This is a genomic window from Streptomyces sp. NPDC002032 (assembly GCF_042890765.1).
Classification (GTDB): Bacteria; Actinomycetota; Actinomycetes; order Streptomycetales; family Streptomycetaceae; genus Streptomyces.
Genome location: NZ_JBIASM010000022.1, coordinates 1 through 56869, shown reverse-complemented (window position 1 = coordinate 56869; position 56869 = coordinate 1). Strand labels below are relative to the sequence as shown.

Genomic DNA, 56869 nt, shown 5'->3' with positions numbered 1-56869 from the left:
CTGCGCGAGTCCCTGGGGGCGCACCACCCGGAGACCCTGGCGAGCGCGTCGAACATGGCGGTCAGCCTGGACATGCTGGGCCGCAAGGAGGAGGCGGCGCGGGTGCGGGCGGAGACGGTGGCGGAGCTGACGCGCCTCCTCGGGGAGGACCACGGTCTGACCCGGTACGCCCGGGACGAGCGGCGGGTCCACCGGGACCTGGAGCCGCTCGCGGTGTGATCCGACGGAGGGCTGCGGGAGCTCCGCGTGCGCGGGGTTCCCGCCGCCCGCCACCCGACATCAGGGGGGCGCTGTGAACGACAGCATGACCTTTCGCAACGAGGACCTGCCGGCCCTCTTCCACCACACGGACCGGGCGGCCATCTCCCGGCAGCGGGAGTCCACCCAGGCGACGCGAGCCCAGCTGCTGCTGCTGGTCGCCGCCGCGGGGGCGGCCGCCCTGCCGTCCGGGCCCGCCGTGGGCTCGCTGCACGTGTTCGGGGCGCTCAGCGCGCTGGCGTACGCGGGCGTGCTGGCCGTGGGCGTCCGGGCGACCCGGCGCCGGGCCCGGCCGCAGTGGCAGCTCAACCGCAGTGCGGCGGAGTTCATCAAGTCCCTGGCGTGGCGCTACGCCGTGCACGGGGCGCCGTTCGGCAGCGAGGTGGCCGGGGCGCGGGAGGCGTACGGGGCGCGGCTGGAGAAGGGCCTGGCCGAGCTGCGCAAGATGGGCTGGCGGGATCCCCGCGCCGAGGGCCTGGTGCCGGAGGGGACGGAGATCACCGGGGCGATGCAGCGGCTGCGCGGGCACCCGTACGCGGTGCGCCGGGAGACGTACGTACGGGACCGGCTGATCGAGCAGCGCAACTGGTACCAGCGCAAGACGGAGGGTTCGCGGCGGGCGACGGCGCTGTGGGCGTGGACGATCGTGCTGCTGACCTGCGTGGCGCTGCTGTGCGCGCTGGTCGGGGCGTTCGGCGAGGGTACGGGGCCGGTTCCGGCGGGGTTGCTGAGCGCGGCCGCGGCGGCGGCGATCGCCTGGAACGAGGTGCGGCGCCACCATCCGCTGATCGAGGCGCACACCCTGATCGAGCAGGACCTGTCGGCGATGATGGTGGTGATGCAGACGACGATCACCGAGGACCAGTGGCCCTCGGCGGTGTACGAGACGGAGCGGTACGTGTCCCCGCAGCACACGGACTGGCTGGCCCGGCACAGCAGTTGAGCCGGTGCGGGGCGGGGTGGGCGTGGCTCAGTCGCGGGTCACGCCCTCGCGCCACAGCACGGTGACGGGTTTGCCGAGGGCGCGGGCGTAGGCGACGATCTCGGCGGTTCCGCCGTGCCCGCGGGCGGGGAGGCCGTCCCAGACGGCGACGAGCCGGTCGCAGCAGTCGGCGATGTAGGTGCCGGCCGCGTAGTAGGCCTCGTCGGTGGAGCGCGCGAAGGCCATCCGGACCTCCTGGGTGGCCCGCAGCCGCAGCCGCCGGTAGCGGGCGAGCGCGCCGGGGTCCTCGAAGGTGTCCTCGTAGTCCCCGCTGGGGATCACGACGGTGAGGTCGGCGCCGCATTCCAGGGCGATGTCGGCGAAGAGCTGGTCGGCTCCGTCCGCGAGGCTGGAGAGGGCCTCCAGAGGGCCCTGGCGGCCGTCCAGTACGGCCCGCAGTCCGGCTCGGACGTGGTCCAGCGCCTCGGCGGGGATCGACCGGTGCCCGGTCACTCCGATGCGCTTCATGTGGCGACCTGCATGCGGAACACCGCCTCCCCCGTGGACCCGGTTGCCTGGACATCCTCCCAGAAGGCGGGAGGACGTCCAGGGGGCCTGCGGGGGCGGCGGGCCGGGCGGACCCCGTGGAGCGGGGGTCCGGGCGGGTCAGTAGACGCTGACCCCGTAGGCGTTCAGCGCTTCGACGACGGGCTGGAAGAAGGTGGTGCCGCCCGAGGAGCAGTCGCCGCTGCCCCCGGAGGTGAGGCCGACGGCGCGGGTGCCGGAGTAGAGCGGGCCGCCGCTGTCGCCGGGTTCGGCGCAGACGTTGGTCTTGATCATGCCGTAGACGACGTCGCCGCCGCCGTAGTTGACGGTGGCGTTGAGTCCGGTGACGGTGCCGCCGTGGATGCCGGTGGTGGAGCCCCGGCGGGTGACGGACATGCCGTTGGTGGCGTTGACGGCGCTGGTGATGTCCTGGCTGCCGACGGTGCCGGGCGGGACCGGGGTGTTGCTCGCGTACTTGATCAGGCCGTAGTCATTGGTCGGGAAACTGGATCCGGTGGTGGTTCCGACGACGCTGGTGTGGGCGGAGTTGGTCCACCAGGTGCCCGCGCCGTCGGTGCAGTGTCCGGCGGTCAGGACGTAGTAGGTGCTGCCGCTGCGGACGTTGAAGCCGAGCGAACAGCGCCAGCTGCTGGCGTAGATGGCGTCGCCGCCGGAGAGCAGCTTGCGCAGCTTGCCGGGGGTGCGTTCGATGCGCAGGGCGCCCGCGTCGGGCCCGGCCTCGCGGCGGATCCGGGCGAGGTCGGCGGCGGTGACCGTGGAGTCGGCGGTGACCACGAGGGTGCCCGTGGCGGGGTCGGTCTGCCAGGCCGTGCCCGCGACGTCGGCGCGCAGGACGGAGGCCCCGGCGGCGGCGAGGCGGTCTGCGGTGAAGCCGGCGTCGCCGCCGTCCGCACTGGCGGCGGTGGGTGCGGCGATCCCGGCGACGGCGGCCAGGCCGGCGGCCACGGCGAGCAGCCGGACCCGGTTGGTCTTCTTGTTCCTCACTTCACGTCCTCCCGGAAGGGGGTCGGGGGCCCGGCAGGGGTGGGGGGCGCCGGAGCCCGTGAGCGGCGGTGCGGGGCGGGCGGGCGGACGGGTTCCCCCGCAACCTTTCGCCGTGCCCCTGACAAGTCCGCCGGATGACGCTGACGGGAGTGTCCTGTCGGTCAGTCACCGGCGGCAAGGGCGCCTTTCAGCCGTCGCTCCCCCGCGGCGACTGCGAAGGGCAGCGTGTTCCCCGGTGGCGGAAAGGGGCACACGAAGTGGTCGGCGAACGCGCAGGGCGGCAGCAGCGCCCGGTTGAGGTCCACCGTGATGCCGCCGTCCGCGGCCGGGACCCCCGGCCGCAGGAAGCGGAAACGGTAGCTCGAACGGCCCGCCGTGGCATCGGCGAAGACGGCCCAGAGACTGCCGTCGCCCTCGTCCACGGCCACCTGGAGGGTGTGCGCCTCCCCCGCCCGGGAGAAGCTCAGTTCACCGCCGAGACCGAGCCCCCGCTCGCGCCCGTCGGCGTTCTCCACCTGGACGGTGCGCTGCTCGCCGTAGGGCCGGAAGCGTCCCGGCAGCGCGTACGCCGGGTCGTACGGGGTGGCCTCGACCCCCCGGAAGGCGGCGCGGGCCGCGGAGCCGGGGTCGAAGACGCGCACGGCCCACTCCCCCTCACGCCGGATGACCACGAACCGCCGGTCCCCCGAGCCGGTCCGGGCGCCCGCGGGCGCGCCCGCGTCGGGAGCCAGGACGGCCTCCCCGGCGAGGGGACGGCCGTCGAGTACGAGGGCGTCCCCGGCGGCGGCGCTCAGCACGACCCCCGACGCGGTGGCGCGCCACCGCCCCGGAACGGCCGGAATTCGACCTTCCGGGTAGTCCGCGAGCCAGTGGGTACCGGTCAGCGCGAGCGGTCCGTAGGGGGCGGAGACCGTGGCCGTCCGGTGCTCGTGCCACTCCCGCCAGGCGGCGGCTTCCCGTTCGTCGTTCATGCCGCTGAACCCTTCCACACGCGACCGGACGGGAACCCCCCGGTACCCCGTCCGGACCTGTGCGGGCCGCGCCTGCTGACGAGGGCTCAGCTACAGCCGCAGTCGCAGCCGTCGCAGCCGCACCCGTCACAGCAGCCGCCGTCGCCGCAGCAGCTACAGCAGTCGCAGCAGCCGTCGCAGCCGCTGCAGTCGGGGCACGCGTCGCACCAGGGGTCCCGCTTGCGGCGCGACCAGGGGCCGTCGTGCTCCGCGCAGCACAGCTGGCAGGTGCAGAACAGCCCGAGGGCCACCGCGCAGCCGGCCAGCAGGCCGCGGCGCGGCTTGTGCGGGGGCGGCGGGGGCCCGCCGAAGCCGAAGCCGCCGCCACCACCGCCGCCGCCCCGGCCGGGGCCGCCCGGACCCATCGGCGGGGCCCCGCCGGGGGCGTAGGGGTTCGGGCCGCCGGTCCCGTAGGCGCCGTACGCGCCGTACGGGGGCTCCTGCGGGTGGGCCGCCCCCGGGCCGCCGGGGCCCTGTGGCGCGGGCCCGTACCCCGGCCCGGCGGCGTTCACGCCGACGTGGCCGCAGCTTCCGGTGCCGAAGGCGCGGTCCACCGAGGTGCGCAGCTCGTGCACCAGCAGCCGGTGCGCGAGCCCGGCGTCGGCGAACTCCGCCTCGCGCAGCGCCAGCCCGATCCCGCGCAGGGCGTCGTCGCACAGCCGACGGGCCTCCGCGAGGGAGGTGCCGGTGGCGGTGAGCGGGTTCCAGGCGCCCGAGGCGGCGTCGGCGGCCCGGTCCTCGACGGCGTCCAGCAGGTGCGCGAGCCGCCCGAAGTAGCGGCCCGCCTCGGCGAGGGGCGCCGCGTTGCCTGGCCGTCCCGCGAGGACCGCGGTATGGGCGAAGGCGGCCGCGGTGGCGGTCTCCGTGGGCTCGGTGACGGCCAGGACGGGTGTGCCGGGCCCCGCCAGGCTCTCGATGCCGCCCTGCCGGTCCACGGCGTCGACGAGCACGGCCGTGTCGAAGCCGAGGGACGCGCCGGTACGGGCGCCGGCCCGGTCCCAGCCGCGGGCCACCCGGCGCGCGGCGGCGGCGATCGGGGCCCGCGCCAACAGCCCGTCCCGGTCGGCCACGTGGTCGCGCACCTTGGCCGAGGCCAGCACCAGCGACACGGCGGCGGCCAGCCGCGCGCCCTCGCCGTTGGCCACCGGGGCGGTGCGCATGCCGCGCAGCGGGCAGGGTCCGGCGGTGCGCCGCGCGCCGGGCAGCGGACCGGACTGAGCCTCCGTCAGAACGGAGACCAGGAGCCCGTCGTAGTTGGTGACGACCCTGGCGAACTGGCCGTGGTCACCGCGAAGTGCCAGGCACAGACCGCACAGATGAGCCATCCACTCCGTCTTGAACCGCTCCCCGAGCCGGTGCGTGCAAGGTCTCACAATGCCGAACAAATTCGGTTCCCCCGTGTGTCATACGCGTGTTTCGGGGGCATCGTAGCGAGCCCGGCCGTTCACCCGTACGTCCCAGCGGCTCACCCGGTCGGCGGCAGTGGTCGTATTTTCACTCAGTCAGCAGCGGTAGTGCGCCGGAAACCTTAGCCGTGCAACGGATGTTCTGCACCAGTCCCGTCACGAAACCCCTGCGCGGCGGCTATCCACTTGGCGCGTTGTCAGCATCATGGACGACGATAGGGGCAGCGGAGAAGAAGACAGACTGGCCACGGTGAAAGGAGGCGTCCATGGGTTCGGTACGCAAGGCGAGTGCGTGGTTGGGTCTCGTAGAGGACAGCGACGACGAGCGCTACTACGACGACGACTACGCGGAGGCGGTGGAGCGCCAGCAGGGGTCGGTCTCGGGCCCGGGCGACCAGTGGGTCACCGACCCGCGCGTCAAGGTGGCCTCGGAGTCCGCGGTCGAGCAGGGCCGGCGGATCGCGACCGTGACCCCCGACGGCTTCCGCGACGCGCGCGGCATCGGCGAGCTGTTCCGCGAGGGCGTCCCGGTGATCGTGAACCTCTCCTCGATGGAACCGGGCGACGCCAAGCGCGTGGTCGACTTCGCGGCCGGCCTGACCTTCGGCCTGCGCGGCTCGATCGAGCGGGTGGCGACCAGGGTCTTCCTCCTGACCCCGGCCGACACCCAGATCGTCACCGGCGAGGCGGGCGGCCGCGCCCGCGACTTCTTCAACCAGAGCTGAGCCCGGGGGCCCCTCCCCGCAGGGGCCGGTGAACCCTCACCGGAAGGCGTCGAGCCCGGTGAGCGCCTTGCCCAGGACCAGCTGGTGCATCTCGACGGTCCCCTCGTAGGTGAGGACCGATTCGAGGTTGGTGGCGTGCCGCATGACGGGGTATTCCAGGGAGATCCCGTTGGCACCGAGGACCGTCCGCGCGGTACGGCAGATGTCGATGGCCTCGCGGACGTTGTTGAGCTTGCCGAAGCTGATCTGCTCCGGCCGCAGGGTGCCCGCGTCCATCCGCCGGCCCAGGTGGTGCGCGAGCAGGATGCCCTTGTGGAGCTCCAGGGCCATGTCCGCGAGCTTGGCCTGGGTCAGCTGGAAGCCGCCGATGGGCTTGCCGAACTGCTCCCGCGTCCGCGCGTAGTCGAGCGCCGACTCGAAGCTGGCGCGCGCCGCGCCCATGGACCCCCAGATGATCCCGTACCGCGCGTGGCTGAGGCAGCCCAGCGGCCCCTTGAGACCGGTGACGCCCGGCAGCACCGCGTCCGCGGGCAGCCGTACGCCGTCCAGGACCAGTTCGCTCGTCACCGAGGCGCGCAGCGACCACTTGTGCTTGATCTCCGGCGCGGAGAAGCCCGCCGTGCCGGTGGGGACGACGAAGCCGCGGATCCCCTCGTCCGTCTGCGCCCAGACGACCGCGACGGCCGCCACCGAACCGTTGGTGATCCACATCTTGCGGCCGCTGAGCACCCAGTCGGTGCCGTCGCGCTTGGCATGGGTGCGCATGGCGGCCGGGTCGGAGCCCACGTCGGGCTCGGTCAGTCCGAAGCAGCCGATCAGCTCGCCGGCCGCCATGCCGGGCAGCCAGCGCTCCTTCTGCTCCTCGGAGCCGTACTTCCAGATCGCGTACATCGCCAGCGAACCCTGTACGGAGACCAGCGAGCGGATCCCGGAGTCGGCGGCCTCCAGCTCCAGGCAGGCCAGCCCGTACTGGACGGCGCTCGCGCCCGCGCAGCCGTAGCCGGTCAGGGACATGCCGAGCGCGCCGATGGAGCCGAGTTCGCGGGCCAGGTCGCGGATGCCGGGGAGCTCGCCGTCCTCGTACCACCGGGCGATGTGCGGCATGACCCGGTCGGCGGCCCAGGAGCGGACGGTGTCGCGGACGGCGAGGTCCTCGGGGCTCAGCAGTTCGTCGAGCCCGAGCGGATCGGTGGGCACGAAGGGGGTCTTCGACGCGGACAAGAGGGGCCTCCCGGCAGGCACGTGGGACGGAACCTAGCGGTGCAAGTTTGTCGTCGGCCCGGCCCCGGGTCCACCCCGGGTTTCCGGCCCGGCCCCGCGCCCGGCCGCGCACCGGCGAGCGGGGCCGGGCCGAACCGAGCCGGGTGCGCCGGGTGCGGGCGCCCCCTCAGGCGGAGCGGCGGCCCGGCCGCCCGCCGACGGCGCGGTCGCGCCCGGGGGTGCCCGGCGCGGGGATCCGCGCCCCGGCGGCCGGCCCGCCCGGCGCGTCCTTGGGCTGCGCGGGAAGGCATACGGCCGCGCCGGTGTCGCGGCAGGCCGGCTCGGCGGTGTCCATCGTGCGCGGCAGCTTCAGCGCCATCAGGGCGCCCGCGAACAGCAGGCCGGCGCTGACCAACAGGGTCACGTGCAGCCCGTGCACGAAGGCGTGCCGGGCGGCGGCGTGCAGGGAGTCCCCCGCCGCGCCGCCGAGCCGGGCGGCGATCTGGTAGGCCTCGCCGAGCGAGTGCGCGGCGTCGCGCGCGTCCTCGGCCGGGACTCCGGGAACGTGCGCGAGGCCGGGCGCGTAAGCGGCGTTCATCACACTGCCGAGCAGGGCGATGCCCATGCCCGCGCCGAGCTGGTACGAGGTCTCGCCTATGGAGGCCGCGCCCCCGGCGGTGTCCGCCGGGGCCTCGCTGAGCATGGACTCGTAGGCGGCGAACAGGGTGGTCTGGAGGCCGAAGCCGAGCAGGACGAACCCGGTGGTCAGCAGCGCCGGCCGGTCCTGCTGCCCCATCAGCGTCAGCAGCAGCACGGCCCCGGCCGTCAGGACGAAGCCCAGCGAGACCATCGTGCGCGGGCCGATCCGCTGGAGGGTGTAGGAGCCGGTGGCTCCGGCGGCCATCGCGGCGAAGGTCAGCGGGAGCAGCCGCAGGCCCGTCTCCAGCGGACTCAGGCGCAGCACCAGCTGGAGGTACTGGACGGCGATCAGCTCCAGCCCGACCAGCGCCAGCATCGCGAGCACGATGCAGCCGACGGAGGTGGAGAAGGCGGCGCGGGAGAACATCCGCATGTCGATCAGCGGGTGCTCGCGCCGCTTCTGGCGGCGCACGAAGAGGACCACCAGCGCCACGCCGAGCAGCAGCGGCACCAGCGCCGCCGCGTCGGTGAGGTCGCGCTCCGCGCCGAGCCGCTTGACGCCGAGCACCGCGCCGAGCACGCCGGCGGCGGCCATCAGCGCGCCGGTCACGTCCCAGGGCCCGTCGCAGGAGCCCTTCGACTCGGGCAGCAGCCAGCGGCCCAGCGGCAGGATCAGCGCCATCAGCGGAATGTTGATGAGGAAGACGGAGCCCCACCAGTAGTGCTGGACGAGGAAGCCGCCGAGCACCGGCCCGCCGGCCGCGCCGATCGCGGCGACGGCGGTCCAGATGCCGATCGCCAGGGCCCGCTCCCGCCGGTCGGGGAAGACCTGGCGCAGGATCGACAGGGTGGCGGGCATGATCATCGCCCCGCCGACGCCGAGCAGGGCGCGCGCGGCGATGAGGACCTGGGCGTCCTGGGCGAGGGCGGCGATGGCGGAGGCCACGCCGAAGAGCCCGTAGCCGAGGAGCAGGACCCGCCGGCGGCCCACGCGGTCACCGAGGGTGCCGAAGAGGATCAGCAGGGCCGCGCAGACCAGCGGGTAGGCGTCGACGATCCACAGGAGTTCCACCGCACCGGGGCGCAGGTCCGCGGCCACGGAGGGGACGGCCACGTGGAGGATGGTCGCGTCCAGCGCGACGAGCACCAGGCTGACGCAGAGGACGGCCAGGACGAGCCAGCGGTTGGCCCCGCCGGAGGCCGCGCCGATCCGCTGCCTGAGGGAAGGATTCCTGTCGCCGGTCATGTGCGTGCCCGACATGCATGTACCTCCCAGGTGATCCCTCGCACTCGGCGGACCAGCGTCTTCGCGGCGCCGCGGGTGGTGCGCTCTGCGGCGTCCAACGGGGTCCGGCATCGACACACGAGTGAAGGGTCAGCGTACGCGAGTTCGTGTGTCCGACACGTGGTCAAGCTCTCACGCCGGCGCCGCCCGCCCTGTGGTGTGCGCCACTCGACCCGCCGCGTCCTCACTTCCCCGTACACGCCGGGTCACGGCCCGTGGTTCTGGTGCCGGAGCCCGTCCGCGCGCCGTCGATACTCGTCTGCGTGAGAACTGCGCCCGCGGAGGAAGTACCCGTGAAGGAGCCCGGACCGCGCCGGGCCGCGCCCGCGCTCGCCGCCTTCGCGGCGGTGCGGCTGCTCGGGCTGGCCGTGCTCGCGGGGTGGAGCGCCGTGGCGGGCAGCAGCCCGTACACGCTGCTGTCGGCCCGCTGGGACTCTCTCTGGTACGCCCGGGTGGCCGCCGGGGGGTACGGGTACGAGGTGGTCCTGCCGGGCGGGGCCGTCCATTCCAGCCTGGCGTTCTTCCCGCTGCTGCCGTGGCTGGAGCGGGTGGTGGCCGCGCCCACCGGGCTCTCCTACGGCGCGGCGGGGCTGGTGGTCTCGGCGGTGGCGGGGACGGCCGCCGCCTGGGGGATCTTCGCCGTCGCGGACCTGCTGTACGGGCGCCGGGCCGGCGTGCTCGCGGCGGCGCTGTGGGCGGCGCTGCCCGTCGGGATCGTCCAGTCGATGGCGTACAGCGAGTCGCTGTTCACCGCGCTGGCCGCCTGGTCCCTGTACGCGGTCCTGCGCGGGCGCTGGCTCACCGCGGGCCTGCTCGCGGCCGGCGCGGGGCTGACCCGCCCGGTCGGAGCGGCGGTGGTCGCGGCGGTGTGGGTGGCCGGGGCACTGGCGTGGCGGCGCGGCGAGCGGTCGTGGCGGATCGCGGCCGGTCTGCTGCTGGCGCCGCTGGGCGCGGCGGCGTACGTGCTGTGGGTCGGGGCGCGGACCGGCGGCGGCCTGCTGGGGTACCTGGACGTGCAGGCGGGCTGGGGCAACGGCTTCGACGGGGGCTGGGCGTTCGCCCGCTTCGTCGGGGCGAAGCTGTCCTCCTTCCCCGCCGTCCTCGCCGGGGCCGCCCTGATCGCCGGGGTGCTGCTGGTGCTGTGGGCGTACCTGCTGTGCGTACGGCGGCGGCAGCCCGCCGCGCTGCTGGTGTACGGCGGCGTCGTGGTGGCCCTCGCCCTGTGCGCCTCGGGCTACTTCGGCTCCAAGCCCCGGCTGCTGCTGCCCGCGTTCCCGCTGCTGCTGCCGGCGGCGGTGGCGCTGGCCCGGTGGCGCCCGCGCCGGGCGGCGGCGCTGCTGGGGGCGCTCGCCCTGGCCTCGGCGGTGTACGGGGCGTTCTGGCTGAACGGCTCCGGACCTCCGTGATCACGGAACGGATCATTCCAATCCATGATTGTGCAAAGGAATTGACCTGCGGCAATAAGTTCACCGTAAGCATGCGGATAATTGCGGGGGCAGCACTCCCGGAGTTGAATCGACGGAGTTCCAACAGACGTCGAAATAGCGGCAATTAAGTTCTGTGTGAGACGCACTCCACATCACATGGTCATCACAAAGCCCGCGATTCGACCGGGCCGCGCTTCGCCGCGCGGTAACGTCGATTGAGTGCGTACCGACCAATTGCTGACCCGTCTGGAGCCGGTGTTCGCCCGGCTGGACAGGGAACCAGAGCGACCGGCTCATCTGCAGACACCGCAGATGAGCCGGCACCGCGTCGTGCTCCTCGCCTCGTTGCTCGCGTGCTACCTCGCGATCGTCGTGGCCGTACTGACGACGTCCTGGCTCGTCCGGCTGGACTGGCAGATCATGTTCTTCCGGCCCTACGAGCAGTGGCCGCAGCTGCACGCCTTCCTCGACTACCTCGTCGTCCTGGGCCAGCGCGGACCCACCGCGGTGATGGTCGCGGCCTGGCTCGGCTGGCGCTCCTGGCGCCAGCACACGCTGCGGCCGCTGATCACCCTCGGCGTGGCGCTGCTGCTGCTGAACATCACGGTCGGCTCCGTGAAGCTCGGCCTGGGCCGGCTCGGCCCGCACTACGCCACCCAGATCGGCTCCGCCGAGCTCTTCGCGGGCGGTGATATATTCCCTTCCGGCCACACCGCCAACGCCGTCGTGACCTGGGGGATCCTGGCCTACCTGGCCTCCACCTCGGTCACCCGCCGGGTGCTGTCCGTCTTCTCCGCCGTCGTCTCGCTGAGCGTCGGCGCGACCACCGTCTACCTCGGCACCCACTGGGTGAGCGACGTCCTGCTCGGCTGGCTCGCCGGACTGCTGATCATGCTGGCGCTGCCCTGGTTCGAGCCGCTGATCGCCCGCGCCGAGGCCTACGTCTTCGAGCTGCGCGAGCTGTGGCGCCGCCGTCTGGAGGAGGGCCGGGTCTCCGAGCCGGTCGCCGCCGCGCTCACCCCGCTGCTGTCCGCCGGCGGGAAGTGGCAGCTGGAGCGCACCGCCGACGCCGAGCGGGAGCCCGTACCGGCGCAGCCCGGGGCAGCCGCCGGGCACGCCCCGGCGCTGCGCTCCGCCACGCACCCGACGGCCCGCCAGCACGTCATCCGCTCCGAGCGCACCCCCGTCACCCCGGCCGGCAGCCGCCGCCCGGCGCACACCGAGCGGGCCGCCACCCGGGGGGCCTCGGCCCGCCCGGCCACCGGCGGCTGACCCCCGCCTCCGCGGGGCCGGTACGCACGCCCCCACCCCGCACCCCGACGGCGGGCCGGTTCCCAGAACCGGCCCGCCGTCGCCGTTCATATGCACGGTCCGTCAGCCCGGGGCCCGGAGGTTCCTCCGTACCGGGTCACGCTTGTGTCACGGGTTGTCGACAGCCGGCCCCTCCCGGGGCATTCGTCCGACGACTGTCCGCATTCCACCGAAGACCGCCCCGAAGACCGCCCCGAATTCCCCCGCCGCATTCCCCCGCCGCCCCTCCGGGAACACCCCGCCCCAATACGCATCCACCCCCGCCATTCCCCCCGGCCCCCCCCCCCCCCCCCCCCCCCCCCCCCCCCCCCCCCCCGGGCCCCCGCCCCCCCCCCCCCCCCCCCCCCCCCCCCCCCCCCCCCCCCCCCCCCCCCCCCCCCCCCCCCACCCCCCCCCCCCCCCCCCACCCCGAACCCCCAGCCCCGCCGGCGTTTGAGGCGCGGGCGCGGAGCGCCGTGCAGTGGGCCGCGCGGGACGCGGCCCCCGGCCCACCCGGGGGCCGGTCCTCCAGCCGCGCGGGCGCCTGAGGCGGGAACGGTGGAAGGGCGGGTAGGGGACGCCACGCGCAGCGGCGCCCCCCGGCCCCGCCCGGCCTCAGCGCCCCGGCACGGCCGGCGCCGGCCCCGCAGACGGCACCCCCGGCCCCGGAACCACCGCCGGAGGCACCACCACCGGAGGCGACACCGGCGGAGCCGCCGTCCTCGGCGGGAGCGCCAGGAACAGCCCCACCCGCAGCCGCTCCGGCCGGTCCCCGATCACCCCCCGGTTCGCCTCGTACAGCGCCCTCCACCCACCCCGAACCCCCCTCTTCCGCGCGATGGCGTCCAGCGTCTCCCCGCCGCGCACCACGTGCGCCCGCCCCGCCAGCCCGTACCGCTTCGCGCACACCGGCCACGCCTCCCACCCCTGCGCGGCGAGCAGCTCCTCCCCCACCCGGATCTGCTGGTCCCGGCTCGCCAGGTCCGCCCGCACCGCGTACGCGAGACCCCCGTACTCCTCCCAGGTCGGCTGCCAGAACTGCAGCCCCCCGTAGAAGCCGTTCCCCGTGTTCACCGCCCAGCGGCCGCCGCTCTCGCAGTCGGCGACGCAGTCCCACGGCCACTGCCCGCCCGGTCCGCAGTCCCCCGCCCCCGCCCCGCGCCCGACGCCGACCCCCGGCGGCCCGGGCGCGGGCGGCGGCGGGACGGCGGCGCCGACGGCGCCGACGGCGCCGACGGCAGCCTCCGCGCGTACGGGTACGGGTACGAGCACCAGCGCGGCAACGGCCACGACCGAAGACGCCAGGCGCCGCAATCGGAGTTCGGGCATCGCGTCACGCTACGCAGCCCCCTCCCGCCGCCCCGCCCGCCACACCGCCCGCCCCCGCGCCCCACCCGGACGGCCGACCGCCACCCCTCCCCCAAACGGCCAGCGACAGCCGCCAACTGCGCACAACCAGCCAACACTTGACACAAAAGCGAAGCGCCGGTCGGCCGGTTCACTCTTCCGGGTGGCCGGTTCGATTCCGTTCCCTCAAACGGCGTGACCCCGGCGACCGCTGCTCCGTTGAGCCCGGCGAGCCGGGAACCCCCCGGCCTCCGCACGAATGAGGAGCCACCCCGTGCCGCGCATGCTCGACGTCAGTCTTGAGGTACGTGAAGAGATCGGTGACGAGGAAGCCGACAGGCTGCTCACCGGCGACGACGCCCCGGGCAGTTACGACTGCACCTCCTGCCGGACCCCCGGCGACCCCGAGACCGACCCCACGAGCACCGTGCTGTTCGTCGGCGACGAGACCGCGGTGCTGGCCTTCGCCCACGCCAGCTGCATCCCCTCCCAGGTCGTCACCGTCTCCGAGGAGCAGCTCCAGGGCGCCGTCCGCAGCATCACCGGCGACAGCCCGGCCCCCGAGGACCGCCTGGCCACCGATGACGACCCGCAGCCCGTCCCCGGCGGCCAGGCGGTCCTCGGCATCACCAGCGGCCTGGTCCTGATCCGCGGCGAGCTGCACCCGGCCCTGGTCGTCGAGCCGACCGGCCCGATCGCCCGCCCCGGAACCACCGGCCCCGGCGACGACTTCCTGCCGCTCCTCATCGAGCAGGGCTTCATCCCGGTCACCGACACCGACGAGGTCCCCTCCGCCCTCGCGGGCTGGTCGGTGCTCCTCGCGGGCGGCCAGCTGCACGCCGTGCTCCAGCCCGGCGCCGAGGGCGGCCCCCAGGTGGCGTGGTGGCAGGCGCACCAGGCGCTCAGCGTCACCGACGGCTGGCGGGCCGCCGTCAACAAGACCCAGCGCGTGCTCATCTACGCGGCCCCGTTCGGCTCCATCGGCCAGCAGCCGCGCGAGGACCTGCTCCGCGACGCCCTGGACAAGGCCGCGAGCAACGGCAAGCTGGTCGCCGCCTCCATGCCGCTGGCCGGTACCCCCGGCGCCTGAGCGCCCCGTCCTTCCTCCCCCCGCAGGAAACGGCCGCCCGCCCCGGGCTCCGGGGCCGTGCGGCATGCGCCGGGGGTGCGCGGTCCGTCCCGCGCACCCCCGGCGATCTGCGTTTTCCGTGCCGTCACCCCGCATCCGCACGGCCCCGGGTTCGTTGGCTGATACGTGCATTCATACGACCCCTCCCGCGCCCCGTCCTATCCGAGCAGCGTCCCCCCGATGCGCCCCGCACGGGACCGGGACATCACACCGGCCGCCTCGCACACCCCGATCTACGACACGCTGTACTCCGAGTACCTGCGCGCCTTCCGGGCCCTGCCGGGCGACCGCAGCGGGGAGGAGGACCTCGGCTTCACGGCGTTCTCGTACGGGTCCTCGTACTCCGGCAGCGGCTACGGCGGGTCCTACGGCAGCGGCTCCTACGCGGGCGGCTGGAACGGTTCCGCGTGGCAGCCGAGCGAGCCCTGGCAGCCCGCCCACGTGCCCGCGCCGGCCCCGCAGCCCTCGTACGCACACGCCGGGACCTCCGGGTCCGGATACGGCGGCGGGCGACAGCACCCGACCGGGATGCAGCACATCCCGGCGGCCCTGCCGCCCGCTCCGCGCCGGGGCTACTGACCCCGGCGGCCGTCCGTCCTGCTACTTCTTCTTCTTGTACTGGGCGCCGCGCTTCTCGCGCACCCGCACCGAGATGTGGATCGGGGTGCCCTCGAAGCCGAACTCCTCGCGCAGGCGGCGCTCGATGAAGCGGCGGTAGCCGTGCTCCAGGAAGCCGGAGGCGAAGAGGACGAACCTCGGCGGCTTGCTGCCCGCCTGGGTACCGAACAGGATGCGGGGCTGCTTGCCGCCGCGGATCGGGTGCGGGTGGGCCGCGACGACCTCGCCGAGGAAGGCGTTCAGACGGCCGGTGGGGACGCGCGTCTCCCAGCCCGCGAGGGCGGTCTCGATCGCCGGGACCAGCTTCTCCATGTGACGGCCGGTCAGCGCGGAGACGTTGACGCGGGGCGCCCAGGCGACCTGCTGCATCTCCGTCTCGATCTCGCGCTCCAGGTAGTAGCGGCGCTCCTCGTCCAGCTCGTCCCACTTGTTGTACGCGATCACGATCGCGCGGCCGGCCTCGACGGCCATGGTGATGATGCGCTGGTCCTGGACGCTGATGTTCTCGGTCGTGTCGATCAGGATGACCGCGACCTCCGCCTTCTCGACGGCGGCGGCCGTGCGCAGCGAGGCGTAGTAGTCGGCGCCCTGCTGGAGGTGCACCTTCTTGCGGATGCCCGCGGTGTCCACGAACTTCCAGGTGACCCCGCCGAGCTCGATCAGCTCGTCGACCGGGTCGCGGGTGGTGCCCGCCATCTCGTTGACGACGACGCGGTCCTCGCGGGCGACCTTGTTCAGCAGGGAGGACTTGCCCACGTTCGGGCGGCCGATCAGCGCGATGCGGCGCGGGCCGCCGGGGGCGGCGCCGCCGAAGGTCTGCTCGGGGGCCTCCGGAAGGGCTTCCAGGACGGCGTCGAGCATGTCGCCCGTACCGCGGCCGTGCAGGGAGGAGACCGGGTGCGGCTGGCCGAGGCCGAGGGACCACAGGGAGGCCGCGTCGGCCTCGCCGCTCTGGCCGTCGACCTTGTTGGCGCAGAGCACGACGGGCTTGCCCGCCCGGCGCAGCAGCTTGACGACGGCCTCGTCGGTGTCGGTGGCGCCGACCTTGGCGTCCACGACGAAGACGACCGCGTCGGCGGCCTCGATGGCGTACTCGGCCTGAGCGGCGACGGAGGCGTCGATGCCGAGGACGTCCTGCTCCCAGCCGCCGGTGTCGACGACCTTGAAGCGGCGCCCGGCCCACTCGGCCTCGTACGTCACGCGGTCTCGGGTGACACCCGGCTTGTCCTCGACGACGGCCTCGCGGCGGCCGATGATGCGGTTCACCAGGGTCGACTTGCCGACGTTCGGGCGGCCCACGACGGCGAGGACCGGCAGCGGGCCGTGGCCCGCCTCCTCGATCGCGCCTTCGACATCCTCGATGTCGAAGCCTTCCTCCGCGGCGAGCTCCATGAACTCCGCGTACTCGGCGTCGCCAAGTGCTCCGTGGTCGTGCTGGTCGTTCATGAAGTCCGTTCCTCGTCGTTCGTGGTGATCGGTGGCACCCGCGCAGCGCGGTTCCACTACTAGGTCAAGTCTCGCTCAGCGCCCGGTGAGGCGCTTGGCGTCGGCCAGGTGGGCGGTCAGCCGTCCCTGGATGCGTTCGGTGGCCTGGTCCAGCGCGGTGCGAGTCCGGCGGCCGGTGCCGTCGCCGGCGTCGAAGGCGGAGCCGAAGACGACGTCGACGCGGCTCCGCAGCGGCGGCAGGCCCCGGACGAGCCGGCCCTCGGCCTCGGTGCTGCCGAGGACCGCGACGGGCACTATCGGGGCGCCGCCGCGGACCGCGAAGTACGCGAGTCCGGCGCGCAGCGAGGCGAAGTCGCCCTCGCCGCGGGTGCCCTCGGGGAAGATCCCGAGCGCGCCGCCCCGCTCCAGCACTCCGAGGGCGCGGGTGATGGCGCCCCGGTCCGTGCCGGTCCGGTCCACCTTCACCTGGCCGATCCCCTCCAGGAAGGGGCCGAGGGGGCCGACGTAGGCCTCCTTCTTGATCAGGAAGTGCAGCGGCCGGGGCGCGGTGCCCATGACCATGGGGCCGTCGATGTTGTGGGAGTGGTTCACGGCCAGGATGACGGGGCCGGTGGCCGGCACCTTCCAGGCGCCCAGCACGCGCGGCTTCCACAGCCCGTACATGAGCCCGATGCCGATGCGCCTGCCGACCGCCGCACCCTTGAGGGAGGGCGTACCGCTCACGGGCGGCCCGCCCGCTTCTCTTCCACCAGGGTGACGACGCACTCGATCACCCGGTCCAGGGTGAGGTCGGTGGTGTCGACCTCGACGGCGTCGGCGGCCTTGGCCAGCGGGGAGGTCTTGCGGCCGGAGTCGGCCGCGTCGCGCTTGATCAGGGCTTCCCTGGTGGCCGCGAGGTCCGAGGCCTCCTTGCCGCGCAGCTCGCCGCTGCGGCGGGCCGCGCGGGCTTCGGCGGAGGCCGTCAGGAAGACCTTGAGGTCGGCGTCCGGCAGGACGGTGGTGCCGATGTCCCGGCCCTCGACCACGATGCCCTCGGCGTCCCGGACCGCCTCGGCGGCGATGGAGCGCTGGAGCTCGGTGATCAGGGCGCGCACCTCGGGGACGGCGCTGACGGCGCTGACCTTGGAGGTGACCTCCTGGGTGCGGATCGGGCCGGAGGCGTCCTGGCCGTCGACGGTGATGGTGGGCGCGGCCGGATCCGTACCGGAGACGATCGCGGGCTTGCCCGCGGCGACGGCGATGGCCTGCGGGTCGTCGGTGTCGACGCCGTTGGTGATCATCCACCAGGTGATGGCCCGGTACTGGGCACCGGTGTCCAGGTAGCGCAGCCCGAGCTTGGCGGCCACGGCCTTGGAGGTGCTGGACTTGCCCGTGCCGGAGGGACCGTCGATGGCGACGGTCACGGCGGACGGAGCGGCGGTTTCCACGGTGCGGGCACCTTCCTGGTTGCACGTACGTGTCCGGGCGCGCCAAGAGCGCCCCTCCCCCAGGTTACCGGGCCCCGGCACCCCTTGGTCCCGCCCGGTCCAGGACCGGTCCGGTCACTGCCGGCGCAGGGACCAGCCGCGCTCGCGCAGCTCGTCGGTCAGGCCCGCGACGGCGCGCGGCTCGACCATCAGCTGGACCAGGCCGGCCTGCTGGCCGGTGGCGTGCTCGATGCGGACGTCCTCGATGTTGACCCCGGCCCGGCCGGCGTCGGCGAAGATCCGGGCCAGCTCGCCCGGCTTGTCGCTGATGAACACCCCGACGGTCTCGTAGGCGGCGGGGGCCGCGCCGTGCTTGCCCGGGACCCGTACCCGGCCCGCGTTGCCGCGCCGCAGGACGTCCTCGATGCCGGCGGCCCCGCCCCGGCGCTTCGCCTCGTCGGCGGACTGGAGTCCGCGCAGGGCCTCGACGGTCTCCTCCAGGTCGGCGGCGATCCCGGAGAGCACGTCGGCCACCGGGCCGGGGTTCGCGGAGAGGATCTCCACCCACATCCGGGGATCGGAGGCCGCGATCCGGGTGACGTCGCGGATGCCCTGCCCGCACAGCCGCACGGCCGTCTCGTCGGCCTCCTCCAGGCGGGCGGCGACCATGCTGGAGACCAGCTGCGGGGTGTGGGAGACCAGGGCGACCGCGCGGTCGTGCGCGTCGGCGTCCATCACCACGGGCACGGCCCGGCACAGGGCGACCAGCTCCAGCGCCAGGTTCAGCACCTCGTGGTCGGTGTCCCGGGTGGGGGTGAGCACCCAGGGGCGGCCCTCGAAGAGGTCGGCGGTGGCGGCCAGCGGGCCGTTGCGCTCCTTGCCGGCCATGGGGTGGGTGCCGATGTACGCGGAGGTGTCCGCGCCCAGCGCCGCCAGTTCCCGGCGGGGGCCGCCCTTGACGCTGGCGACGTCCACGTAGGCGCGGGCCGTCCCGCGGCCGATGGCGTCGGCCAGGGCCCGGGCCACGTGCGCCGGGGGGACCGCGACGATGGCGAGGTCGACCTGGCCCTCGGGGGCCTCGTCGCTGCCGGCCCCGAGGGCGGCGGCCGTACGGGCCTGGGACGAGTCGTGGTCCATGAGGTGGACGGCGACCCCGCGCGCGGTCAGGGCGAGCGCAGCGGAGGTGCCGATCAGTCCGGTTCCGATGACGACGGCGGTTCTCACGGGGGCGCTCCAGGGTGATCGCGTGACGGCGGGCCTGACTCAGGGTAGCCACCGGGGGTGCGGCGAGGGCCCGGCGGCCACCCCGTGGGACGGCCGCCGGGCCCTCGCCGGCGCGCGGAGCGGGGCCCGGAGCGGCGCTCCGAGCCGCGCTCTGGCCGGCGCCGGGAGCTCGTGCTGTGGCCGGCGCTCTGGCCGGCGCCCTAGAGGTTCTGCTGCTTGATGATGTCCTCCAGCGAACCGCTCGGCAGCTGTCCTTCCGGCGACAGCTTGTCGACGGCCGCCGGCAGCGCCTGCGCGATCTGTTCGGCGGCGTGCTCCGGGCTGACGCCGGCCTGCTCGGCGGCCTTGCGGAGGGCCTCGTCCGGCAGGGCCTGGGCGATCTCCGGACCGCTGACGGCCTTGTTGTCGCCGGTGCCGAGCCAGGACTGCGCCTGGTCGGCGAGGCCGGACTTGGTCAGCATGTCCAGCAGCCCGCCCAGCGGGTTGTTCCCGCCGCCCGCGCCCTGGCCGCCCTGGCCGCCCTGGCCGCCGCCCCCGCCGCCGAGGGCCCCGAGCAGCGCGCCGAGGATGTTGCCCGCGCCGCCGCCCTGACCACCGCCCTGGCCGCCGCCGCCGAGCAGACCGCCGAGAAGTCCGCCGAGGTCGTTGTTACCCGCCATGCTCATGCCTTTCGAAGAGGGGCCGGGCCGCACGCCGGCGTCGTGCCCGGCTTCGAGACACGGACAATGTCGCCCGGATCGGGACGGGTCGCCACCCGGCGCGCGTCCTTCGGCGGCTCCTGCGGTAGAACCACCGGCATGATCTTCCATCTCGTCCCGCTCGCCGACTGGAGCGCCGCGCCCGCGCTCCCGTACGCCCCGGCCTCGCTCGCCGCCGAGGGCTTCGTGCACTGTTCGGCGGACCGCCCGACCGCCCTCGCCATCGTGGACGCCCACTACCGGCAGGTGCCCGGCACCCTGCTCGCCGTGGAGCTCGACGAGGCGGCCCTGACCTCCGAGGTGCGCCGGGACGACGGCCCCGACGGCCGCTACCCGCACGTCTTCGGGCCGTTGAACCGGGACGCGGTGGTACGCGTGTGGGAGGTGGTACGCGTCCCGGACGGTCCGGCGGAGCTCACCCCCTGGCAGCCGACGGGGTGAAGCCGAGCCGGGGCCGAAGGTGTGGCGGGCTTCTCCCGGAGCCCGCCACGCGCCAGGATGCTGCTCGCCCTTCCGGCCACCGAACGAGGAGTCCCCCCATGAGCGACCCGAATCCGATGAGCGGCGCCGCCCCGACCGCCCGGCGCACGGTACTGGCGGTCGGTGCGGCCGCCCTGGCCGGCGGCACCCTCGCCGCGTGCGGGGGCGGCGGCGCGGACGCGCCCGCCCGGGAGTCGGGCAGCGCCCCCTCCCCGAAGGTCTCCGGCGAGCCGTCCGGGCAGGCCGCGGGCAAGACCCTCGTCAAGTCCTCCTCGGAGGTACCGGTCGGCGGCGGTGTGATCCTCAAGGACCAGAAGCTGGTGGTGACCCAGCCGACGGCCGGGTCCTTCCGCTGCTTCTCCGCGGTGTGCACGCACCAGGGCTGCCTCGTGAACAAGGTCGCCAACGGCACGATCGACTGCCCCTGCCACGGCAGCACGTTCCAGGTCTCGGACGGCGCCGTGATCAAGGGCCCGGCCACCCGGCCGCTCCCCGAGCAGAAGATCACGGTGGCGCCCGACGGCGCCATCTCGCTCGCCTAGGCGGCCCCTTTCGGAGCTTGTCGGGCCCGGCACGATCCGAAAGGGGTCGCCCAGGACCGTCCCGGCCGCCTACCCTCCCGGGATGGACGACCTGACCCTGGTACGGGAGCACACGATCTACGCCTGCGTCATGGGCTCCCGTGCCTTCGGCCTGGCCACGGAGGCGAGCGACACCGACCGGCGCGGCGTCTTCCTCGCCCCCACCCCGCTGTTCTGGCGGTTCCAGAAGCCGCCGACGCATGTGGAGGGGCCCCGGGACGAGGAGTTCTCCTGGGAGCTGGAACGTTTCTGCGAGCTCGCGCTGCGGGCCAACCCGAACATCCTGGAGTGCCTGCACTCCCCCCTGGTGGAGCACCTCACCCCGGCCGGCGAGGAACTCCTCGCCCTGCGCGGGGCGTTCCTCTCCCGCCGGGCCCACGCCACGTTCACCCGCTACGCGAAGTCCCAGCACGGCAAGCTCCTCGCGGACGTCCGCCTCCACGGCGCCCCGCGCTGGAAGCACGCCATGCACCTGCTGCGGCTGCTGGTCTCCTGCCGCGACCTGCTGCGCACCGGCCGCCTGACGATCGACGCGGGCCCCTACCGCGAGGAGCTCCTCGCGGTCAGGCGCGGCGAGCGGACCTGGGAGGAGGCCGGGGCCTGGATGGCCCGCCTGGAGCGGGAGTGTGACGCCGCCCTCGCGGCCTCCCCCCTCCCCGAGGACCCCGACCACGCCCGCGTGGGCGACCACCTCCACCGCGCCCGCCTCGCCTCGGCCCTGCGGACCGGGCGCGCCGCGTAGGGATCAGGCGTCCCAGAGGGCGCCGAAGTCCAGGAGCTCGGAGCGGTACTCGATGCGGCCCTCCCAGTCGCGCGGCCAGACGTCCGCGCCGAGGTGGGCGCCCGCGAAGGCACCGGCCAGGCAGGCGAGGGAGTCGGAGTCGCCCGCCGTGCAGGCGGCCCGGCGCAGGGCGAGCAGGGGCTCCTCGGGGAACAGCAGGAAGCAGTGCAGGGCGGTGGCCAGCGCCTCCTCCGCGATCCAGCCCTCGCCGGTGGTCAGGCAGGGGTCGGTCTCCGGGGACGGCGTGCGCAGCGCGGCGGCGAGCCGGTCGAGGGCGGTCAGGCACTCGTCCCAGCCCCGGGCGATGTACGACTCCGGACCGGGGTCGTGGGCGGTGCGCCGCCACAGGTCGCCGAGCCAGCGCTCGTGGTAGCGGGTGCGGTTCTCCAGGGCGTACGAGCGCAGCTGCCCGACCAGGCCGGTCACCTCCGTGCCCCGCGCCAGCAGGTGCACGGCCCGCGCGGTGAGGTCCGAGGCGGCGAGCGCGGTGGGGTGGCCGTGGGTGAGGGCCGCCTGGAGCTGGGCGGCGCCCGCCCGCTCCTCCTGCGTCCAGCCGGGGACGAGCCCGACCGGCACCACCCGCATGTTGGCCCCGCAGCCCTTGGAGCCGGTCTGGCTGGCGTCGCGCCAGTCCCGGCCGGGCTCGTCCAGGAGGCGGCAGGCCACCATGCAGGTACGGCCGGGGGCCCGGTTGTTCTCCGGGGAGTGGTACCAGTCGACGAACTCCTCCCGGACCGGCCGGGTGAGCCGCAGCGGGCCGACGGGCCCGCGTGCGGCGGCGGCGCGCATGCCGCGGGCCAGCGCCAGGGTCATCTGGGTGTCGTCGGTGACGACGGCCGGGGCCGGCAGGGCCATCCGCCGCCACGGGCCGGTCTTGGCGAGGATCGACGGCACGTCGTTGAACTCGGTCGGGAAGCCGAGGGCGTCACCCAGCGCCAGGCCGATCAGGGCGCCGGTGGCGGGGCGCTTGCGCGCGGCCGGGCTCTTCGTGGAGCGCGTCGTGGGGCTCGTCGTCATCGGGCCTGACCTTCCGTGGGGCGCAGCAGGGGCGGGTGGAGGACGGTCGCCGGGCCCGCCCGGTACAGCGCGGCGGGTTTGCCGCGGCCGCCGGTCAGCCGGGCGGCCCCGGGGACGGCCTCGACGAAGCCCGGGGTGGCGAGCACTTTGCGGCGGAAGTTGGGGCGGTCCAGGGTGGTGCCCCAGACCGTCTCGTAGACGGCCCGCAGCTCCCCGAGGGTGAACTCGGGCGGGCAGAAGGCGGTGGCGAGGCAGCTGTACTCCAGCTTGGAGCCCACCCGCTCGCGCGCGTCCGCGAGGATCAGCGCGTGGTCGAAGGCCGGCCCGGACACCTCCCCCACCGGCACCCAGCGGGCCCGGTCGGCGTCCCCGCCGCCCCCGGCGGCCGGTTCGGGCATGTCGGGGACGAGTGCGGTGAAGGCCACCGACACCACCCGCATCCGGGGGTCCCGGTCGGGTTCGCTGTAGGTGCGCAGTTGTTCCAGGTGGAGGGCCTCGACCAGGGAGGGCGCCAGGCCCGTCTCCTCGGCCAGTTCCCGGCGGGCGGCGGTCTCGGCGGACTCCCGGGGCAGCACGAACCCGCCGGGCAGCGCCCAGGCACCGGCGTACGGTTCCTGGCCGCGCCGGATCAGCAGGACGTGCAGTACGCCGCCGCGCACGGTGAGGACGGCGAGGTCCACGGTCACCGCGAACGGCTCGAAGGCCCGGGGGTCATACCCCCCGGCCCCGCCGGGCCCGGGGCGGGCAGTGCCCGCCGCGCCGGCGTTCACCGTCGCTCCGGGAGGGGGGCCGCGAACCGCCAGCCCTCTTCCAGCAGGGCGTCGACCGCCGCCACGGCCTTCTCCAGCCGGGTGCGCCGGTCCCCGCTCACGAGCAGGAAACGCCGTCCGGTGCGCGTCAGTTCCCGCCGGAAGCGGGCCGTCATCCACGGCCGCAGCTGCGGCTGGTCGCGCAGCCCGTCGTCCTCGAAGGGCACCCCGGCGTCGTCGGTCAGCAGGTAGAGGTGGCGCCGGGTCCGGTCGGCGATCTTCTCGACCTCCCGGTTGCGGCCGCCCGTGTACCGCGCGTGCCAGATGCCGGTCGCGAAGGAGTCGGTGTCGCAGAACAGCACCGGCGAGCCCAGCCGCGCGGCCCGCTCCTCCGCCGCGTCCTGGCGGCGGGCGATCACCGGGAACTCCCGCGAGGTGAAGGCCACGTCCGTCCAGGACGCCGACGGATCGGCCGCCCGGGCCGCCGCGAGCTTCTCCTGGCTGTACTCGCGCCCGTACTCGGCGACCCAGCCGGTCTTCGCCCACACCCCGCCGCGCCGCCGGTAGTGCGCGGCCAGCTCCCGCGAGAGCGTGGTGGTCCCGGTGGACTCGGCGCCGAGCACGACGACCCGCCGGGTCAGCGCGGCCCGTACGCCCGGCCCGAGGAACTCCCAGCAGGCCGCCGGGTCGGCGCGCACGGCCGTCCCCGACACCGGGAAGAGGCTGCGCGCCGGGTCCACGCAGACCTCCTCGGCGCCGAACCGCCGCGCGAGCTCGCTCCCGTAGGCCTCGGAGGTGAACACGGCGTCCACGGGGCGGCCCACCGCGCCGCGGAAGATCGTCATGTGCGCCTCCCACACCGCCGGGTCGTGCAGGTCGACGGGGATGTCGTCGACCGCCCCGACCACCCGCGCCCCGGGGTGCTCCTCGCGCATCCAGGCCACCCGGTCGGCGAGCGGCACCGACTCCACCGAGGCGGCGCACACCAGGACGGTGAGCCGTTCGCACTGGTCCTGGGCGGTGCGCACCAGGTGGTGGTGGCCGGCGTGCGGCGGGTAGAACTTGCCGAGCACCAGCCCGTGGCGGTACCGCTTCCGCCGGGCCGCGGTCCTGTCCGCGCTCATGCCGTCGCCCCCGCGGCCGTACGGGCGTCCGCCACCGGCAGGGTGCGCCGCCAGCCGATGAGGCCGGCGACGCAGAGGGCGAGGAAGGCGACGTACAGGACCGAGGTCAGGTACAGGCCCTTGTAGAGGTAGAGCGGGACGTACACCAGGTCGGCGGCGATCCACAGCCACCAGGACTCCAGGAGCTTGCGGCACTGCCCGTAGGTGGCCATCAGCGAGAGCCCGGTGGTGAGCGCGTCCCAGAAGGGGACGGTGGAGTCGCTGACCGCGCCGAGCAGCAGGGTCAGCCCGGCGACCCCCACCGCCCCCGCCGCGAGCAGCCAGGCCCATTCGGCGGCCGTGGTGCGGCGCACCGGCAGGGCCGTGGCGGTTCCTGGTCCACCCCCGTGGGTCCAGGACCACCAGCCGTACGCGGCGAGGGCGATGAAGACGATCTGCAGCCCGGCGTCGGCGTAGAGCCCCGCCCGGGCGAACAGGACGATGAAGAAGACGTTGTTGGCGATGCCGACCGGCCAGTTGGCGAGGTGCTGCCGCGCCACCAGGACGACGCAGACGGCGCCGGTGACGAAGCCGAGCACCTCGGTCCAGCTCGTACTCCACCCCATGGCGGTTGCCCCCGTTCCCTTAATGGTCACTCTGACTATAAACAGGGAAGGGGGCGCCCGACAAGCGGGAAACCGGGCCGGAAACGGCGGAAGCCCGCGACGCCTCGGGGGCGTCGCGGGCTTCCGGTGCACCCCGTGGGGCACGGGGGTGCGGGGGTGTTACAGGCCGACCTCGCGCATCAGCATGCCGACCTCGGTGTTGGTCAGGCGGCGCAGCCAGCCCGACTTCTGGTCACCGAGCTCGATCGGGCCGAAGGAGGTGCGGACCAGCTTCTCCACCGGGAACCCGGCTTCGGAGAGCATGCGGCGGACGATGTGCTTGCGGCCCTCGTGGAGGGTCACCTCGACCAGGTAGTTCTTGCCGAGCTGGTCGACGACGCGGAAGTGGTCGGCGCGGGCGTACCCGTCCTCCAGCTCGATGCCGTCCTTGAGCCGCTTGCCGATGTCGCGCGGCAGCGGGCCGGTGATCGCGGCGACGTAGGTCTTCTTCACGCCGTACTTCGGGTGCGTGAGGCGGTGGGCCAGCTCACCGTGGTTGGTGAGGAGGATGATGCCCTCGGTCTCGGTGTCGAGCCGGCCGACGTGGAAGAGGCGGGTCTCGCGGTTGGTGACGTAGTCGCCCAGGCACTGGCGCCCGTCCGGGTCCTCCATGGTGGAGACGACGCCGGCCGGCTTGTTCAGCGCGAAGAACAGGAACGACTGGGTGGCGACGGTCAGGCCGTCCACCTTGATCTCGTCCTTCGGCTGGACGCGCTTGCCCTGCTCCAGCACGATCTCGCCGTTGACCTCGACGCGCGCCTGCTCGATGAGCTCCTCGCACGCGCGGCGCGAGCCCATGCCGGCCCGGGCGAGGACCTTCTGCAGTCGCTCGCCCTCCTCCTCGGCGCCCGGGAAGGTCTTCGGGGTCTTGATCACGGGCTTGTCGGCGTACCGGTCGCGCACGCGCTCCTCGATCCGCGCCTCCAGCTCGCGCGGCTTGGACTGGCCGCTCCGGCTGCCGGGGCCGCTGCGCGGGCCGCCCGCTCCGCCGATGCCGGGGGTCCTGGAGGTCTTGGGGCCGCCCTTGGCACCACCGCGCGCGGCAGCGCCACGGGCACCGCCGCCACCGGCACGGGGGCCGCTGCGCCCGTTGCGCTCGCCCTCGGGGCCGACGTCGTAGCGGCGCTCCTCGGGGCGGGGGTTGCGGATCCGGGGCGCGGGCGCCTGGTCACGGTCGCGGGAGTCGGAACCGCCCTGGTAGCCGCCGCTCTGGTAGCCACCGGAGGACGAACCACCGCGCGAGCCGCCGCTCTGGTAGCCACCACCGGACGAACCACCACGGGAGCCGCCACCCTGGTAGCCACCACCGGACGAACCACCACGGGAGCCGCCACCCTGGTAGCCACCACCGGACGAACCGCCGCGCGAGCCGCCACCCTGGTAGCCACCACCGGAGGAGGACCCTCCGCGGGAGCCGCCGCCTGCGGAGCCGCCGCGCGAGCCGCCGGACGAGCCCCCGCGGGAGCCGCCGCCCTGGTAGCCGCCGCCCGAGGAGCCGCCTCGTCCGCCTCCACCGCCGCTGTTCCTGTTACCGCCGCCGTTGCCGTTACCGCTGCTTCGCATCAAAAATTCCGTCGTCTTGTCGTCATTCATGAGTATCCGGCGCGTACGGTGCGTCCGGATCGAACGACGGCACACCCTCCAGCGTCTCGGCTTCGATCGCGTCCGCCTCGGGGAGGAAGGGCGCGAGCTCCGGGAGCTCGTCCAGGCCTCGCAGGCCCATCCGCTCCAGAAAGTAGTTCGTCGTCCTGTACAGGATCGCACCTGTTTCGGGTTCCGTCCCCGCCTCGGCCACCAGACCCCGCTGCAGGAGGGTCCGCATGACCCCGTCGCAGTTGACTCCGCGGACCGCCGAGACCCGCGAGCGGCTGACCGGCTGGCGGTACGCGACGACCGCGAGGGTCTCCAGGGCCGCCTGGGTGAGACGGGCGTGCTGGCCGTCCAGGACGAAGGCCTCGACGGCGGCCGCGTAGGCGGGCCGGGAGTAGAAGCGCCAGCCGCCGGCGACCTGCCGCAGCTCGAATCCGCGCCGCTCGGCCGTGTACTCGTCGGCCAGCGCGGCCAGCGCCCCGGCGACCTCGCGCGGGGTCCGCTCCAGCACCTTGGCCAGGTGCTCCGCCGTCGCGGGCTCGTCGACCACCATCAGGACGGCCTCCAGGGCGCCCTTGAGGTCCAGCGCCTGCGTCGTCATTCCCGTACCTCCACGACCTGGTCGAACTCGTCCGTCACCGTCGGCATCCCGTCGCCGTCCCCGCCGGTCCACCGCACCGTGAGCGTCAGCAGGGCGTCCTCCTGGTCGAGGGAGACCGCCTTCTCCCGGTAGAGCTCCAGGAGGGCCAGGAAGCGCGCCACGACCGTGAGGGTGTCCGGGGCGTCCTCGGTGAGCTCCTGGAAGGTGGCCTCGCCCCGCGCCTTGAGCACCCGTACGACGAGCCCGGCCTGCTCCCGCACGCTGACGAGCGGGGCGTGGATGTGGTCGACGTAGACCTCGGGCTTCGCCTTCGGCTGCATGGCGCGCACCGCGAGGCGGGCGAAGCCCTCGGCGCCGATGGCGATGACGACGTCGGGCAGCAGTTCGGCGAGGTGCGGCTCCAGCCCGACGGTGCGCGGGTGGCGGCGGCCCTCGTCCTCGGCCCGGGTCTCGAAGATCGCGGCGATCTGCTTGTACGCCCGGTACTGGAGCAGCCGGGCGAAGAGCAGGTCGCGGGCTTCCAGCAGGGCCAGGTCGGCCTCGTCCTCGACTTCGGCGACGGGCAGCAGCCGGGCGGCCTTGAGGTCGAGCAGGGTGGCGGCGACCACCAGGAACTCGGTGGTCTGGTCGAGGTCCCCGTCGGGGCCCATGGCGCGGATGTGGGCCATGAACTCGTCGGTGACCTGGGACAGGGCGACCTCGGTCACGTCCAGCTTGTGCCGGGAGATCAGCTGGAGCAGCAGGTCGAAGGGGCCTTCGAAGTTCGCCAGCCGCAGCGTGAACCGGCCGTCACCTCCGGCCGCGGGCTCCTCGCGCGCCGCGACGGGCCCGCCTGCGGCTTCGGGGGTCCCCGTGGCCCCTTCCCCGCTCCCGGTGGCCGTGGGGGCCTCAGCGGGCGCCTCAGCGGCTTCCTCGGGGGCGGGCTCCCCGGGGGCTCCCGGGCCGCGCCCGAGGCTCCGGCGGGCGGGGCGGGCGGCGGGGTGGTTCGGGGGCATCGGGGTCCAGGGTGGGGCGGGGGACGGCCGGACGGCCATCAGCAGCCTAGGCCCTGTCCGGGAGGATGTCCGGGTACGCCCCCGCCCGGGTCCGCGGCGTCGCGGCCGCCGGCGGCGGCCGCGCGGGCGGCGGGGGCCTCACGGCGGTCGCGACGGCCCGGGCGGCGCGGTGGCCGGCGGGCGGGCGGTCAGCGGCCGCGCAGGCGGCGGACGAGGATGCTCGCGTCGCCGCGGGACTCCAGGTCCGCGAGGACCACCGCGACCGCCTCGCGCACGATGCGGCCGCGGTCGACGGCGAGGCCGTGCTCGCCGCGGAGCACCAGACGGGCGTGCTCCAGGTCCATGAGCTCCTCGGCGGAGACGTAGACCGTGATCTTCTCGTCGTGCCGCTCGCGCCCGCTCGGCCGCCGGTTGGCGCCCCGGCCCTGCCCCTTGCCGGACCGGGGCGAGGACGCCCCGGCGGAGGTGGCAGAACCTTCCTGCGGCCTGCGCTGCGGGCCCACGCCGGGCTCGCCGGGCTCCCGGCCGCGGGCGTCTCCCGTGGTCCTCGCCGTGCCGTCCGCCGGTGCGGCCGAGCGCTCCGCTCCGGCGGCCTGCGCCTCGTCGCCGCCCCGCCTGGGCGAGGACGACTGCAGGGCCGTGCCCCCGGTCGTACGGAACAGTTCGTCGGCTCCGGGCAGACTCACTCGGCGGGACACCGGGCGAGCACCTCCCTGGCCAGCTGGCGGTAGGCGGCGGCGCCGACGGAGTTGGACGCGTACGTGGTGATCGGCTCACCGGCGACCGTGGTCTCCGGGAAGCGGACCGTCCGGCCGATGACCGTGTGGTAGACGTGGTCGTCGAAGGCCTCGACGACGCGCGCCAGCACCTCGCGGCTGTGCACCGTACGGGAGTCGTACATCGTGGCGAGGATGCCGTCGAGCTCCAGCTCGGGGTTGAGCCGCTCCTGCACCTTCTCGATGGTCTCGGTCAGCAGCGCGACACCGCGCAGCGCGAAGAACTCGCACTCCAGCGGGACGATGACCTTGTGAGCCGCCGTCAGGGCGTTCACGGTCAGCAGACCGAGCGAGGGCTGACAGTCGATCACGATGTAGTCGTAGTCGGCCATCAGCGGCTTGAGCGCCCGCTGGAGGGTCGACTCGCGCGCGACCTCGCTGACCAGCTGCACTTCGGCGGCGGACAGGTCGATGTTGCTCGGCAGCAGGTCCATGTTGGGGACCGCCGTCTTGAGCAGCACCTCGTCGGCCGACATGCCCCGCTCCATGAGCAGGTTGTAGACCGTCAGGTCGAGTTCCATCGGATTCACGCCGAGGCCCACGGACAGCGCGCCCTGCGGGTCGAAGTCGACGAGCAGCACGCGGCGCCCGTACTCGGCGAGCGCGGCACCCAGGTTGATGGTCGACGTGGTCTTGCCCACGCCGCCCTTCTGGTTGCACATCGCGATGATCTTCGCGGGACCGTGGTCGGTCAGCGGACCCGGGATCGGGAAGTACGGCAGCGGGCGTCCGGTCGGGCCGATCCGCTCACGGCGCTGGCGGGCAGCGTCGGGGGCGAGGGTGGCCGCGTACTCGGGGTCCGGTTCGTACTCCGCGTCGGGGTCGTAGAAGTGCCCTTCGGGCACGTTGTCGTAGTCGGCGAAACCCACGGGCTTTTCGCCGCTCGGGTCGCCGGCCCTGGAGTTCACGTCTAGGCCGTCCATGCTCTTTTGGGGCGTCGTCATGTGCTGGTGGTTTGCGAAGGTGCGGACTGCGACGGAGCCCACGGCTTCGAGCCCGGCAGGACCTTGGCCCCGCTCAGGCACGTCTGCTCGACCACCCCCAGGAGCAAATGTCGACTCATTCACAAGTCGTCTTACCTCCTCGGACGTGACCAGGACACTTATCGATAGGTCAGCGTTGCACCATGCCGACGGTTGGCGACTCTATGGCGTGTCACCGCCCAGCGGCAACACAATCCGCCGTACCCGACGCGTTGTGTCGGCAACCGAACACCACTCTGTCAAGGGCGTACGAGCTGTCGCCGCGAAGTTTCGCGGGTGTGCGAAAGGGTTAAAGGGTTACGTTCGAGGCGAGTTGAACGGGGTCACCGGTACCGCCGCAAACGCGTCCGGCCGGACCTCGGGGGCAAGGTCCGGCCGGATACGTGAGATTGACGTCAGTCGTTGACGGCTCAGCCGAGCAGGGTGTTCAGCTCAAGGGTCGGCAGACCGTGCGCGTCGGCGACGGGACCGTAAACCACCTGGCCGTCATGGGTGTTGAGGCCCAGCGCGAGCGCCGGGTCACGGCGCAGCGCCTCGGCCCAGCCGAGGTTCGCGACCTGCACGATGTAGGGCAGGGTCGCGTTGGTCAGCGCGTAGGTGGAGGTGTTCGGCACCGCGCCCGGCATGTTGGCGACGCAGTAGAAGACCGAGTTGTGGACCATGAAGGTCGGCTCGGCGTGGGTGGTCGGACGGGAGTCCTCGAAGCAGCCGCCCTGGTCGATCGCAATGTCGACAAGGACACTTCCGGGCTTCATCTTGGCGACGAGCTCGTTGGTGACCAGCTTCGGGGCCTTCGCACCCGGGATCAGCACCGCGCCGATGACGAGGTCGGCCTCGATGACGGCCTTCTCCAGCTCGAAGGCGTTGGAGACGATCGTCTTGATCTTCGTGCCGAAGATCTTGTCGGCCTCGCGGAGCTTGTTGATGTCGCGGTCCAGCAGGGTCACGTGGAAGCCCATGCCGATGGCGATCTGCGCCGCGTTCCAGCCGGAGACGCCGCCGCCGATGACCACGCACTCGCCGGCGTGGGTGCCGGGGACGCCGCCCGGGAGCACGCCGCGGCCGCCGGCCGAGCGCATCAGGTGGTAGGCGCCGACCTGCGGGGCCAGCCGGCCCGCGACCTCGGACATCGGGGCGAGGAGCGGGAGCTGGCGGGCGGCCGTCTCCACCGTCTCGTACGCGATGGCGGTGGTGCCGGACGCGAGGAGGGCGTCCGTGCACTCGCGGGAGGCCGCGAGGTGCAGGTAGGTGAAGAGGGTCTGGTCCTTGCGGAGGCGGTGGTACTCCTCCGCGATGGGCTCCTTGACCTTCAGCAGCAGGTCCGCGGTCGCCCAGACCTCATCGGCGGTACCGAGGATCTCGGCACCGGCCGAGACGTACTCGGCGTCCGTGATCGAGGAGCCGACACCGGCGTTCTGCTCGACGAAGACCTGGTGGCCGTTGCGGACCAGCTCATGCACACCGGCGGGCGTGATGGCGACCCGGAACTCGTTGTTCTTGACCTCGCGGGGGATGCCGACCTTCATCGTCGATCACGGTCCTTGGCTCAGGGGATATTACGGGGCACTTCCATACATACCCGCCCACAAGAACGCGCAACGGGATGCACCACGAGATGACGTGGTGAAGCCAGTCTAATGAAGGATGAGTCGCTGTCTAGCCTTGCAAACGAATAATCTTAGTCGGAACTACTACGGATTTCGTAGGCTGCCGGGTCATCTCCCAGCAATCTGTCGGCTGCCGACCGGTGCAGCCTGGCGGCCGCGGGGTCTCCCAGCCGGTCCAGCGTGTCGGCCAGCCGCACCTGGAGCGCGGCCTGCAGCCGCAGGTCCCCGGCCCGGCGCGCGAGCTCGATCGCCTCGCGGCAGGTGTGCAGCGATTCCTCGGGCCGTCCCGCGTATTCCTGGACCCGCGCCATTTCGCTCAACGCCTTTGCCTGGCCCGGGACATCGGCCAGCCTGCGGTACCCCGCGGCGGCGGCCCGCCAGCTGCGCAGCGCCTCCCCGTAGCGGCCCGCGTAGGTGTGCACGTTGCCGAGCCGGCCGTACAGCCTGGCCTCGTCCGCCCGCTCGCCCCGGGCGAGGGCGTGGGCGAGGGCCCGGCCGAACCAGTCGGAGGCCCGCGGCCAGTCCGCCAGCTCCTGGTACGCGCCGCCTACGGATTCCATCGCGCGGCCCGTCGCGTACGGGTCCCCGGCGGCCTTCCCGGCGTCCAGCGCGGCCCGGTACCGCTCCAGCGCCTCCTCGGTCCGGCCGGTCTCGGCGTCCAGATCGGCCAGGTTCAGCAGCGCGGCGGCCCGCTCGCGGTGCAGGCCGCGCCGCTCGGCCACGTCCAGGACCAGCCGGTGCAGCCCGTACAGCTCGGGGGCTGCGGCCTCCGTGCCGCGGTGCTCGGCCAGGGCCCGGACCAGGGCCGCGACCAGCCTGCGCGCCAGGGTGTCCAGCCCGCCGTCGGCCACCGCCAGCTGGGCGGCGGCGGTCAGCGCGGGGAGCCGGGTGTCGAGCCAGCCGGCGGCGGCGCGCCGGTCGGGGAAGCGCAGGGCGCGCGGCATCCCGTCCAGCCGCTCGCGCAGCAGGTCCTCGTCGTCCTCGGCCATGGCCCGGCAGGAGGTCAGCAGGCGTACGGTGCGCTCCAGCATCCGGGCCCGGGCCAGCTGTACCTCGGCGGGCCGCTCCTTGGTCTCCAGCAGGGCCTGGATCAGCGGGGCGAGGCAGCCGGGCAGCAGGAACAGGCCGTCGGGCGCGTGCCGGACGAGGCCCAGCCCGGCGAAGTCCTCCAGGGTGGACTGCGCGGCCGCGACCGAGCAGCCGGCGAGGGCCGAGGCGGTGTGCGAGTCGAGGATCCCGGCCGGCGCGAGCGGCAGCAGCCGCAGGGTGCGCTGGGCGGGCTGCGGCAGGGACTCGTAGACCAGCCGGAAGGTGCGGGCCAGCGGGCCGGCCGCGGCGGGGGGCATGTCGTGCAGCTGCTTGGCCACGTCCGCGACGGCGGCCTTGGGGTGCGCGGCGAGCCAGCCCCCGGCGAGGGCCAGGGCGGCGGGCTGCCCCCCGCACTCCTCGGCGAGGCCTTCGGCGGCGCGCGGGTCGACGGTGACGCGGGTGTCCCCGATGGTCCGGGACAGCAGTTCGACGGCGGAGGGGGTCTCCAGGCCGCCGAGGGTGCAGGGACGGACGTCCGGGATCCCGGTGAGCGGCCCTTCGGCGGTGACGACCACCAGGCACTCGGGGGTGTCCGGGAGCAGCGCGTCGACCTGCTGCGGGTCGGCGGCGTCGTCGACGAGCAGGATCACCCGGCGGCCGGTGAGGGCCTCGCGCAGGGCCGCGCTCAGATCGTCCTCGCAGGCTCCGGGCGGGGTGGGCCGCCCGAGCCCCTCCAGCAGGGTCCGCACCGCCCGCTCGGTGGCGACGGTCTCCCCGCCGGGGGTGGTGAGCCGCACCCGGAGCAGACCGTCGGGGTACTGGTCGGCCACCTCGCGGACGAACGCCTCGGCGAGCGCGGTCCGGCCGGAGCCGGGCCGTCCCGCGACGAGCAGCACCCGCGCGCGGGGCGCCTTGGCCTTGCGGCCCGAGAGGGTGTCGAGCCCGGTCCGTGCGATGTCCTCGCGCAGCTCCTTGAGCTCACGCCGCCGCCCGACGAAATCCGCCACGGATCCGCTCCTCTCGCTGCCTTCGGGTTGCGAGCGTAGTTCACGCAGAGCGACGACCCGTGGGGAGCGTGGCGGACAGATCGCCCAATCGGATCAGCGGATGTACCTACTTATACGCCCGGCCCGGCGGCCCACACCGGCTCCCCGCCGCCGCGCCTACCCCACTTCCCGGCGCGCCACCCGGCCCCGGCGCCCTCACCCCGCCGCGCGCCGTCCGGCCCCGGCGGGCCTCACCGTCTTCACGCCGCCGCGCCGGACTCCATACGCAGGGCGGGGCCGCTGCCTCGGGCCGGGGCCCGCTCGTCGCCTGCGGGTGCGTTCGCCGCTGCGCGGGGCGTGATCCCCTACCCGCCCTTCCACCGTTCCCCGGGCTCCGCCCGGCCCCGTCACCCCACGGCGCTCCGCGCCCGCGCCTCAAACGCCGGCGAGGCTGAAGTTGCCGCTCGAAGCCCAAGGAGACGACTCACACCCGCCGAAATCCAGCCCCGCCGGCGTTTGAGGCGCGGGGGTCCGGGGGCTGGCCCCCGGCAGCCGGCCCGCACACGGCCCCCGTCCCGCCGGCGTCTGAGGCGCGGGCCCGGGGCGTACGCCGTCGCGTCGGCGGGGGGTCAGGCTTCGTAGGGGCGGGCCGGCCAGGGGGAGAGGGGCGGGCGGAGGGTGGTCAGGGCCGGGTCGGCGGCGAGGGCCGCCGAGAGGGCCAGGACCCCCGTCGCCAGCGCCGCGTTGGACAGCTCGCCCGCCAGCACGCCCCGCACCAGCTCCGCCACCGGCACCCACGCCACCTCCATGTCGGCCTCCTCCGAGTCCTTCTCCTCGTACCGCACCCCCTCCGCCTCCGAGACCCCCCGCGCCAGGAAGATCCGGACCGCCTCGTCGGAGCCGCCCGGCGAGGAGAAGAAGTCGACCAGCACCCGCCAGTCCTCGGCCTTGACGTACGCCTCCTCGTACAGCTCCCGCTGCGCCGCGGTCAGCGGGTTCTCCCCGGCGACGTCCAGCAGCCCGGCCGGCAGTTCCCACAGCCGGTGGCGCACCGGGTGGCGGTACTGGCGGATCACCAGCACCCGGCCCTCCTCGTCCAGCGCCACCACGCAGACCGACCCCGGGTGGACCTGGTAGTCGCGGCGCACGACCGAGCCGTCCGGCATCCGCACCTGGTCGGAGGCCACGGCCGTCTTGGCCCCCTCGAAGGGCCGCCGGGTCGCCAGTGTCTCCCAGGTCTCGGACGTGTCCTTGATGACGTTGCCCATGCCGAATGCCTCCAGAACGCGCGACAGCCGGGGTACGGAACTCCGTACCCCGGCTGCCTACGTTACCGAGCGTCAGGCCTTCTGCTGGCGTTCCACGGCGGCCTTGACCAGGCCCGCGAACAGCGGGTGCGGCCGGGTCGGGCGGGAGCGGAGCTCCGGGTGGGCCTGGGTGGCCACCAGGTAGGGGTGGACCTCGCGGGGGTACTCGACGTACTCGACGAGCTTGTTGTCCGGGGAGGTGCCGGAGAAGACCAGACCGGCCTTCGTCTCCAGCTCGCCGCGGTAGGCGTTGTTCACCTCGTAGCGGTGACGGTGGCGCTCGTCCACGTACGCCTCGTCGCCGTAGACCTCGCGCACGATCGAGCCCTCGGCGAGCTTCGCCGGGTACATGCCCAGGCGCATGGTGCCGCCCAGGTCGCCCGCGCCCTCGACGAAGGCCAGCTGCTCCTCCATGGTCGAGATGACCGGGTGCGGGGTCGAGGCGTCGAACTCGGTGGAGTTCGCCTCGGCGATGCCCGCCAGGTTGCGCGCGGCCTCGATGACCACGCACTGCAGGCCCAGGCACAGGCCGAGCAGCGGGATCTTGTTCTCGCGGGCGAAGGTGATCGCGCCGACCTTGCCGTTGACGCCGCGGTCGCCGAACCCGCCGGGCACGCAGATCGCGTCCACGTCACCGAGCACGGCCGCGGCACCCGCCGGGGTCTTGCAGTCGTCGGAGGCGACCCACTTGATCTGGACGCGGGCCCGGTTGGCGAAACCGCCGGCGCGCAGCGCCTCGGTCACCGACAGGTAGGCGTCCGGCAGGTCGATGTACTTGCCGACCAGCGCGACCTTGACCTCGTGGTCGGGGTTGTGGACCCGGTCCAGGAGGTCCTCCCACACCGTCCAGTTGACGTCGCGGAAGGGCAGGTCGAGCTTGCGGACGACGTAGGCGTCCAGGCCCTCGGTGTGCAGGACCTTGGGGATGTCGTAGATCGACTTCGCGTCGATGGCCGCGACGACGGCGGCCTCGTCCACGTCGCACATCAGCGAGATCTTGCGCTTGATGGAGGTGGGGACGTCACGGTCGGCGCGCAGGACGATCGCGTCGGGCTGGATGCCGATGTTGCGCAGGGCCGCGACGGAGTGCTGGGTGGGCTTGGTCTTCAGCTCGCCGGAGGGGCCGATGTAGGGCAGCAGCGAGATGTGCACGACGAAGACGTTGTCGCGGCCGACCTCGTGGCGGACCTGGCGGACGGTCTCCAGGAACGGCAGCGACTCGATGTCGCCGACGGTGCCGCCGACCTCGGTGATCACGACGTCGACGTCCGCGGTCGCCATGCGGCGGATGCGGTGCTTGATCTCGTTGGTGATGTGCGGGATGACCTGCACGGTGTCACCGAGGTACTCGCCGCGCCGCTCCTTGGCGATGACCTGCGAGTAGACCTGGCCGGTGGTGACGTTGGCCGAGCCGTCGAGGTCGACGTCGAGGAAGCGCTCGTAGTGGCCGATGTCCAGGTCGGTCTCGGCGCCGTCGTTGGTGACGAACACCTCACCGTGCTGGAACGGGTTCATCGTGCCGGGGTCGACGTTCAGGTACGGGTCGAGCTTCTGCATCGTGACCCGCAGGCCGCGCGCCTTAAGCAGCGCACCCAGGCTGGAGGCCGTCAGCCCCTTGCCGAGGGACGAAGCGACACCCCCGGTGACGAAGATGTGCTTGGTCGTCATGGCTGTGCTGTTTCGAAAAGCAGCGGGCGGCATAGCCAAGAGGGGGCTCCCGTGGTCGCGAGGTGAGGTGCGTCCGGCGCCGTTCCGCGGAGACCGGAAAGGGTCCCTGGGGGCGCCGAAGCTGCGGTTTCGGGGTTCCTGATTCGCACAGGCAGACCACCGGTCCACGGGGTACCAGCCTATCAGCGCCTCGGACGGTCCGCCTCCGGGCGCGCGCCGCGAAAGGGCCGCCCGGCCCCTTCCCCGAACCCCGGCAACGGCCCCGACCTGGGCATTCGTCCAGGTCACCCGTTCAGCCGAGTCACATTGTCCCAAGACTTCAGGAGATCACTAGGGTGCCGTCATACCCTGCTCGGATACCGCTGCACATCGCCGCCGAGCAGCCCGGCAAACGGCGTAACCGCGCCACATCCGGCAATCTAGGGCTCGACGCGGGGATCCCTGCGCACAGGAGACCGCGCAACAGCGCAATGCAAGCGCCCTACGGGGCGGACGTGGCCGTTCGACTGGAGAGCAACGTGTCCGGGCGCATCGAGGATTACGCACTGATCGGGGACATGCAGACCGCGGCGCTGGTCTGCCGGGACGGGGCGGTGGACTGGCTGTGCCTGCCACGCTTCGACTCCCATGCCGTCTTCGCGAGCCTTCTGGGCACCGAGGAACACGGGTTCTGGCGCATCGGCCCGGCCTTCGCGCCGGGTACGGAGCCGCCACGGGCCACGCGCCGCCGCTACCGGGGTGACTCGCTGGTGCTGGAGTCGGAGTGGGACACCCCGCGCGGGACCGTCCGCGTCATCGACTTCATGCCGCCGCGCGAGGACCACGCGCCCCAGCTGATCCGTATCGTGGAGGGCATCAGCGGGCGCGTCCCGATGCGCTCCGCGCTGCGGATGCGTTTCAGCTACGGGCGCGTCGTGCCCTGGGTGCACAAGGTCGACGGCCGCACGGTGGCCGTCGCCGGACCGGACTCGGTCTGGCTCGACTCGGCGGCGGAGACCTACGGCAAGGACCTGACCACCTATTCGGACTTCACCGTCGGGCCCGGCGACCGGGTGGCCTTCGCCATCAGCTGGCAGCCCTCGCACAAGGGCGCCCCGGAGACCCCGGACGCCGAGGCGGCGCTGGAGGCGACGAGCGACTTCTGGCGGGAGTGGGTCTACCACTGCACCTACCACGGCCCCTACCGGGAGGCGGTGATCCGCTCCCTGATCACCCTCAAGGCGCTGACGTACGCCCCCACGGGCGGGATCGTCGCGGCGCCGACCACCTCCCTCCCGGAGGAGATCGGCGGCAGCCGGAACTGGGACTACCGCTACACCTGGCTGCGCGACGCCGCCATCACCCTGTCCTCGCTGCTGCGCACCGGCTACCGCGAGGAGGCCTCCGCCTGGCGGGACTGGCTGCTGCGCGCGGTGGCCGGCGACCCGGAGAACCTGCAGATCATGTACGGGATCGCGGGCGAGCGGGAGCTGGGCGAGACCGAGCTGGACTGGCTTCCCGGCTACGAGAACTCGGGCCCGGTGCGCGTCGGCAACGGCGCCGCCCACCAGCTCCAGCTCGACGTGTACGGCGAGGTCACCGAGGCCCTGCACCTGGGGCACATGACGGGCCTGGCCCGCAACGACTACGCCTCGCTGCTCCAGCTGAAGCTGATCCGCTACCTGGAGGTCCACTGGAACGAGCCGGACGAGGGCATCTGGGAGGTGCGCGGCCCGCGCCGGCACTTCGTGCACTCGAAGGTGATGGCGTGGGTGGCCGTGGACCGCACGATCAAGCTGATCGAGAGCGGGGACGCGGACGGCCCGCTGGAGCGCTGGCGCGAGATGCGCGACGAGATCCACGCGGACGTGTGCGAGAAGGGCTACGACCCGGAACGCAACACCTTCACCCAGTCCTACGGGTCGAAGGAGCTGGACGCCTCGCTGCTGCTCATCCCGCAGATGGGCTTCCTGCCCCCGGACGACAAGCGCGTGATCGGCACCATCGAGGCGATCCAGCGGGAACTGTCGACCCCGGACGGCTTCATCCTGCGCTACCCCACGGCGGGTGACGAGGCGGGTGTCGACGGCCTGGAGGGGGACGAGGGCGCCTTCCTGGCCTGTTCGTTCTGGATGGCGGACGACCTGGCGATGATCGGCCGGGTCGACGAGGCCCGCCGGCTCTTCGAGAAGCTGCTGGCCCTGCGCAACGACCTGGGGCTGCTGGCCGAGGAGTGGGACCCCAAGCTCCAGCGCCAGGTCGGGAACTTCCCGCAGGCCTTCAGCCACGTCCCGCTGATCGACACGGCGCTGCGGCTGACGGCGAGCGGGGCGTACGGGGGCTGAGGCACCGGGGCCCGGCGGACGGGGCCCGGCGGGCGGGGAACGGCGTACGGGAGGCGGCGTACGGGGGCGCGGACGGCGCGCGGCCCCGTACCCGCCCGCCTACGCTGGAGGGGCCCCACGCCCCTCACGGGAAGGGGGGACGGCCATGCCACCCCTCTCGAAGGCGGGCACGGCCCTGGCCGCGCTCCGCGAGGACCTGTCCGGCGAGGTCCTCGCCCCGGACGACCCCGGCTACGACGAGGCGCGCACCGTCTTCAACGCCCTGGTCGACCGGCGCCCGGCCGTGATCGCCCGCTGCGCGGGCGAGGCCGACGTGGTCACGGCGGTCCGCTTCGCCCGTGACCTCGACCTGAAGATCGCGGTGCGCGGCGGCGGCCACAGCGTGGCGGGCATGGCCCTGGGCGACGCGGCCCTCGTCGTGGACCTGCGCGGGATGCACGAGGTGACGGTCCATCCGGCGGCCAAGGCGGTCCGGGTCGGCGGCGGCGCCACCATGAGCCACCTGGACCGCGCCTGCGCCCCGCACGCCCTGGCCACCACCGGGGGCCGCGCCTCCACCACCGGCGTGGGCGGCTTCGTCCTCGGCGGCGGCTCCGGCTGGCTGGACCGGGCGTTCGGGCTGGCGGTGGACAACCTCATCGGCGCGGACGTGGTCACCGCCGACGGCACCCTGGTGACGGCCACCGCCGAGGAACACCCGGAGCTGTTCTGGGCCCTGCACGGCGGCGGCGGCAACTTCGGGGTCGTCACCTCGCTGACGCTGCGGCTGCACGAACTGCCCGCGATGTCGATCGCGCTGCTCATGTACGCCCCCGAGCGGGGCCCCGAGGTCACCGCCCGGTACCGGGAGCTCATCGCCTCCGGGCCGCGCGGGGCGAGCGGCGCCGTGATCTTCCTGACCGCACCGCCCGCACCGTTCGTCCCGCCGCATCTGGTCGGCAGCCTGCTCTGCGCGGCCCTGCTGACGTACACGGGCCCCGAGGAGGGCGTGCGCCGGCTGGCGGCGCCGCTGCTGGCCGTCCCGCACGAGGCCGAACTCGTCACGGACATCCCGTACGCGGACCTCCAGTGCATGATGGACGACCCGCCCGGCCTGCGGAACCACTGGTCCGCCGAGTACCTGAGGGACCTGCCCGACGAGGCGGTCGCCGCCTTCTGCGCCCGGGCCGCGTCCATGCCGGTCCCCACCGGCACGCAGCACATCCTGTTCCCGCTCGGCGGGGCCATCGCCGAGCAGCCGGACGGCTACCCCGTGCCGTACCGGGACTCCCCGTGGGCGGTGCACCCCTTCGCCATCTGGGAGGACCCGGCCGACGACGAGCGGTGCCGGCGGTGGGTGAAGGACGTACGGGCGGACGTACGCCCCTGGAGCAGCGGGGCCGTGTACCTCAACTTCCTCGGCGACGAGGGCGCCGACCGGGTCGCCGCGGGTCTCGGCGAGGACAACCTGCGGCGGCTGCGCGCGGTCAAGAGGGAGTACGACCCGGACAACGTCTTCCGGTTCAACCACAACATCAAGCCCGCCTGAGCCTTTGGTAGCGTCCGCGCATGGACAACCAGGGCGGAATCACGGTTCAGCGGGCACTGGAGCTGCCGGGGCTGCGCGGCGGTCTGCCCGAGGTGGTGGCCTGCGCCGACCGGCTGGGCCGGACCGTCCGCTGGGTGCACGCCGGGGAGGTCCCGAACATCGCCTCGCTCCTCAAGGGCGGGGAGCTGCTGCTGACCACCGGTCTGGGCCTGGGCACCCGCCCCGCCGAGCAGCGCGCCTTCGTACGCCGCCTCGCGGACCGGGGGATCGCCGCGCTGGTGGTGGAGCTGGGCCCGCGGTTCACGCGGCTGCCTGCCACCCTCGTGGAGACGGCGAAGGCGGCGGGGCTGCCGCTGGTGCAGCTGCACCGCGAGGTCCCCTTCGTGGCCGTCACCGAGGAGGTCCACACCGAGATCGTCAACGGCCACTACGCGCTGCTCCAGCGGGCCGAGGAGGTCCACCGGCGGTGCACCGAGGCCCTGCTGGGCGGCGGCGGGATCCCGCAGGTGCTGCGGATCCTGGCCGACTTCACCGCGAACCCGGTCTTCCTGGAGACCCCCGACGGACAGCTGCTGTACGCGGCCGGGCCGGTCTCGGGGGACGCGGCGGCCGACCCGCTCCAGGTGTGGGAGGGGCTGCGCGGGCAGCGCCCGGCCGAGCCCTCGGCGGCGGCGGTGGTGGTCGACGTACCCGGCGGCGGCCACGGCACCGGGACGGTCCGGGCGCGGGTCGTGCTGGCCGGGGTGTCGGCGCCGCTGCTGCCGGTCCACCGGATGGCGGCGGAGCGCACGGCCGGGGTCCTGGCGGTGGTGCTCATGCAGGCGCGCCAGGAGGAGGAGCTGGCCGCGCGCGGCCGGGGCGACTTCCTGACGGACCTCGCGGAGGGGCGCATCTCGGCGGAGGACGCCCCGGCGCAGGCCCGCGTGCTGGGGTTCCGGCCGGGGGCGGGGCCGCTGCTGCCGATCGTGATGCGGCTCTCCTCGGACCTGGGGGCTTCGGGGAACTGGGCGGTGCTGGCCCGGGCGGTGCTGGAGGAACTCTCGTCGGTCGGGGTGCCGGTGCTGCTGGGCGTCCGCCCGGTGGAGGGACGGGTTCCGCTGCTGGTGTCGCTGCGGGCCGAATCGGAGCGGGCGGCCGTCTCCGACCGGGTCGCGGCGGCGCTGCGGGCCGGGGTGGAGCGGGCCGGGCTCGACCGGGCCGGGGCCCCGCCGGCGGTGGTCGTCGGCGTCCCGGGCAACTGGGCGGCGGCCTCGGCGGGGCTGCGGCACGCCGCCGAGACGGCCACCGCCGCGCACGGCCTGCCGGCCCGGCCCTGGTACGACGCCCGCCGGCTGGACATCGACCTGCTGCTGTGGCGGCTGCGCGAACACCCCGACCTGGCGGCCTTCGTGGACCGCGCGATCGGGGCGCTGCGGGTGCACGACGTGACGTCCCGGCCGCCGCTGCTGCCGACCCTGGAGACGTACCTGGCGCATGCGGGGCGCAAGGCGGAGACCGCGCGTGAGCTCCACCTGAACCGGCAGACCCTGTACAACCGCCTGGCCCGCATCTCGGACCTCCTGGGGACCGACCTGGACGACCCCGAAACGGTCCTCTCCCTCAGCCTCGCCCTGCGCGCCCGCCGCCACGCCACCCCCTCCTGACCCCACCCCGCCCGATTCCGCCCGGCGGGGCCGCTGCCCCGGGCCGGGGCCCGCACGGCGCCTGCCCCTGCGGCTCACCACGGCGGCCGGCCGGGGCCGCTGGCCCTGACCGAGGCCGATCGTCGCCTGCGGGTGGGTGCGCCGCTTCGCGGAGAGGTCCCCTACCCGCCCTTCCACCGTTCCCCGGGCTCCGCCCGGACCCGTCACCCCACGGCGCTCCGCGCCCGCGCCTCAAACGCCGGCGAGGCTGAAGTTGCCCCCCGAGGCCCAGGGGGGCAGCCCACGCCCGCCAAAATCCAGCCCCGCCGGCGCTTGAGGCGCGGGGTCTGGGGCGGAGCCCCAGGAGCTCGGCGCAGCCTGCGCCTCACCCGCCGTCCCCGACCGCCAAATCCAGCCCCGCCGGCGCTTGAGGCGCGGCGGTCCGGGGCGGAGCCCCAGGAGCTCGGCGCAGCCCCGACCTCACCGGCCCACCCCGACCGACACCCTCCAGCCCCGCCGGCGTTTGAGGCGCGGGGGTCCGGGGGCTGGCCCCCGGCAACGGCGCGGAAGCCGAACGGACGGCGCAGCCACCATCCAGCCCCGCCGGCGATTGAGGCGCGGGTCCGGGGTCAGGGGCGGTGGCGTTCCATCAGTTCGTCGTAGACCGACAGGACCTGCGCCACCGTGTCGTCCTCCGACGGCCACGTCGCGGCCTGGGCCCGCCCCGCCGCCGCCAGCTCCGCCCGCCGGTCCGGATCGTCCAGCAGCGCGGCCACCGCGCCCGCCAGCGCCCCCGAGTCCCCGTACGGCACCAGCACGGCCGCCTCGCCGACCAGCTCCGGCACCCCGCCGACCTCGGTCGCCACCAGCGCGACCCCCGCCCGCAGGGCCTCCTGCGCCAGCAGGGACCGGCCCTCCCAGCGGCTCGGCACCACCGCCACGTCCGCCGCCGCCAGCAGCCGGTCCGCGTCCCGCCGACGGCCCAGGAGCCGCACCGGGAGCCCCTCCGCCTCGATGCGCCGCGCGAGTTCGGCCCGTAGCGGCCCCTCCCCCGCGATCACCAGCAACGGCTGCGGGTCCAGCACCCGCCAGGCCCGTGCCGCGTCCAGCAGGACGGAGTACCCCCTGCGGGCCACCAGGCTGCCGACCGCGACGATCAACGGCCGTTCCACCGCGCCCAGTTCCGCCCGGGTCTTCCCGGCGTCCACGGCCGGTTCCCCGCCCGGTTCCCCGCCCGGCACCCCCGGCGCCGCCAGCCGCGCGTCCCGGGCCCCGCGCCGGCGCGCCAGGTCGACCTGGTCGGAGGAGGCGCCCAGCACCACGGCGGCGGCCCGCGCCACGTGCCGTTCCAGCAGCCGGCTCAGCCGCCCCAGCGCGCCCGCGGGCTCGGGGGCGCCGCCGTGCCAGGTCACCACCAGCGGCACCCGGCCCCGCCCGCCGCCGCGCAGCGCCAGCGCGGCCCGCATCCCGGCCCGCACCCCGTGCGCGTGCACCAGGTCGGCCCCGGCGCAGGCGGCCCGCAGGGCGCTCACCGCGTCGGGGGTGAACCGCGCTCCGGCGCCGGTGAAGTCGTACTCCCCCTCCGCCGCGACGGGGGCGCACACGGTCACCCGCACGCCCCGGGCGGCGAGCCCGGTCGTGAGGGACCGCACGTGCGCGCTGCTGCCCGCGCCCGCCCCGCCCAGGACCTGGACGGTGCGCAGCGGGGGCCGCCCGTACGGCTGTACGGGGGCGGGTGCCGGGGAGCTGCTCACGGGCCGAGGCTCCAGGGTGAGGGAGGCAGAGACGTCGCCCAGAATGCCAGTCCGCACGCGCGTTCCGGGACCATACGGGTGCGGATCCCGTGCGGGATACCGTCGTGCGCCCCCCAGGCTCACCCACACGGGCTACCCCGCGTCGGCCCGGGGCCTCCCCGGCGGTCGGCCGGAGCCCTCCCGGGCCCGCGCTCACGCGTCCGCGCGCGCCGCCGCCAGGAGTTCCTCCGCGTGGGCCCGGGCGGTCTGCGAGTCCTCCTGGCCGGCCAGCATCCGCGACAGCTCCCGGATGCGGTCCTCGCCCTCCAGGACGGTCACCCCGGAGCGGGTCACGGATCCGTCGACGGTCTTCTCGACCAGCAGCTGCCGGTCCGCGAAGGCCGCCACCTGCGGCAGGTGCGTGACGACGACGACCTGGGCGGACTTGGCCAGCTTCGCCAGCCGCCGCCCGACCTCGACGGCCGCCTTGCCGCCGACGCCCGCGTCGACCTCGTCGAAGAGGTACGTCGGCACCGGGTCGGAGCCCGCGAAGACGACCTCCACGGCCAGCATGACCCGCGACAGCTCACCGCCCGAGGCGCCCTTGGCGATCGGCCGCGGCGCGGCGCCGGGGTGCGGGGCCAGCAGCAGCTCGACCTCGTCCACGCCCGAGGGCCCGTACGCGACCGGGCGCCCGCCGACCTCGACGCCCTCGTCGTCCTGGGTCTGACGGATGTCGAAGGTCACCCGCGCGTGCGGCATGGCCAGGGAGGCCAGCTCGGCCGTCACGTCGGCGGCGAACCGCTCGGCGGCCTCGGTCCGCGCGTCCGTCAGGGCCTGCGCCAGCAGCGACAGTTCGGCCCGCAGGCCGTCCCGCTCGGCGGTCAGCTCCCCGATCCGCTCGTCGTCGCCGTCCAGTTCCAGCAGCCGCTTCGAGCCCCGCTCGGCCCATTCCAGGACGGCGGCCAGCCCGCCATCGGCGTCCCCGTACTTGCGCACCAGCTGGGTCAGCGCCGCCCGGCGCTCCTCCACGGCGGCGAGCCGCAGCGGATCGGCGTCGAGGTCGTCGGCGTACCCGGCCAGCTCCCCGGCCACGTCGGCGAGCAGGATGCCCAGTTCCCCGATCCGGTCGGCGAGGGCGCCGAGCGCCGGATCGTGGGAGCGTACGGATTCCAGCGCCCGGTGCGCTCCCGCGACGAGCGTGTTCGCGTCGACGCCCTCCGGGTCCTCCACGTCTCCGGCCAGCGCCCCGTGCGCGGCCTGCGCCGCGGAGGCGAGGGATTCGGCGTGCCCGAGCCGCTCGGCCTCGGCGGCCAGCTCGATGTCCTCGCCGGGCAGCGGTTCCAGGGCGGCGATCTCGTCCAGCCCGAAGCGCAGCAGGTCCGCCTCCTGGGCCCGCTCCCGGGCCCGGGTGGTGATCTCCTCCAGCTCGACGGCGACGGCCCGCAGCCGCCGGTAGGCGCCCGCGTACTTCTCCAGGGGGACGGCGACCGCGTCCCCGGCGTAGCGGTCGAGGGCCTGCCGCTGCCGGGCGGGCCGCAGGAGCCCCTGCTGGTCGGTCTGGCCGTGGACGGCGACGAGTTCGTCGGCGAGCTCGGCGAGCAGGCCGACGGGGACGGAGCGGCCGCCGACGTGGGCGCGCGAGCGCCCCTCGGCGGACACCGTCCGGCTGATCAGCAGGGCGCCCTCGTCGAGTTCGGCCCCGGCCTCCTCGGCGCGCAGGGCGGCGGGCGCGCCGGGGCTCAGCACGATGCGCCCCTCCACCACCGCCGCCTTGGCGCCGATCCGCACCAGGGCGGGATCGGCGCGGCCGCCGAGCAGCAGCCCGAGGCTGGTGACGACCATCGTCTTGCCCGCGCCGGTCTCGCCGGTCACCGCGGTGAAACCGGGCGACAGCTCGACCACCGCGTCGTCGATGACCCCGAGCGACCGTATCCGCATCTCCTCAAGCACGGGACGACGATACCGAGGTTTCCCGGGTGCCATGTGACGTCACCCGCCCGGAGTTCTCCGAACGCATGTGCTATTACGAGGCGCCGCCCGGTCCCCGGGCCCCGAACCGGCTACGCCGTCTCGTGCGGCGCGCCGCGCCATCCCGACACCGGCAGCGCGAACTTGGCGACCAGCCGGTCGGTGAAGGACGCGTGGTGCAGCCGGGCCAGGCGCACCGGCACCGTGCCCCGCCGGACCTCCACCCGCGCCCCGGCGGGCAGCTCCAGCATCCGGCGCCCGTCACACCACAGCACCCCGTGCGGAGTACCGGTCTGCACCTCCACCGCCAGCACCGAGTCCGGCGAGGTCACCAGCGGCTTCGCGAACAGCGCGTGCGCGCTGATCGGCACCATCAGCAGCGCCTCCACCTCCGGCCAGACCACCGGCCCGCCCGCCGAGAAGGCGTACGCCGTCGAGCCCGTCGGCGTCGCGCAGACGATCCCGTCGCAGCCGAAGCCGGTCACCGGGCGCCCGTCGATCTCCAGGACCACCTCCAGCATCCGCTCCGGGGACACCTTCTGGACGGCGGCCTCGTTCAGCGCCCAGTCGCGGTGCACGACGTCGCCGTTGGTCCGCACCAGGACGTCGAGGGTCATCCGCTCCTCGACCTCGTACGACTTGCTCACCACCCGGTCGACGACCTTGTCCAGGTCGTCCCGCTCGGCCTCGGCGAGGAACCCCACCCGGCCCAGGTTGACGCCGAGCATCGGCACCCCGGAGCCGCGCGCGAACTCCGCCCCGCGCAGCAGGGTGCCGTCACCGCCCAGCACGATCAGCAGCTCGCACCCGTCGAACGCCTTCGGCGTGCACTCGGCGACCAGCTCCACCTCGGGCGGCAACGGCAGGTCGCACGCCTCCTGCTCCAGCACCCGGACCCCCAGGCCCGAGCGGAGCAGGCCGAGGACGACCAGCTCGGCACTGCGGATGGCCGCGGGCCGCCCGGTGTGCGCGAGCAGGAAGACGGTCCGCGCCTCCCCCTCGCGGCCCCCCGGACCAGAACCAGAACCTGCTGAACCTGCCGGACCGGCTGAACCTGCCGGACCTGCTGAACCTGCTGACGCGTCTGTCACTGCGGCCCCTCCGCCACTGCCCGATCGACATCCCCCGGGTCGAGCGCGGGTGCCCCCGCCCGGAGCCACAGAAAGTACTCGACGTTGCCCGACGGCCCCGGCAACGGGCTCGCCGTCACCCCGAGCACGCCCAGCCCCAGCTTCCAGGCCTGCGCGGCGACCTCCCGCACGGCCTCCGCACGCAGCTCGGGACTGCGTACGACGCCCCCGCTGCCCAGCCGGTCCTTGCCCACCTCGAACTGCGGCTTCACCATCAGCACCAGGTCCGCGCCGGGCGCCGTGCAGCGCACCAGCGCGGGCAGCACCAGCCCGATGGAGATGAACGAGAGGTCCCCGACGACCAGATCGGCCGGGACCCCGTCGATCAGCTCGACGGTCAGCTCGCGGACGTTCGTCCGGTCCTTGACGGTGACCCGTTCGTCGCTCTGCAGCGACCAGGCGAGCTGCCCGTAGCCGACGTCGACCGCCACGACGTGGTCCACGCCCGCGCGCAGCAGCACGTCGGTGAAGCCGCCCGTCGAGGCGCCCGCGTCCAGCGCCCGGCGGCCCTCGACCGCCAGCCCCCGAGGCCGGAACGCCGCCAGGGCGCCGGCCAGCTTGTGGCCGCCCCGGGAGACGTAGTCGGGGTCGCTGTCGTCCTTGAGGACGACGAGGGCCGCGCTGGTCTCCACCTGCGTGGCCGGCTTGGTCGCGGTGGTGCCGCCCACGGTCACCCGGCCCGCGGCGATCAGCTGGGCCGCGTGCTCGCGCGAGCGGGCCATGCTGCGGCGTACCAGTTCGGCGTCCAGGCGGCGGCGTGCCACTCCTGCCACGTTCGGTTCAGCTCCTGTTTTCGTAAGGTCCGGGGACGGACGGTGCGTCCAGCGCGGTCAGCGCCTCGCGCAGTCCCCCGTGCACATCCTCGTACACCGCGGCGTGCTCCCCGGCGGGCAGGTGGTCCGCGTCCGCCAGCCGCTCCAGGGCCGCGTCGACGCCGGAATGCCCGGTGGGGGTCCGTACGAGGCCCAGCGGAGCGGCTCCGGCGGGCTCGTCCGCAGACCCGCCCCCGGACTCCGTCACGGGCTCCTCGGGGTCCTCGGGGTCCTCCGCGGCGCTCGCGGACGCTTCGTCGCTCATGCCCCGACGCTACCCCGAAGCGCGGCCCCGGCCGCGCACGGCTCTGCGGTACGGTCGTGATCACCATGGCTACGATCCAGGAGTGCCGCGAAGCACTCGACCGACTCTCCGACAACCTGGCCCAGGCGGACGGCGACGTACGCGGCGCCGCCGCCTTCGACCGCTCCCTGAGCTGCCACGTCACCGACCTCGACCAGACCTTCTCCGGGCGCCTGCGGGACGGCCGGATCCGGGTGGACTCGCTCACCCCGGGCCCGCCCCCCGCCAAGGCCGAGATCCGGCTCGCGATGACGGGCGACGACCTGCTCGCGCTGGTGGGCGGCGAGCTGAAGTTCGCCAAGGCCTGGGCCTCCGGCCGGGTCCGCCTGGAGGCCGGCTTCCGCGACCTGCTGCGCCTGAAGAGCCTGCTCTGAGGCTCCGCGTCAGACGGCCGCCCGGACCCGCGCCTGCCGGGCGGCCGGCACCACGAGCGGGGTCCCGGTCTCCGGGTCGTCGATGACCTGGCAGCGCACCCCGAAGACCTCCTCCACCAGCTCCGCCGTGACCACCTCGGCCGGCGGGCCCTCGGCGACGACCACGCCGCCGCGCAGCGCGATCAGGTGCGTGGCGTAGCGGGCCGCGTGATTGAGGTCGTGCAGCACCGCCACCAGGGTCCGGCCCTGGTTCTCGTGGAGCTCCGCGCACAGGTCGAGCACGTCGAGCTGGTGCTGGATGTCCAGGTACGTCGTCGGCTCGTCCAGCAGCAGCAGCGGTGTCTGCTGGGCCAGCGCCATCGCGATCCACACCCGCTGGCGCTGCCCGCCCGACAGCTCGTCCACGGCCCGGCCGGCGAGTTCGGCGACGCCGGTGGCGGCCATCGACTCGGCGACGATCCGCTCGTCCTCCTCCGACCACTGGCGCAGCAGCCCCTGGTGCGGGTACCGGCCGCGCGAGACCAGGTCGGCGACGGTGATCCCGTCCGGGGCGATCGAGGACTGCGGGAGCAGACCCAGCGTCCGGGCCACCTTCTTCGCCGGCATCGAGGAGATGGCCCGGCCGTCCAGCAGCACCCGCCCTGCGGAGGGCTTCAGCATCCGCGACAGGGCCCGCAGCAGGGTGGACTTGCCGCAGGCGTTGGGGCCGACGATCACCGTGAAGGAGTGGTCGGGGATCTCCACCGACAGGTTCTCGGCGATGACCCGCTGGTCGTAGCCGAGGGTGACGTTCTGCGCGGTCAGCCGCTGCACTGGGGTACTCCTCGTGTGGCCCGGCGCTCCGCCGGGCTCGTTGCCGGACGCGGGAAGCAGTTCGTCCCGCGCGCTCATATCCGTCCCGCCTTGCGCTCGGTGACGAGCAGCCAGAGCAGGTAGAGGCCGCCGACCAGGCCGGTCACCACGCCCACCGGCAGCTGGTCCGCGCCGAAGGCCCGCTGCGAGGCCAGGTCGGCGGCCAGCAGCAGGACGGCGCCCATCAGCGCGCCGGAGAGCAGGTTCGGGCCGGGCGAGCGGGTCAGCCGCCGCGCCAGCTGGGGCGCGGCCAGGGCGACGAAGCTGATCGGGCCGGCCGCGGCGGCCGCGGCCGTGGTCAGCAGCACCGCCGCCGCCATCAGCAGCATCCGGGTCCGCTCGACGGGCACGCCCAGCGCGTACGCGGAGTCGTCGCCCATCTCGATCATCCGCAGGGCCCGATTCTGCCCGAGGACCAGCGGGAACAGCACGGCGCACGTCCCCAGCAGCGGCCAGACCTGTGACCAGTCCCGCCCGGCCAGCGACCCGGTCAGCCAGACCATCGCCCGGGTGGCGTCGACGAGCTGCGCCTTCGCGATGAGGTACTGGATCACCGCGACGAGGACGGCGGAGGAGCCGATGCCGACGAGCACCAGCCGGTACCCGTGCACGCCCTGCTTGTACGCGAGCAGGTAGACGAGGACGCCCGCGAGCACCCCGCCCACCACCGCGCCCGCCGCGACCTCGGTCGCGCCGCCCTTGAACAGGATGATGACGACGAGCGCGCCGACCGCCGAGCCGTACCCGAAGCCCAGCACGTCGGGGGAGCCGAGCGGATTGCGCGAAACGGACTGGAAGACCGCCCCCGCCATGCCGAGGGCCGCCCCGACCAGCACCGCGACCAGCACCCGCGGCAGCCTGAGGTCGTTGACGATGAAGTCGTCGGCGGGGTTGCCGTTGCCCAGCAGGGTCCGCACGACGTCCCAGGGGGCGATCTCGAAATCGCCGGTGCCGATGAGCACGACGGCCAGCGCCAGCGCCACGACGACCAGCACCACCCCGGCCGCCACGGCCCGCGGCTCGACGCGCAGCGAGGTCCGGCCGGGCCCGCGCAGCGCCCGCAGGGGCACTCCCCCCGCACCCCGCCCGCCCTTCGCGCCCTTCGCGCCCGTCGCGTCCTGCATGTCCTTCGTGGTCGTCGCGGTCACAGCTGGGCCATCCTCTTGCGCCGAACCAGGTAGATGAAGACGGGGCCGCCCAGCAGCGCGGTGACGATGCCGACCTGGAGCTCGCCGGGCCGGGTGACGACCCGTCCGACCACGTCGGCGCCGAGCAGCAGCACGGGCGACAGGACCGCCGAGTACGCGAGCACCCAGCGCATGTCCGGCCCCGTGACGATCCGCGCCAGGTGGGGGATCATCAGCCCGACGAAGACGATCGGCCCGCAGGCCGCCGTCGCCGCCCCGCACAGCAGGGTGATGGCGGCCATGGCCGCGATCCGGGTCCGCGTCAGGTGCGCGCCGAGCGCCCGCGCGGTGTCGTCGCCCAGGGCCATCGCATTGAGCGGCCGGCCCAGCACGAGCGCGAGCACGGCCCCGGCCAGCAGGAAGGGCGCCACCTGGGTGACGGTGTCCATGGTGGCCGAGGCCAGCGAACCCACCGTCCAGAAGCGCAGCTTGTCCAGCGCCTTGCTGTCCATCAGCTGCACCGCGTTGATGTAGCCGACGAGGGCCGCGCTGGCCGCCGTACCGGCGAGCGCGAGGCGCACCGGGGTCGCGCTGCGGCTGCCGCCGAGCACGTAGACCAGGACCGAGACGAGGGCGGCGCCCAGGAAGGCCCACCACACGAACTCGTCCAGGGAACCGGCCCCGAAGAAGCTGATGGCCGAGACGACGGCCGCCGCGGCGCCCGCGTTGACTCCGAGGATGCCCGGCTCCGCCAGCGGGTTGCGGGTCAGCGCCTGCATCACCGCGCCGGACAGGCCCAGGGCGAGCCCGACCAGCACCCCCAGGAGGGTCCGCGGGATCCGCAGGTCCCGCACGACGACGTCGTTCGTGGTCCCGCTGTAGTGGAAAAGGCCGTGCCACACGTCCGCGAGCGGCATCGCCTTGGCCCCGACGGCGATGCTCGCCACCGCCACCAGGGCCAGCACGCCGAGGGCGGCCAGCAGACCGGCCGCCCGCACGCCGTGGCGGGGACGGGGGGCGGCGGCGGCCTGCGCCGCGCTCTGTTCGGGGGGACTCTCAACCAGCACGGAAGTTAGGTTAGCCTACCCTCCGGCCGAAACAGTTCCCCCGGACGGCTCCCTCTCGTCCCTTACGTCTCCTCGCGCCCCTACAGCCCGAGCAGCGCCAGGGCCTTGTCCGCGTCCAGCCCGCAGGAGCCCTCCCCCGCCCGCGTCCAGGCCGCCGCGCACAGCGCCCGCAGCCCGTCCATCGGCTCCCCCTCGCCCTTCAGCTCCAGTACCTCGTCCAGCGCACGGGCCGTCCACCCGCCGCAGCGGAACCCGTCCCCGGCCGGCTCCACCTCCGGCTGCCCCGTCAGCAGCCCGCGCAGGTCCCGGTCCACGTACGTCGGCCGGTACTTCGGCTCGGCCCGCAGCAGCTGCGCCCCGTCCGTCACCCCGGTCAGCACCAGCAGCGAGTCCACGTCCCCGTTGAAGGCGCCCTCGATGTCGGTGTCCAGCCGGTCCCCGACCACCAGCGGCCGCCGCGCCCCGGTCCGCAGCACCGTCTCCCGGTGCATCGGGGGCAACGGCTTGCCCGCCACCTGCGGCTCGGCACCCGTCGCGATCCGCACGACCTCCACGGCGGCCCCGTTGCCCGGCGCGATCCCCCGCGCCCCCGGAATCGTCAGATCGGTGTTCGACGCGTACCACGGCACCCCGCGGTTGATCGCGTACGAAGCCTCCGCGAACCGCCCCCACGCCAGATCGGGCCCGCCGTACCCCTGCACGACGGCCGCGAGACCCTCCTCCTCGGCCGACTCCACCGGCACCAGCCCGCGCTCGCGCAGCGCCACCCGCAGCCCCTCGCCGCCGATCACCAGCACCTTGGAACCCGGCTCCACCTGCTCCGCGATCAGCCGGGCCACCGCCTGCGCCGAGGTGATCACCTCGTCCGGCTCCGTCGGGATCCCCAGCTCGCCCAGGTGCTCGGCGACGGCGTCCGGGGTGCGCAGCGCGTTGTTGGTGACGTACGCCAGGTGCATCCCGCCCTCCCGGGCCGCGGCGAGCGAGTCCACCGCGTGCCCGATCGCGTGCCCGCCCGCGTACACCACTCCGTCCAGATCGAGCAGAGCCGTGTCGTAGGCCTGGTGGAGACTCCGCTCACTGCCCGCGGGGCTGGTCCTGGTCTGCCGGGTCATCTTGGCCGCCCTTCCTCGCTGTTCGCGCGTTCCGCGCAGGTCCCGGGATTCTTACGATCGATCTTGTCCGATTTTGCGCCGATCCCCGTAACTCCCCCGATCATCCCGCATCGCGAGACGCGTTTTACCATGCACCAATGACCACACCTGGCAACGCGGAGCACGGGCTGCGCCTGATCCCCTTCCACGGACTGCGCTATGTCCCGCAGCGGGTCGGCAGCCTGGCCGCCGTCACGTCTCCGCCCTACGACGTGGTCGTACGGCCCGATGGAGTCGACTACCTCGAGTCCGCCGATCCGCACAACATCGTCCGGCTGATCCTGCCGCAGGCGCGGACCCCCGACGCGCGCAACGAGCAGGCCGCCCGCACCCTGAACGACTGGCTCGCCGAGGGCGTCCTGAGCGCCGACCCGCAGCCCGCGCTCTACGTCTACGAGCAGCGCAAGGCCGGCGTCCTCCAGCGCGGCGTCATCGGCGCCCTCGCTCTGTCCGAGGCGGAGGCCGGCATCGTCCTGCCGCACGAGGACGTCATGCCCGACGTGGTCAAGGACCGGGCCGGACTGATGCGCGCCACCTCGGCCAACCTCGAACCCCTCCTGTTGACCTACCTGGGCGACGGACCGGGCACGGGCGCGGCCGGGGTCATCGAGGCCACCGTCGCCCGCAGGCCCCCGCTGCTCTCGACCGTCACCGAGGACGGCTTCTGCCACAGCCTCTGGGCCATCACCGACCCGGCCGAGCTGGCCGCCGTCACCGCCGACCTCGGCGGCCGCCAGGCCCTCATCGCCGACGGCCACCACCGCTGGGCGACGTACCTGCGCCTCCAGCAGGAGCACGGCTCCCCCACCCCGTGGGACTTCGGCCTCGTCCTCCTCGTGGACACCGCCCGCTACCCCCTCCAGGTCCGCGCCATCCACCGCATGCTGCGCCGGCTGCCGCTGTCGCAGGCGCTGGCGGCGCTCGACGGCTCCTTCCGGGTCCGCCCGGTCGACGGCCCGCTCCCGCTGGCCCTGGAAGTCCTCGCGGACGCCTCGGAACGCGGCAACGCCTTCCTCCTCACCGGCGACGGCACCTACCACCTGGTGACCGACCCGGATCCGGACCTCATCCAGCGCACGGTCCGCCACGACCGCCCCGAGGCCTGGCGCCGGCTGGACGCGACTGTCCTGCACGCGACGCTGCTCGACGAGGTGTGGAAGATCCCGGACGCCCCGGACCAGATCTCCTACATCCACGACGCCGCCGCCACGGTCGCCATGGCGGAACGCCACGGCGGCACCGCCGTCCTGCTGCACCCCGTACGGGAGGCCGTCGTGCGGGACCTGGCCCGCCAGGGCGTCACCATGCCCCGCAAGTCGACCTCCTTCGGCCCGAAGCCGGCCACCGGCCTGGTCCTGCGCAGCCTGGACTGACCCGGCGCGCCCGGCACCTCCCGCCTGCGGACATGCGAAAGGGCGGCACCCCTGGGGGGTGCCGCCCTTCCTTTGCAGCTAACGCGTACTACGCCTTGTCGCGGGCGTCACGGTCATCACGGCCGTCACGCACGTCGCGGTCGTCGTCCTCGTCGTCTTCGATGACCACGATCTCGTCGGTCACGTCGACCTCGGGCTCGTCGAGCGGCTCGTACTCGTCGTCGTCCTCGTCGTAGTACTCGGCCTGGTCGGAGGCACGCTCGGCGGCCGCCACCTCGGCGTCGTCCTGGTCCTCGTCCTCGTCGTCCTCATCCTCGTCGAGGGCGTCGAGGTCGGAGTCGTCCTCGAGCGAGGCGGCGTCCACGAACTCGACGCCGTCGATCTCGGCCAGTCGGTCGGAGGCGTCGGTCGCCCCGTCCTTGTCGGCTTCGAGGGTCTTGCCGAACCACTCGCGCGCCTCGTCCTCACGGCCGGCGGCCAGCAGGGCGTCGGCGTAGGCGTACCGCAGACGCGCGGTCCAGGGCTGGACGGAGCTGGAGGCCAGCTCCGGGCTCTGCAGGGTCACGATGGCGGCGTCGAGCTCGCCCATGTCCCGGCGGGCACCGGCGGCGACGAGACGCATCTCGACCTGCCCGGCCTTGTCCAGCTTCTGCACCTCGGGCTCGCCGGCCATGGCCAGCGCCCGCTCCGGACGGCCGAGGCCGCGCTCGCAGTCGGCCATGACGGGCCACAGCTCGACGGAACCGGTCATGCGCTTGGCGGCACGGAACTCCGCGAGCGCCTCGCTGTACTTCTGCGTGGCGTACGCGGCGAAGCCGGCGGCCTCACGGACGGCGGCGACGCGGGAGGCCAGACGCAGGGCGATGCGGGCGTACGCGTACGCCTGCTCCGGGTCCTCGTCGATCAGCCGGGCCACCATGACCAGGTTGCGGGAGACCTCTTCGGCCAGGCCCTTGGGCAGGCTCAGGAGCTCCTGACGCACGTCGGCGTCGATCTCGTGCCCGGTGATGTCGTCATCGATCGGGAGCCGCTTGACCGGGTCCCGGTCGCGGTCCGCACGGTAGTCGCGGTCGCCGCCACGGTCGTCACGGCCGCGGAAACCACCACGGTCACCACCGCGGTCATCGCGGCCACCACGGAAGCCACCACCGCTGGGACGGTCGCCGCCCCGGTCATCGCGACGCGGGTACGACGGGCGGTCGCCACCACGGTCGTCACGGCCACCGCGGAAACCACCACGGTCATCGTCACGGCGCGGGAAGGACGGGCGGTCCCCACCACGGTCATCACGACGCGGGTACGACGGGCGGTCGCCACCACGGTCATCACGGCCACCGCGGAAGCCACCACGGTCGTCATCACGGCGCGGGAAGGACGGGCGGTCCCCACCACGGTCGTCACGACGCGGGTAGGAGGGCCGGTCGCCACCGCTACGGAAGCCACCACCGCTGGGACGGTCCCCACCACGGTCATCACGACGCGGGTACGAGGGACGGTCGCCACCACGGTCGTCACGACCGCCACGGAAGCCACCACGGTCGTCATCACGGCGCGGGAAGGACGGACGGTCCCCACCACGGTCATCACGACGCGGGTACGACGGACGGTCACCACCACGGTCGTCACGACCGCCACGGAAGCCACCACGGTCGTCATCACGGCGCGGGTACGAGGGACGGTCCCCACCACGGTCGTCACGACGCGGGAAGGACGGGCGGTCGCCACCGCTACGGAAGCCACCACCGCTGGGACGGTCCCCACCACGGTCATCGCGACGCGGGAAGGACGGGCGGTCGCCACCACGGTCATCACGACGGGGGTACGACGGGCGGTCGCCACCGCTACGGAAGCCACCACCGCTGGGACGGTCGCCACCACGGTCGTCGCGACGCGGGTACGACGGGCGGTCGCCACCACGGTCATCGCGGCCGCCGCGGAAGCCACCACGGTCGTCATCGCGACGCGGGAAGGACGGACGGTCCCCACCACGGTCATCACGACGCGGGTACGACGGGCGGTCGCCACCGCTACGGAAGCCACCACCGCTCGGACGGTCCCCACCACGGTCATCACGACGCGGGTACGACGGACGGTCGCCACCACGGTCATCACGACCGCCACGGAAACCACCACGGTCGTCATCACGGCGCGGGAAGGACGGACGGTCCCCACCACGGTCATCACGACGCGGGTACGAGGGACGGTCGCCGCCACCGGTCGGACGGCCACCACGGTCGTCACGACGGAAGCCGCCGCCACCGCCACCGCTGCTGGGACGACCACCACGGTCGTCGTCACGGCGCGGGTAGGACGGGCGGTCGCCACCGCGGTCGTCGCGGCCACGGAAGCCGCCGCCGCTGGGACGGTCGCCGCCGGGGCGGTCGCCGCCGGCGGGACGCCCGCCACGGTCGTCACGACGGAAACCGCCGCCACCACCGGTCGGACGGCCACCGCGGTCGTCGCGGCGGAAGCCACCACGGTCACCGCCACGGTCGTCACGACGGAAGCCGCCCCTGTCACCGCCGTCGTTGCGCCGAGGCTCGCGCTCCGGACGATCGTCGGGAGAGTTGGACATGGGTGTGACTCCTGTCTTCGGGGTACCGCTAGTCATTCTCGCGCAACCAACCCATGGCCGCGCTTCGGCGTAAAGAGGTGAAAAACAAAAAGACCCCTGGTCCAGCGTTGAACGCTGGACCAGGGGTCCTTTGAAAAATTGTTCGGCGGCGTCCTACTCTCCCACAGGGTCCCCCCTGCAGTACCATCGGCGCTGAAAGGCTTAGCTTCCGGGTTCGGAATGTAACCGGGCGTTTCCCTAACGCTATGACCACCGAAACCCTAATCGGTTTCGAGCGAACAAGCACACTTTGTAGTTATGTTCTAGCTCTAGAAACCAGCAACCGTTCGTTGCTTCAGAACTAACACAGTGGACGCGAGCAACTGAGGACAAGCCCTCGGCCTATTAGTACCAGTCAGCTCCACCCGTTACCGGGCTTCCACATCTG

49 protein-coding genes, 1 rRNA gene and 2 pseudogenes (1 of these 52 cut by a window edge) are annotated in these 56869 nt (G+C 74.0%); 15 read left to right on the top strand and 37 right to left on the bottom strand.

Annotated features, from left to right (window positions below):
- Both fxsT and ACFYYT_RS32905 read left to right on the top strand, forming a co-directional pair.
- Positions 1-219 carry the 3' end of an FxSxx-COOH system tetratricopeptide repeat protein gene (fxsT, locus tag ACFYYT_RS32910; protein ID WP_351825924.1) on the top strand. Its footprint begins 3756 nt before the window's first position, so 219 of the gene's 3975 nt are visible here — the last part of the coding sequence; its start codon lies off the left edge, out of view; it ends in the stop codon at positions 217-219.
- Between the two features lie 85 nt (positions 220-304).
- Complete coding sequence (locus tag ACFYYT_RS32905; RefSeq protein WP_351825925.1) at positions 305-1201, top strand: DUF4231 domain-containing protein; 897 nt, start codon at positions 305-307, stop codon at positions 1199-1201.
- A 27-nt stretch (positions 1202-1228) separates the two neighbouring features.
- Here the strand turns inward: ACFYYT_RS32905 and ACFYYT_RS32900 are convergent, their stop codons facing one another.
- From ACFYYT_RS32900 to ACFYYT_RS32885, 4 genes are all read right to left on the bottom strand, one after another.
- Entirely contained in the window at positions 1229-1708 is a 480-nt protein-coding gene (locus tag ACFYYT_RS32900; RefSeq protein ID WP_351825926.1) for a hypothetical protein, read from the bottom strand.
- A gap of 138 nt (positions 1709-1846) precedes the next feature.
- Complete coding sequence (locus ACFYYT_RS32895; protein ID WP_351825927.1) at positions 1847-2731, bottom strand: S1 family peptidase; 885 nt, start codon at positions 2729-2731, stop codon at positions 1847-1849.
- 161 nt (positions 2732-2892) lie between these two features.
- Positions 2893-3702, bottom strand: coding sequence for a DUF1684 domain-containing protein (locus ACFYYT_RS32890; protein WP_351825928.1), 810 nt, complete (start codon positions 3700-3702; stop codon positions 2893-2895).
- An 86-nt stretch (positions 3703-3788) separates the two neighbouring features.
- Positions 3789-5126, bottom strand: a complete 1338-nt coding sequence (locus tag ACFYYT_RS32885) for a DUF5685 family protein (protein WP_351825929.1) — start codon at positions 5124-5126, stop codon at positions 3789-3791.
- 287 nt (positions 5127-5413) lie between these two features.
- Here ACFYYT_RS32885 and ACFYYT_RS32880 point away from each other — a divergent pair, with 287 nt between their 5' ends.
- A complete protein-coding gene (locus ACFYYT_RS32880; RefSeq protein ID WP_351825930.1) occupies positions 5414-5872 on the top strand; it encodes a cell division protein SepF in 459 nt (152 codons plus the stop codon).
- Positions 5873-5908: 36 nt separating this feature from the next.
- Here ACFYYT_RS32880 and ACFYYT_RS32875 read toward each other — a convergent pair whose 3' ends face one another.
- Both ACFYYT_RS32875 and ACFYYT_RS32870 read right to left on the bottom strand, forming a co-directional pair.
- Complete coding sequence (locus ACFYYT_RS32875) at positions 5909-7093, bottom strand: acyl-CoA dehydrogenase family protein (RefSeq protein ID WP_351825931.1); 1185 nt, start codon at positions 7091-7093, stop codon at positions 5909-5911.
- A gap of 166 nt (positions 7094-7259) precedes the next feature.
- Positions 7260-8972, bottom strand: a complete 1713-nt coding sequence (locus ACFYYT_RS32870) for an MFS transporter (protein WP_351825932.1) — start codon at positions 8970-8972, stop codon at positions 7260-7262.
- A gap of 287 nt (positions 8973-9259) precedes the next feature.
- On the opposite strand from ACFYYT_RS32870, the gene ACFYYT_RS32865 reads away from it, so the two are divergent.
- Both ACFYYT_RS32865 and ACFYYT_RS32860 read left to right on the top strand, forming a co-directional pair.
- Positions 9260-10402: a hypothetical protein gene (locus ACFYYT_RS32865; RefSeq protein WP_388610278.1), complete on the top strand. Its 1143-nt coding sequence runs from the start codon at positions 9260-9262 to the stop codon at positions 10400-10402.
- A gap of 240 nt (positions 10403-10642) precedes the next feature.
- Positions 10643-11695 (top strand): phosphatase PAP2 family protein, encoded by a 1053-nt coding sequence (locus ACFYYT_RS32860; RefSeq protein WP_351825934.1) that lies wholly within the window; start codon positions 10643-10645, stop codon positions 11693-11695.
- Positions 11696-12328: 633 nt separating this feature from the next.
- Here ACFYYT_RS32860 and ACFYYT_RS32855 read toward each other — a convergent pair.
- Positions 12329-13042, bottom strand: a complete 714-nt coding sequence (locus ACFYYT_RS32855; protein ID WP_388610275.1) for a transglycosylase family protein — start codon at positions 13040-13042, stop codon at positions 12329-12331.
- A gap of 292 nt (positions 13043-13334) precedes the next feature.
- Here ACFYYT_RS32855 and ACFYYT_RS32850 point away from each other — a divergent pair, with 292 nt between their 5' ends.
- The gene (locus ACFYYT_RS32850; protein WP_351830179.1) at positions 13335-14150 is read left to right on the top strand and encodes a hypothetical protein; all 816 of its coding nucleotides are present in this window, start codon (positions 13335-13337) and stop codon (positions 14148-14150) included.
- Between the two features lie 165 nt (positions 14151-14315).
- Complete coding sequence (locus tag ACFYYT_RS32845; protein WP_385323606.1) at positions 14316-14768, top strand: hypothetical protein; 453 nt, start codon at positions 14316-14318, stop codon at positions 14766-14768.
- Between the two features lie 21 nt (positions 14769-14789).
- On the opposite strand, the gene der is transcribed toward ACFYYT_RS32845, so the two are convergent.
- From der to ACFYYT_RS32820, 5 genes are all read right to left on the bottom strand, one after another.
- Complete coding sequence (der, locus tag ACFYYT_RS32840; RefSeq protein ID WP_351830174.1) at positions 14790-16253, bottom strand: ribosome biogenesis GTPase Der; 1464 nt, start codon at positions 16251-16253, stop codon at positions 14790-14792.
- Between the two features lie 75 nt (positions 16254-16328).
- Positions 16329-16916, bottom strand: coding sequence for a lysophospholipid acyltransferase family protein (locus ACFYYT_RS32835; RefSeq protein ID WP_351830182.1), 588 nt, complete (start codon positions 16914-16916; stop codon positions 16329-16331).
- A gap of 56 nt (positions 16917-16972) precedes the next feature.
- On the bottom strand, positions 16973-17680 hold the full coding sequence (cmk, locus tag ACFYYT_RS32830; protein WP_351830173.1) for a (d)CMP kinase: 708 nt from the start codon (positions 17678-17680) through the stop codon (positions 16973-16975).
- A gap of 114 nt (positions 17681-17794) precedes the next feature.
- Positions 17795-18883 (bottom strand): prephenate dehydrogenase, encoded by a 1089-nt coding sequence (locus ACFYYT_RS32825; RefSeq protein WP_351830172.1) that lies wholly within the window; start codon positions 18881-18883, stop codon positions 17795-17797.
- Positions 18884-19083: 200 nt separating this feature from the next.
- Complete coding sequence (locus tag ACFYYT_RS32820; protein ID WP_351830170.1) at positions 19084-19542, bottom strand: YidB family protein; 459 nt, start codon at positions 19540-19542, stop codon at positions 19084-19086.
- A 138-nt stretch (positions 19543-19680) separates the two neighbouring features.
- Here ACFYYT_RS32820 and ACFYYT_RS32815 point away from each other — a divergent pair, with 138 nt between their 5' ends.
- The 3 genes from ACFYYT_RS32815 (at position 19681) to ACFYYT_RS32805 (ending at position 21384) form a co-directional block, all read left to right on the top strand.
- On the top strand, positions 19681-20022 hold the full coding sequence (locus tag ACFYYT_RS32815) for a DUF952 domain-containing protein (protein WP_351830168.1): 342 nt from the start codon (positions 19681-19683) through the stop codon (positions 20020-20022).
- A gap of 98 nt (positions 20023-20120) precedes the next feature.
- Positions 20121-20603, top strand: a complete 483-nt coding sequence (locus tag ACFYYT_RS32810) for a Rieske (2Fe-2S) protein (RefSeq protein ID WP_351830165.1) — start codon at positions 20121-20123, stop codon at positions 20601-20603.
- Positions 20604-20685: 82 nt separating this feature from the next.
- Positions 20686-21384 (top strand): DNA polymerase beta superfamily protein, encoded by a 699-nt coding sequence (locus tag ACFYYT_RS32805; RefSeq protein ID WP_351830164.1) that lies wholly within the window; start codon positions 20686-20688, stop codon positions 21382-21384.
- Positions 21385-21387: 3 nt separating this feature from the next.
- Here ACFYYT_RS32805 and ACFYYT_RS32800 read toward each other — a convergent pair whose 3' ends face one another.
- The 13 genes and pseudogenes from ACFYYT_RS32800 to ACFYYT_RS32740 all read right to left on the bottom strand — a co-directional run bounded on the left by ACFYYT_RS32800 (position 21388) and on the right by ACFYYT_RS32740 (position 36532).
- Positions 21388-22440 (bottom strand): ADP-ribosylglycohydrolase family protein, encoded by a 1053-nt coding sequence (locus ACFYYT_RS32800; RefSeq protein ID WP_351830161.1) that lies wholly within the window; start codon positions 22438-22440, stop codon positions 21388-21390.
- Positions 22437-23210: an NUDIX domain-containing protein gene (locus ACFYYT_RS32795; protein ID WP_351830158.1), complete on the bottom strand. Its 774-nt coding sequence runs from the start codon at positions 23208-23210 to the stop codon at positions 22437-22439. Before ACFYYT_RS32795 ends, ACFYYT_RS32800 begins: the two co-directional genes overlap by 4 nt.
- Positions 23207-24313 carry an AAA family ATPase gene (locus ACFYYT_RS32790; protein ID WP_351830155.1) on the bottom strand — a complete coding sequence of 369 codons (1107 nt, stop codon included), beginning with the start codon at positions 24311-24313 and terminating at the stop codon, positions 23207-23209. Before ACFYYT_RS32790 ends, ACFYYT_RS32795 begins: the two co-directional genes overlap by 4 nt.
- Positions 24310-24918: a nicotinamide riboside transporter PnuC gene (gene pnuC, locus ACFYYT_RS32785; RefSeq protein ID WP_351830153.1), complete on the bottom strand. Its 609-nt coding sequence runs from the start codon at positions 24916-24918 to the stop codon at positions 24310-24312. The genes ACFYYT_RS32790 and pnuC overlap by 4 nt, the downstream gene beginning before the upstream one ends.
- A gap of 159 nt (positions 24919-25077) precedes the next feature.
- Positions 25078-26520, bottom strand: coding sequence for a pseudouridine synthase (locus ACFYYT_RS32780; protein WP_388610299.1), 1443 nt, complete (start codon positions 26518-26520; stop codon positions 25078-25080).
- A 3-nt stretch (positions 26521-26523) separates the two neighbouring features.
- Positions 26524-27148: pseudogene (scpB, locus tag ACFYYT_RS32775) on the bottom strand (SMC-Scp complex subunit ScpB); the annotation flags it as partial.
- On the bottom strand, positions 27145-28143 hold the full coding sequence (locus tag ACFYYT_RS32770) for a ScpA family protein (RefSeq protein ID WP_351830144.1): 999 nt from the start codon (positions 28141-28143) through the stop codon (positions 27145-27147). The pseudogene scpB and the gene ACFYYT_RS32770, both read right to left, overlap by 4 nt.
- 188 nt (positions 28144-28331) lie before the next feature.
- Entirely contained in the window at positions 28332-28841 is a 510-nt protein-coding gene (locus ACFYYT_RS32765) for a hypothetical protein (RefSeq protein WP_362865410.1), read from the bottom strand.
- Entirely contained in the window at positions 28826-29944 is a 1119-nt protein-coding gene (locus ACFYYT_RS32760; RefSeq protein WP_351830561.1) for a ParA family protein, read from the bottom strand. The genes ACFYYT_RS32765 and ACFYYT_RS32760 overlap by 16 nt, the downstream gene beginning before the upstream one ends.
- A gap of 368 nt (positions 29945-30312) precedes the next feature.
- Positions 30313-31428 (bottom strand): alanine dehydrogenase, encoded by a 1116-nt coding sequence (gene ald / locus ACFYYT_RS32755; RefSeq protein WP_351830563.1) that lies wholly within the window; start codon positions 31426-31428, stop codon positions 30313-30315.
- 152 nt (positions 31429-31580) lie between these two features.
- Positions 31581-33545, bottom strand: a complete 1965-nt coding sequence (locus ACFYYT_RS32750; protein WP_351830564.1) for a tetratricopeptide repeat protein — start codon at positions 33543-33545, stop codon at positions 31581-31583.
- A gap of 608 nt (positions 33546-34153) precedes the next feature.
- A complete protein-coding gene (locus tag ACFYYT_RS32745) occupies positions 34154-34792 on the bottom strand; it encodes an NUDIX hydrolase (RefSeq protein ID WP_351830566.1) in 639 nt (212 codons plus the stop codon).
- A gap of 72 nt (positions 34793-34864) precedes the next feature.
- The gene (locus ACFYYT_RS32740; RefSeq protein WP_351830576.1) at positions 34865-36532 is read right to left on the bottom strand and encodes a CTP synthase; all 1668 of its coding nucleotides are present in this window, start codon (positions 36530-36532) and stop codon (positions 34865-34867) included.
- A 437-nt stretch (positions 36533-36969) separates the two neighbouring features.
- Here ACFYYT_RS32740 and ACFYYT_RS32735 point away from each other — a divergent pair, with 437 nt between their 5' ends.
- The 3 genes from ACFYYT_RS32735 (at position 36970) to ACFYYT_RS32725 (ending at position 41994) form a co-directional block, all read left to right on the top strand.
- On the top strand, positions 36970-38823 hold the full coding sequence (locus ACFYYT_RS32735; protein WP_351830568.1) for a glycoside hydrolase family 15 protein: 1854 nt from the start codon (positions 36970-36972) through the stop codon (positions 38821-38823).
- A 145-nt stretch (positions 38824-38968) separates the two neighbouring features.
- Positions 38969-40351, top strand: a complete 1383-nt coding sequence (locus ACFYYT_RS32730; RefSeq protein ID WP_351830570.1) for an FAD-binding oxidoreductase — start codon at positions 38969-38971, stop codon at positions 40349-40351.
- Between the two features lie 20 nt (positions 40352-40371).
- Positions 40372-41994, top strand: a complete 1623-nt coding sequence (locus ACFYYT_RS32725; RefSeq protein WP_351830573.1) for a PucR family transcriptional regulator — start codon at positions 40372-40374, stop codon at positions 41992-41994.
- A gap of 608 nt (positions 41995-42602) precedes the next feature.
- On the opposite strand, the gene ACFYYT_RS32720 is transcribed toward ACFYYT_RS32725, so the two are convergent.
- The 5 genes from ACFYYT_RS32720 to ACFYYT_RS32700 all read right to left on the bottom strand — a co-directional run bounded on the left by ACFYYT_RS32720 (position 42603) and on the right by ACFYYT_RS32700 (position 47884).
- Positions 42603-43727, bottom strand: a complete 1125-nt coding sequence (locus ACFYYT_RS32720) for a glycosyltransferase family 4 protein (RefSeq protein WP_351830430.1) — start codon at positions 43725-43727, stop codon at positions 42603-42605.
- 192 nt (positions 43728-43919) lie between these two features.
- The gene (gene recN, locus ACFYYT_RS32715; RefSeq protein WP_351830445.1) at positions 43920-45647 is read right to left on the bottom strand and encodes a DNA repair protein RecN; all 1728 of its coding nucleotides are present in this window, start codon (positions 45645-45647) and stop codon (positions 43920-43922) included.
- A gap of 122 nt (positions 45648-45769) precedes the next feature.
- Positions 45770-46768: an NAD kinase gene (locus ACFYYT_RS32710; protein WP_388610260.1), complete on the bottom strand. Its 999-nt coding sequence runs from the start codon at positions 46766-46768 to the stop codon at positions 45770-45772.
- Positions 46765-47580 (bottom strand): TlyA family RNA methyltransferase, encoded by an 816-nt coding sequence (locus ACFYYT_RS32705; RefSeq protein ID WP_351830433.1) that lies wholly within the window; start codon positions 47578-47580, stop codon positions 46765-46767. Before ACFYYT_RS32705 ends, ACFYYT_RS32710 begins: the two co-directional genes overlap by 4 nt.
- Positions 47581-47587: 7 nt before the next feature.
- Positions 47588-47884 carry a hypothetical protein gene (locus tag ACFYYT_RS32700; RefSeq protein WP_351830436.1) on the bottom strand — a complete coding sequence of 99 codons (297 nt, stop codon included), beginning with the start codon at positions 47882-47884 and terminating at the stop codon, positions 47588-47590.
- A 65-nt stretch (positions 47885-47949) separates the two neighbouring features.
- Here ACFYYT_RS32700 and ACFYYT_RS32695 point away from each other — a divergent pair, with 65 nt between their 5' ends.
- A complete protein-coding gene (locus ACFYYT_RS32695; protein ID WP_351830439.1) occupies positions 47950-48297 on the top strand; it encodes an SCP2 sterol-binding domain-containing protein in 348 nt (115 codons plus the stop codon).
- A gap of 9 nt (positions 48298-48306) precedes the next feature.
- Here ACFYYT_RS32695 and ACFYYT_RS32690 read toward each other — a convergent pair whose 3' ends face one another.
- The 4 genes from ACFYYT_RS32690 to ACFYYT_RS32675 all read right to left on the bottom strand — a co-directional run bounded on the left by ACFYYT_RS32690 (position 48307) and on the right by ACFYYT_RS32675 (position 52455).
- Positions 48307-49224, bottom strand: a complete 918-nt coding sequence (locus ACFYYT_RS32690; RefSeq protein WP_351830449.1) for an ABC transporter ATP-binding protein — start codon at positions 49222-49224, stop codon at positions 48307-48309.
- Positions 49185-50273, bottom strand: coding sequence for an iron chelate uptake ABC transporter family permease subunit (locus ACFYYT_RS32685; protein ID WP_351830450.1), 1089 nt, complete (start codon positions 50271-50273; stop codon positions 49185-49187). Before ACFYYT_RS32685 ends, ACFYYT_RS32690 begins: the two co-directional genes overlap by 40 nt.
- A gap of 20 nt (positions 50274-50293) precedes the next feature.
- Positions 50294-51343, bottom strand: coding sequence for an iron chelate uptake ABC transporter family permease subunit (locus ACFYYT_RS32680; RefSeq protein ID WP_351830441.1), 1050 nt, complete (start codon positions 51341-51343; stop codon positions 50294-50296).
- A gap of 80 nt (positions 51344-51423) precedes the next feature.
- Positions 51424-52455, bottom strand: a complete 1032-nt coding sequence (locus tag ACFYYT_RS32675; protein ID WP_351830442.1) for an HAD-IIA family hydrolase — start codon at positions 52453-52455, stop codon at positions 51424-51426.
- A 137-nt stretch (positions 52456-52592) separates the two neighbouring features.
- Between ACFYYT_RS32675 and ACFYYT_RS32670 the strand changes: the two genes are divergently transcribed.
- Positions 52593-53867 (top strand): DUF1015 domain-containing protein, encoded by a 1275-nt coding sequence (locus ACFYYT_RS32670; protein WP_351830444.1) that lies wholly within the window; start codon positions 52593-52595, stop codon positions 53865-53867.
- 88 nt (positions 53868-53955) lie between these two features.
- Here ACFYYT_RS32670 and ACFYYT_RS32665 read toward each other — a convergent pair whose 3' ends face one another.
- From ACFYYT_RS32665 to rrf, 3 genes and pseudogenes are all read right to left on the bottom strand, one after another.
- Complete coding sequence (locus ACFYYT_RS32665) at positions 53956-54834, bottom strand: hypothetical protein (protein WP_385321269.1); 879 nt, start codon at positions 54832-54834, stop codon at positions 53956-53958.
- A 387-nt stretch (positions 54835-55221) separates the two neighbouring features.
- Positions 55222-56478, bottom strand: a pseudogene (locus ACFYYT_RS32660) (hypothetical protein); the annotation flags it as partial.
- A gap of 104 nt (positions 56479-56582) precedes the next feature.
- Positions 56583-56699: ribosomal RNA gene (gene rrf / locus ACFYYT_RS32655) — 5S ribosomal RNA — on the bottom strand.
- Positions 56700-56869 lie beyond the last annotated feature (170 nt).

Excerpts from the sequence above, each read along its gene's own strand:
- der (WP_351830174.1), bottom strand. The coding sequence starts at position 16,253 with ATGAACGACCAGCACGACCACGGAGCACTTGGCGACGCCGAGTACGCG.
- ACFYYT_RS32905 (WP_351825925.1), top strand. The coding sequence starts at position 305 with ATGACCTTTCGCAACGAGGACCTGCCGGCCCTCTTCCACCACACGGAC.
- ACFYYT_RS32815 (WP_351830168.1), top strand. The coding sequence starts at position 19,681 with ATGATCTTCCATCTCGTCCCGCTCGCCGACTGGAGCGCCGCGCCCGCG.
- ACFYYT_RS32670 (WP_351830444.1), top strand. The coding sequence starts at position 52,593 with ATGACCACACCTGGCAACGCGGAGCACGGGCTGCGCCTGATCCCCTTC.
- ald (WP_351830563.1), bottom strand. The coding sequence starts at position 31,428 with ATGAAGGTCGGCATCCCCCGCGAGGTCAAGAACAACGAGTTCCGGGTC.
- ACFYYT_RS32820 (WP_351830170.1), bottom strand. The coding sequence starts at position 19,542 with ATGGCGGGTAACAACGACCTCGGCGGACTTCTCGGCGGTCTGCTCGGC.
- ACFYYT_RS32695 (WP_351830439.1), top strand. The coding sequence starts at position 47,950 with ATGGCTACGATCCAGGAGTGCCGCGAAGCACTCGACCGACTCTCCGAC.
- ACFYYT_RS32900 (WP_351825926.1), bottom strand. The coding sequence starts at position 1,708 with ATGAAGCGCATCGGAGTGACCGGGCACCGGTCGATCCCCGCCGAGGCG.
- ACFYYT_RS32780 (WP_388610299.1), bottom strand. The coding sequence starts at position 26,520 with ATGCGAAGCAGCGGTAACGGCAACGGCGGCGGTAACAGGAACAGCGGC.
- ACFYYT_RS32730 (WP_351830570.1), top strand. The coding sequence starts at position 38,969 with ATGCCACCCCTCTCGAAGGCGGGCACGGCCCTGGCCGCGCTCCGCGAG.
- ACFYYT_RS32700 (WP_351830436.1), bottom strand. The coding sequence starts at position 47,884 with ATGAGCGACGAAGCGTCCGCGAGCGCCGCGGAGGACCCCGAGGACCCC.
- ACFYYT_RS32790 (WP_351830155.1), bottom strand. The coding sequence starts at position 24,313 with ATGAGCGCGGACAGGACCGCGGCCCGGCGGAAGCGGTACCGCCACGGG.
- pnuC (WP_351830153.1), bottom strand. The coding sequence starts at position 24,918 with ATGGGGTGGAGTACGAGCTGGACCGAGGTGCTCGGCTTCGTCACCGGC.
- ACFYYT_RS32810 (WP_351830165.1), top strand. The coding sequence starts at position 20,121 with ATGAGCGACCCGAATCCGATGAGCGGCGCCGCCCCGACCGCCCGGCGC.
- ACFYYT_RS32685 (WP_351830450.1), bottom strand. The coding sequence starts at position 50,273 with ATGCAGGACGCGACGGGCGCGAAGGGCGCGAAGGGCGGGCGGGGTGCG.
- recN (WP_351830445.1), bottom strand. The coding sequence starts at position 45,647 with ATGCGGATACGGTCGCTCGGGGTCATCGACGACGCGGTGGTCGAGCTG.
- ACFYYT_RS32735 (WP_351830568.1), top strand. The coding sequence starts at position 36,970 with ATGCAAGCGCCCTACGGGGCGGACGTGGCCGTTCGACTGGAGAGCAAC.
- ACFYYT_RS32745 (WP_351830566.1), bottom strand. The coding sequence starts at position 34,792 with ATGGGCAACGTCATCAAGGACACGTCCGAGACCTGGGAGACACTGGCG.
- ACFYYT_RS32800 (WP_351830161.1), bottom strand. The coding sequence starts at position 22,440 with ATGACGACGAGCCCCACGACGCGCTCCACGAAGAGCCCGGCCGCGCGC.
- ACFYYT_RS32675 (WP_351830442.1), bottom strand. The coding sequence starts at position 52,455 with ATGACCCGGCAGACCAGGACCAGCCCCGCGGGCAGTGAGCGGAGTCTC.
- ACFYYT_RS32805 (WP_351830164.1), top strand. The coding sequence starts at position 20,686 with ATGGACGACCTGACCCTGGTACGGGAGCACACGATCTACGCCTGCGTC.
- ACFYYT_RS32835 (WP_351830182.1), bottom strand. The coding sequence starts at position 16,916 with ATGTACGGGCTGTGGAAGCCGCGCGTGCTGGGCGCCTGGAAGGTGCCG.
- ACFYYT_RS32870 (WP_351825932.1), bottom strand. The coding sequence starts at position 8,972 with ATGTCGGGCACGCACATGACCGGCGACAGGAATCCTTCCCTCAGGCAG.
- ACFYYT_RS32855 (WP_388610275.1), bottom strand. The coding sequence starts at position 13,042 with ATGCCCGAACTCCGATTGCGGCGCCTGGCGTCTTCGGTCGTGGCCGTT.
- ACFYYT_RS32740 (WP_351830576.1), bottom strand. The coding sequence starts at position 36,532 with ATGCCGCCCGCTGCTTTTCGAAACAGCACAGCCATGACGACCAAGCAC.
- ACFYYT_RS32880 (WP_351825930.1), top strand. The coding sequence starts at position 5,414 with ATGGGTTCGGTACGCAAGGCGAGTGCGTGGTTGGGTCTCGTAGAGGAC.
- ACFYYT_RS32890 (WP_351825928.1), bottom strand. The coding sequence starts at position 3,702 with ATGAACGACGAACGGGAAGCCGCCGCCTGGCGGGAGTGGCACGAGCAC.
- ACFYYT_RS32770 (WP_351830144.1), bottom strand. The coding sequence starts at position 28,143 with ATGCCCCCGAACCACCCCGCCGCCCGCCCCGCCCGCCGGAGCCTCGGG.
- ACFYYT_RS32725 (WP_351830573.1), top strand. The coding sequence starts at position 40,372 with ATGGACAACCAGGGCGGAATCACGGTTCAGCGGGCACTGGAGCTGCCG.